Annotated in this window: 53 protein-coding genes and 1 pseudogene (1 of these 54 running past the window's edge); 20 read left to right on the forward strand and 34 right to left on the reverse strand. The window is 64.9% G+C overall.

Going from position 1 to position 55,813, the window contains the following annotated elements; translation table 11 throughout:
- Positions 1-239: 239 nt before the first annotated feature.
- The 4 genes from ACO055_RS12255 to xseA all read right to left on the reverse strand — a co-directional run bounded on the left by ACO055_RS12255 (position 240) and on the right by xseA (position 6,138).
- Positions 240-3,239: a TonB-dependent receptor domain-containing protein gene (locus tag ACO055_RS12255; protein WP_422059162.1), complete on the reverse strand. Its 3,000-nt coding sequence runs from the start codon at positions 3,237-3,239 to the stop codon at positions 240-242.
- A gap of 265 nt (positions 3,240-3,504) precedes the next feature.
- Complete coding sequence (locus tag ACO055_RS12260) at positions 3,505-4,431, reverse strand: M23 family metallopeptidase (RefSeq protein WP_422059163.1); 927 nt, start codon at positions 4,429-4,431, stop codon at positions 3,505-3,507.
- Entirely contained in the window at positions 4,428-4,640 is a 213-nt protein-coding gene (locus tag ACO055_RS12265) for a DUF2093 domain-containing protein (protein ID WP_422059164.1), read from the reverse strand. Before ACO055_RS12265 ends, ACO055_RS12260 begins: the two co-directional genes overlap by 4 nt.
- Positions 4,641-4,716: 76 nt before the next feature.
- Positions 4,717-6,138, reverse strand: a complete 1,422-nt coding sequence (gene xseA / locus ACO055_RS12270) for an exodeoxyribonuclease VII large subunit (protein ID WP_422059165.1) — start codon at positions 6,136-6,138, stop codon at positions 4,717-4,719.
- Between xseA and purD the strand changes: the two genes are divergently transcribed.
- Both purD and ACO055_RS12280 read left to right on the forward strand, forming a co-directional pair.
- The gene (purD, locus tag ACO055_RS12275; protein ID WP_422059166.1) at positions 6,137-7,414 is read left to right on the forward strand and encodes a phosphoribosylamine--glycine ligase; all 1,278 of its coding nucleotides are present in this window, start codon (positions 6,137-6,139) and stop codon (positions 7,412-7,414) included. The genes xseA and purD overlap by 2 nt on opposite strands.
- Positions 7,415-7,525: 111 nt before the next feature.
- Positions 7,526-8,287, forward strand: coding sequence for a hypothetical protein (locus ACO055_RS12280; protein ID WP_422059167.1), 762 nt, complete (start codon positions 7,526-7,528; stop codon positions 8,285-8,287).
- A gap of 445 nt (positions 8,288-8,732) precedes the next feature.
- Here the strand turns inward: ACO055_RS12280 and ACO055_RS12285 are convergent, their stop codons facing one another.
- Positions 8,733-10,055: a hemolysin family protein gene (locus ACO055_RS12285; RefSeq protein WP_422059168.1), complete on the reverse strand. Its 1,323-nt coding sequence runs from the start codon at positions 10,053-10,055 to the stop codon at positions 8,733-8,735.
- A 212-nt stretch (positions 10,056-10,267) separates the two neighbouring features.
- Here ACO055_RS12285 and ACO055_RS12290 point away from each other — a divergent pair.
- Positions 10,268-10,956 (forward strand): annotated as a pseudogene (locus ACO055_RS12290) (OmpA family protein).
- Between the two features lie 53 nt (positions 10,957-11,009).
- Here the strand turns inward: ACO055_RS12290 and ACO055_RS12295 are convergent.
- Genes ACO055_RS12295 through ACO055_RS12320 form a run of 6 tightly spaced genes read right to left on the reverse strand, consistent with a single transcriptional unit; the run spans position 11,010 to position 15,130 of the window.
- Positions 11,010-11,639 carry a MarC family protein gene (locus ACO055_RS12295; RefSeq protein ID WP_422059169.1) on the reverse strand — a complete coding sequence of 210 codons (630 nt, stop codon included), beginning with the start codon at positions 11,637-11,639 and terminating at the stop codon, positions 11,010-11,012.
- Positions 11,636-12,307 carry a hypothetical protein gene (locus tag ACO055_RS12300; RefSeq protein ID WP_422059170.1) on the reverse strand — a complete coding sequence of 224 codons (672 nt, stop codon included), beginning with the start codon at positions 12,305-12,307 and terminating at the stop codon, positions 11,636-11,638. The genes ACO055_RS12295 and ACO055_RS12300 overlap by 4 nt, the downstream gene beginning before the upstream one ends.
- The gene (gene folD, locus ACO055_RS12305; RefSeq protein ID WP_422059171.1) at positions 12,307-13,218 is read right to left on the reverse strand and encodes a bifunctional methylenetetrahydrofolate dehydrogenase/methenyltetrahydrofolate cyclohydrolase FolD; all 912 of its coding nucleotides are present in this window, start codon (positions 13,216-13,218) and stop codon (positions 12,307-12,309) included. Before folD ends, ACO055_RS12300 begins: the two co-directional genes overlap by 1 nt.
- Positions 13,219-13,222: 4 nt before the next feature.
- Entirely contained in the window at positions 13,223-13,531 is a 309-nt protein-coding gene (locus ACO055_RS12310; RefSeq protein WP_422059172.1) for a YggT family protein, read from the reverse strand.
- A 34-nt stretch (positions 13,532-13,565) separates the two neighbouring features.
- A complete protein-coding gene (argB, locus tag ACO055_RS12315) occupies positions 13,566-14,474 on the reverse strand; it encodes an acetylglutamate kinase (protein WP_422059173.1) in 909 nt (302 codons plus the stop codon).
- Positions 14,471-15,130 carry a queuosine precursor transporter gene (locus ACO055_RS12320; protein WP_422059174.1) on the reverse strand — a complete coding sequence of 220 codons (660 nt, stop codon included), beginning with the start codon at positions 15,128-15,130 and terminating at the stop codon, positions 14,471-14,473. Before ACO055_RS12320 ends, argB begins: the two co-directional genes overlap by 4 nt.
- A 117-nt stretch (positions 15,131-15,247) precedes the next feature.
- Between ACO055_RS12320 and ACO055_RS12325 the strand changes: the two genes are divergently transcribed.
- The 3 genes from ACO055_RS12325 (at position 15,248) to ACO055_RS12335 (ending at position 17,665) form a co-directional block, all read left to right on the forward strand.
- Positions 15,248-16,603, forward strand: coding sequence for a NupC/NupG family nucleoside CNT transporter (locus tag ACO055_RS12325; RefSeq protein ID WP_422059175.1), 1,356 nt, complete (start codon positions 15,248-15,250; stop codon positions 16,601-16,603).
- Positions 16,604-16,727: 124 nt separating this feature from the next.
- Complete coding sequence (locus ACO055_RS12330; RefSeq protein ID WP_422059176.1) at positions 16,728-17,342, forward strand: hypothetical protein; 615 nt, start codon at positions 16,728-16,730, stop codon at positions 17,340-17,342.
- Between the two features lie 11 nt (positions 17,343-17,353).
- Positions 17,354-17,665 (forward strand): MliC family protein, encoded by a 312-nt coding sequence (locus ACO055_RS12335; protein WP_422059177.1) that lies wholly within the window; start codon positions 17,354-17,356, stop codon positions 17,663-17,665.
- Here the strand turns inward: ACO055_RS12335 and ACO055_RS12340 are convergent.
- The 9 genes from ACO055_RS12340 to gluQRS form a co-directional block, all read right to left on the reverse strand.
- Positions 17,660-18,802, reverse strand: coding sequence for an epoxide hydrolase family protein (locus tag ACO055_RS12340; protein ID WP_422059178.1), 1,143 nt, complete (start codon positions 18,800-18,802; stop codon positions 17,660-17,662). The two genes, ACO055_RS12335 and ACO055_RS12340, sit on opposite strands and share 6 nt — an antisense overlap.
- Before the next feature lie 13 nt (positions 18,803-18,815).
- Positions 18,816-19,304: a hypothetical protein gene (locus ACO055_RS12345; protein ID WP_422059179.1), complete on the reverse strand. Its 489-nt coding sequence runs from the start codon at positions 19,302-19,304 to the stop codon at positions 18,816-18,818.
- Positions 19,305-19,371: 67 nt separating this feature from the next.
- Positions 19,372-19,854: a hypothetical protein gene (locus ACO055_RS12350; protein ID WP_422059180.1), complete on the reverse strand. Its 483-nt coding sequence runs from the start codon at positions 19,852-19,854 to the stop codon at positions 19,372-19,374.
- 91 nt (positions 19,855-19,945) lie between these two features.
- Positions 19,946-20,812: a 3-hydroxyacyl-CoA dehydrogenase NAD-binding domain-containing protein gene (locus ACO055_RS12355; RefSeq protein WP_422059181.1), complete on the reverse strand. Its 867-nt coding sequence runs from the start codon at positions 20,810-20,812 to the stop codon at positions 19,946-19,948.
- 207 nt (positions 20,813-21,019) lie between these two features.
- The gene (gene egtD / locus ACO055_RS12360; RefSeq protein ID WP_422059182.1) at positions 21,020-22,006 is read right to left on the reverse strand and encodes an L-histidine N(alpha)-methyltransferase; all 987 of its coding nucleotides are present in this window, start codon (positions 22,004-22,006) and stop codon (positions 21,020-21,022) included.
- 2 nt (positions 22,007-22,008) lie between these two features.
- Positions 22,009-23,319: an ergothioneine biosynthesis protein EgtB gene (egtB, locus tag ACO055_RS12365; protein WP_422059183.1), complete on the reverse strand. Its 1,311-nt coding sequence runs from the start codon at positions 23,317-23,319 to the stop codon at positions 22,009-22,011.
- 404 nt (positions 23,320-23,723) lie between these two features.
- Entirely contained in the window at positions 23,724-24,305 is a 582-nt protein-coding gene (locus ACO055_RS12370; protein WP_422059184.1) for a cob(I)yrinic acid a,c-diamide adenosyltransferase, read from the reverse strand.
- A 13-nt stretch (positions 24,306-24,318) separates the two neighbouring features.
- Complete coding sequence (locus ACO055_RS12375) at positions 24,319-24,543, reverse strand: HIG1 domain-containing protein (protein ID WP_422059185.1); 225 nt, start codon at positions 24,541-24,543, stop codon at positions 24,319-24,321.
- Positions 24,544-24,552: 9 nt separating this feature from the next.
- Positions 24,553-25,452 (reverse strand): tRNA glutamyl-Q(34) synthetase GluQRS, encoded by a 900-nt coding sequence (gene gluQRS, locus ACO055_RS12380; RefSeq protein ID WP_422059186.1) that lies wholly within the window; start codon positions 25,450-25,452, stop codon positions 24,553-24,555.
- A 176-nt stretch (positions 25,453-25,628) separates the two neighbouring features.
- Between gluQRS and ACO055_RS12385 the strand changes: the two genes are divergently transcribed.
- A complete protein-coding gene (locus ACO055_RS12385; protein WP_422059187.1) occupies positions 25,629-26,195 on the forward strand; it encodes an HNH endonuclease in 567 nt (188 codons plus the stop codon).
- A gap of 361 nt (positions 26,196-26,556) precedes the next feature.
- Here ACO055_RS12385 and ACO055_RS12390 read toward each other — a convergent pair whose 3' ends face one another.
- Both ACO055_RS12390 and ACO055_RS12395 read right to left on the reverse strand, forming a co-directional pair.
- Complete coding sequence (locus ACO055_RS12390) at positions 26,557-26,763, reverse strand: hypothetical protein (protein WP_422059188.1); 207 nt, start codon at positions 26,761-26,763, stop codon at positions 26,557-26,559.
- 67 nt (positions 26,764-26,830) lie between these two features.
- Positions 26,831-28,354 (reverse strand): hypothetical protein, encoded by a 1,524-nt coding sequence (locus ACO055_RS12395; RefSeq protein ID WP_422059190.1) that lies wholly within the window; start codon positions 28,352-28,354, stop codon positions 26,831-26,833.
- Between the two features lie 739 nt (positions 28,355-29,093).
- On the opposite strand from ACO055_RS12395, the gene ACO055_RS12400 reads away from it, so the two are divergent.
- The gene (locus ACO055_RS12400; protein ID WP_422059191.1) at positions 29,094-29,507 is read left to right on the forward strand and encodes a YbaY family lipoprotein; all 414 of its coding nucleotides are present in this window, start codon (positions 29,094-29,096) and stop codon (positions 29,505-29,507) included.
- 64 nt (positions 29,508-29,571) lie between these two features.
- Positions 29,572-32,250, forward strand: coding sequence for a phosphoenolpyruvate carboxylase (gene ppc, locus ACO055_RS12405; protein WP_422059192.1), 2,679 nt, complete (start codon positions 29,572-29,574; stop codon positions 32,248-32,250).
- An 81-nt stretch (positions 32,251-32,331) separates the two neighbouring features.
- On the opposite strand, the gene ACO055_RS12410 is transcribed toward ppc, so the two are convergent.
- The 4 genes from ACO055_RS12410 to ACO055_RS12425 all read right to left on the reverse strand — a co-directional run bounded on the left by ACO055_RS12410 (position 32,332) and on the right by ACO055_RS12425 (position 36,758).
- A complete protein-coding gene (locus tag ACO055_RS12410) occupies positions 32,332-32,853 on the reverse strand; it encodes a hypothetical protein (protein WP_422059193.1) in 522 nt (173 codons plus the stop codon).
- A 527-nt stretch (positions 32,854-33,380) separates the two neighbouring features.
- The gene (locus ACO055_RS12415; protein WP_422059194.1) at positions 33,381-34,184 is read right to left on the reverse strand and encodes an SDR family oxidoreductase; all 804 of its coding nucleotides are present in this window, start codon (positions 34,182-34,184) and stop codon (positions 33,381-33,383) included.
- A 123-nt stretch (positions 34,185-34,307) separates the two neighbouring features.
- Positions 34,308-35,426: an acyl-CoA dehydrogenase family protein gene (locus ACO055_RS12420; RefSeq protein ID WP_422059195.1), complete on the reverse strand. Its 1,119-nt coding sequence runs from the start codon at positions 35,424-35,426 to the stop codon at positions 34,308-34,310.
- Positions 35,427-35,576: 150 nt separating this feature from the next.
- Entirely contained in the window at positions 35,577-36,758 is a 1,182-nt protein-coding gene (locus ACO055_RS12425) for an acyl-CoA dehydrogenase family protein (RefSeq protein WP_422059196.1), read from the reverse strand.
- Between the two features lie 170 nt (positions 36,759-36,928).
- Here ACO055_RS12425 and ACO055_RS12430 point away from each other — a divergent pair, with 170 nt between their 5' ends.
- The 11 genes from ACO055_RS12430 (at position 36,929) to ACO055_RS12480 (ending at position 49,129) form a co-directional block, all read left to right on the forward strand.
- The gene (locus ACO055_RS12430) at positions 36,929-37,786 is read left to right on the forward strand and encodes an SDR family NAD(P)-dependent oxidoreductase (RefSeq protein ID WP_422059197.1); all 858 of its coding nucleotides are present in this window, start codon (positions 36,929-36,931) and stop codon (positions 37,784-37,786) included.
- Complete coding sequence (locus ACO055_RS12435) at positions 37,783-39,228, forward strand: MFS transporter (protein WP_422059198.1); 1,446 nt, start codon at positions 37,783-37,785, stop codon at positions 39,226-39,228. The genes ACO055_RS12430 and ACO055_RS12435 overlap by 4 nt, the downstream gene beginning before the upstream one ends.
- A gap of 110 nt (positions 39,229-39,338) precedes the next feature.
- Positions 39,339-40,628, forward strand: coding sequence for an acyl-CoA dehydrogenase family protein (locus tag ACO055_RS12440; protein ID WP_422059199.1), 1,290 nt, complete (start codon positions 39,339-39,341; stop codon positions 40,626-40,628).
- Positions 40,629-40,800: 172 nt separating this feature from the next.
- On the forward strand, positions 40,801-41,892 hold the full coding sequence (locus ACO055_RS12445; protein ID WP_422059200.1) for a Zn-dependent alcohol dehydrogenase: 1,092 nt from the start codon (positions 40,801-40,803) through the stop codon (positions 41,890-41,892).
- Positions 41,889-42,956 (forward strand): phosphotransferase family protein, encoded by a 1,068-nt coding sequence (locus ACO055_RS12450; protein WP_422059201.1) that lies wholly within the window; start codon positions 41,889-41,891, stop codon positions 42,954-42,956. The genes ACO055_RS12445 and ACO055_RS12450 overlap by 4 nt, the downstream gene beginning before the upstream one ends.
- On the forward strand, positions 42,953-43,726 hold the full coding sequence (locus ACO055_RS12455) for an SDR family NAD(P)-dependent oxidoreductase (RefSeq protein WP_422059202.1): 774 nt from the start codon (positions 42,953-42,955) through the stop codon (positions 43,724-43,726). The genes ACO055_RS12450 and ACO055_RS12455 overlap by 4 nt, the downstream gene beginning before the upstream one ends.
- 1 nt (position 43,727) lies before the next feature.
- Positions 43,728-44,531: an SDR family NAD(P)-dependent oxidoreductase gene (locus tag ACO055_RS12460; protein WP_422059203.1), complete on the forward strand. Its 804-nt coding sequence runs from the start codon at positions 43,728-43,730 to the stop codon at positions 44,529-44,531.
- Between the two features lie 13 nt (positions 44,532-44,544).
- Complete coding sequence (locus tag ACO055_RS12465; RefSeq protein ID WP_422059204.1) at positions 44,545-45,492, forward strand: aldo/keto reductase family protein; 948 nt, start codon at positions 44,545-44,547, stop codon at positions 45,490-45,492.
- Positions 45,489-46,691 carry a serine hydrolase domain-containing protein gene (locus ACO055_RS12470; RefSeq protein ID WP_422059205.1) on the forward strand — a complete coding sequence of 401 codons (1,203 nt, stop codon included), beginning with the start codon at positions 45,489-45,491 and terminating at the stop codon, positions 46,689-46,691. The genes ACO055_RS12465 and ACO055_RS12470 overlap by 4 nt, the downstream gene beginning before the upstream one ends.
- A 24-nt stretch (positions 46,692-46,715) precedes the next feature.
- Positions 46,716-48,749: a 3-hydroxyacyl-CoA dehydrogenase NAD-binding domain-containing protein gene (locus tag ACO055_RS12475; RefSeq protein WP_422059206.1), complete on the forward strand. Its 2,034-nt coding sequence runs from the start codon at positions 46,716-46,718 to the stop codon at positions 48,747-48,749.
- A 152-nt stretch (positions 48,750-48,901) separates the two neighbouring features.
- The gene (locus tag ACO055_RS12480) at positions 48,902-49,129 is read left to right on the forward strand and encodes a hypothetical protein (RefSeq protein WP_422059207.1); all 228 of its coding nucleotides are present in this window, start codon (positions 48,902-48,904) and stop codon (positions 49,127-49,129) included.
- Positions 49,130-49,267: 138 nt separating this feature from the next.
- Here the strand turns inward: ACO055_RS12480 and mmsB are convergent, their stop codons facing one another.
- The 8 genes from mmsB to ACO055_RS12520 all read right to left on the reverse strand — a co-directional run.
- Entirely contained in the window at positions 49,268-50,143 is an 876-nt protein-coding gene (gene mmsB, locus ACO055_RS12485) for a 3-hydroxyisobutyrate dehydrogenase (protein WP_422059208.1), read from the reverse strand.
- Positions 50,140-50,490, reverse strand: coding sequence for a hypothetical protein (locus ACO055_RS12490; protein ID WP_422059209.1), 351 nt, complete (start codon positions 50,488-50,490; stop codon positions 50,140-50,142). The genes mmsB and ACO055_RS12490 overlap by 4 nt, the downstream gene beginning before the upstream one ends.
- A 4-nt stretch (positions 50,491-50,494) precedes the next feature.
- Positions 50,495-51,277: an enoyl-CoA hydratase-related protein gene (locus tag ACO055_RS12495; protein ID WP_422059210.1), complete on the reverse strand. Its 783-nt coding sequence runs from the start codon at positions 51,275-51,277 to the stop codon at positions 50,495-50,497.
- A 99-nt stretch (positions 51,278-51,376) separates the two neighbouring features.
- A complete protein-coding gene (locus ACO055_RS12500) occupies positions 51,377-52,423 on the reverse strand; it encodes an enoyl-CoA hydratase/isomerase family protein (protein ID WP_422059211.1) in 1,047 nt (348 codons plus the stop codon).
- Complete coding sequence (locus tag ACO055_RS12505; protein ID WP_422059212.1) at positions 52,423-53,568, reverse strand: acyl-CoA dehydrogenase family protein; 1,146 nt, start codon at positions 53,566-53,568, stop codon at positions 52,423-52,425. The genes ACO055_RS12500 and ACO055_RS12505 overlap by 1 nt, the downstream gene beginning before the upstream one ends.
- Positions 53,565-53,966 (reverse strand): RidA family protein, encoded by a 402-nt coding sequence (locus tag ACO055_RS12510; RefSeq protein ID WP_422059213.1) that lies wholly within the window; start codon positions 53,964-53,966, stop codon positions 53,565-53,567. Before ACO055_RS12510 ends, ACO055_RS12505 begins: the two co-directional genes overlap by 4 nt.
- A complete protein-coding gene (locus ACO055_RS12515; protein WP_422059214.1) occupies positions 53,959-54,261 on the reverse strand; it encodes an I78 family peptidase inhibitor in 303 nt (100 codons plus the stop codon). The genes ACO055_RS12510 and ACO055_RS12515 overlap by 8 nt, the downstream gene beginning before the upstream one ends.
- 99 nt (positions 54,262-54,360) lie before the next feature.
- A protein-coding gene (locus ACO055_RS12520; RefSeq protein WP_422059215.1) for a CoA-acylating methylmalonate-semialdehyde dehydrogenase crosses the window boundary here: on the reverse strand, positions 54,361-55,813 show its 3' portion. It continues 41 nt past the right edge of the window; 1,453 of the gene's 1,494 nt are visible here — the last part of the coding sequence; the start codon falls outside the window, past its right edge; its stop codon occupies positions 54,361-54,363.

Genomic DNA, 55,813 nt, shown 5'->3' on the forward strand with positions numbered 1-55,813 from the left:
TTCGCGGGGGACCACCCGTTCCTTGTCCCAGTCGGATAATTGCCCACTTGATCCGGGGTCCCGCTCTTTCTTGAGATGGCGGCCCCCGCGTTCAAGCGGACCCCGGATCAGACCTGTCTTCAGCCTGTCGAAGGGTCCGGGGTGACCAAGACGACCGCGCATTTCTCGATGTCTTCGGGACATAGAAAAAGGGGCGGACATTGCTGTCCGCCCCCAAATCCTGTCGAAGCGTGAAGCGACTAGAACTTCAGCTTTGCCGACACTGCAAAGCGACGGCCCAGCGCGTCGTACGACGACGGGAAGGTGTTGCCGCTGTTGTAGGTCGTCGAACCGATCGTGTTGCCGACGATCGGCGGCTTCTGGTTCAGCAGATTCTGCACGGTCGCCGTGAAGGTCAGATTCTCGCTGATGTTGAAGCGCGTCGTCAGGTCGAAATAGTGATGCGCCTTGATGTGGCGGAACGCCGGATCGACCGAGTTGGCGCTGCCGCCGTCGTCGATGATCTGCTGCGGTTCGAAGTTCATCGCATCCTGCCAGCGCCACAGCAGCGAGACGTCGACCTTGTCAAAGCCCAGCGTGAAGCGGTTCGAGAACTGATATTCAGGCTGGAGCGAACCAGTGAACGAGCAGTTGACGCTGTAGTAGCCGACGCATTCGCGGTTCAGCGACGCCGGGTCAGCAGCGTTTGCCTTGAACTTCGAGCTGTGCGTCCAGTTACCGACGAACGACCAGTCGAGGCTCGCGAAGCCCAGATCCATGTTGTAGTTCATGATCAGGTCGACACCGTCGGTGAACAGACGGCCCTGGTTGTTCGTGGTACCGAACAAGCCACCGGTCGTTGCCGGGTCACCGTCGAGGCCACCCGTGATCGGGTTACGGCGGATCGACGTACAAGCCGGATTGGTTGCGCTGCTGGCATCAAGACCCAGGAAACAGGCATTGATGATGTCGCCCGGAAGCGGCACGCCCAGAACGTCGGTGACCGTGATGTTGTAATAATCGACCGACACGTTGAAGCGCGGCAGGAAGTCGGGCTGCCACACCAGACCGAGGGTCCAGGTGTTTGCCTTTTCCGGCTGCAGGTTCAGGTTACCACCGGTGGTGATGTTCGCCTGGGCTGCGGTCGGATTGGTGATCGAACCGATCGTGCCGACCGGCGCGCCCTGTGCAATACAGACGGCGCGAAGATTGGCGTTGGTCGTCGGTGCGGCACCCGAGCAGGGGTCGATACCAAGGTTGGTCAGGCCAACCGAGGTCGGCGTGAACAGCTCGCCGATGTTCGGGGCGCGGACGGCGTGGCTATAGTTGCCGCGGAACTTGACGCCAGCGCCCGGTTCCCAGCTACCGCCGGCCTTCCACGTGGTGGTGTTGTACCCACCGGCACCCTGAATGCTGTAATCCGAATAACGGATGCCGGCTTCGAGGGTCAGGCTTTCGAAGAAAGGCTTGTCTTCGATCAGCGGCGCGACGATTTCGGCATAAGCTTCATAAACGTCGTAGCCACCGTCGATGTCGGGAGCCGCACCGCCGGCGCCGCCGAGTTCACCCGGGGTCTTGGCGAGAAGATCCGCAGCCTGCTGTGCCTTGTACTTGCGATATTCGGCACCGATCGCGAAACCGATCGGCTGAACGGCGCCCGGCGAAGCGAAGCCGAGATCGCCCGAGATGATCGCGCGTGCCTGAGCCAGCGAGGTACGGTTGGTCGACGAGCTGTTTTCCGACAGATAGTCGGCCATGCCAGGCGTGATCGAGCCTTCCGGACCAAAGAGGTTGACGGGAACGCAGGCCGCGTTGCCGCTCTGGCAGGTCGTGGTGTTGTTCGCCAGCGACGCTTCGCGGAAACGCGACTGCAGCGTGTAGTTCTTGATCGTCTGGATATTCTCCGATTCGCCATAGGCGCCTTCGATGTTCCAGTCGATCGTGTCGGTGATGCCGCCACGAGCGCCGACGCGATAGTCGAAGAAGGTCGTCTGATAGTCGCTGATGCGCGGCCCGACTTCCGGGGTACGGCGGTTCAGCGTGACGGTGACTTCGCGATAGGCTGCATCGGTACGACCCGTTGCGGCTGCCGCTGCGGTACATTCGCCCGGCGTGAAGCGCGGCGTGTAGACACCGGCGGTCGTCGACGTGTTGAATGCGCAGAACTGGTTACGCAGGGCGGTAGGCAGATACGGGTTGTTCAGGTTGATCGTGACGGTACCGCCGAACGCACCCGACGGCGCGATGATGGTCGACACGCTGTTCTTCGAGAACATGCCGCGGGTATAGACTTCGACCGCATCCGACACTTCGTAATTCGCCTGGCCATAGATGTTATAGCGCTGGAACGGCGTCTGGAAGATGTTGAACGGGTTGAAGTTGTAGGTCGCGAAGGTACCGACGGCCTGACCGGCGGCGTTCACCTGGCGCACGCCGCCATTGACGACGGTCGGATCAAGGCTCGGCTGGCCCGTGAGCGGATCGATCGGACGAGTGCCCGAGAAGCGCGACGGAACCGAAGTGCCCGAACCCAGGAAGGTGTTCGAATAGCTGTCGAGCGTGTTGTTCGAGAACGGACGGTCGCCCTGATAGACAGCGTCGGCCTGCTGATAGCCGATGCTCAGCACGGCGTTACCGCGGCCATCGTCGAAGTTCGCACCGATCGTCGCGTCGATACGGAAGACATTGCCGTCGCCCTTCTCGGTGATCTGTTCCGAAGCCGTGACTTCCAGACCTGCGAAATCGCGCTTGGTGACGAAGTTGACGACGCCGGTGATGGCGTCCGCACCATAGGTGGTCACCGCAGCGCCGGTCAGCGCGTCGACGCGCTCGATCAGGGCCAGCGGGATGTTGTTAAGGTCGACGCGGCCGTTCACGTCCGACGGAGCAACGCGGTTGCCGTTCAGCAGGACGATGTTGCGGGTCGAGCCGAGGCCACGAAGATCGACGTACGAACCGCCGGTGTTGCCGTTGTTGACGGCCGAACCCATGTTCGGAACGACGCCGGGCAGTTCGCGCAGGACTTCTTCCGCAACGTTCGACTGCTTCAGCTCGATGGCGTCCGAGGTGGTGACGTTGACCGGAGTCGACTGTTCGAGGTTCGGGTTGCGGATCAGCGTACCGGTAACGACGATTTCAGAGCTCGTCGTTGCCTCTTCGGCCGGCGCGTCCTGCGCAAAGGCAGGAGCCGAAACCAGCGCGACGCCCAGAACGAGCGGTGCGGCGCTGAGCTTCAGCTTGGAATATTGGGTGGTTTTCACAGTGCAGTCCCTTGCTACTGATGGTGATGATACCCGGACCCCCAATGCAACGGCAGGACGCCGACGCACAGATGCCCCGATAGCGTGCGGGATGAGGCCTCATTCATGTCGAGTAAAGGGAATTTGCCGCGAGTCCGGCGGTTTCGGCATGCATTGTGACGTATTTGCAACAACCGCGAGACTCGGCGAAATTCTATGATGCTGCGCTGCGGCATTCGCGACATTTTGTTTCAAGCGTAACGAAATCCTTCGCCTTTGCTGCCGATCAGCCGCCGATCGGTCCCGCCAGTTTTCCCGGGTCGAGCCGCGCGTCGCGCCACTTGAGGCCCCAGTGCATATGGGGGCCCGTCGCGCGCCCGGTCCGGCCCACCGTCCCGAGCGGCTGCCCCTGGACGACGCGGTCGCCGACCTTCACGTCGAGCCGCTGGCAATGAAGGAACGCGCTCGACAATCCCATCCCATGATCGACGATCAGCAGATTGCCCTCGAGCGTGAAGGGCGCCGCAGCCGCGAGCGTCACGACACCGTCGGCGGGCGCGACGAAGGGCGTGCCGGCGGGAACCGCAATATCGGTGCCGCCATGATAGGTACCGGGCTTGCCCTGATACACGCGCTGCGATCCGAAGAAGCCCGACAGGCGCCCGGTCACTGGCCAGCGAAATTTCTGCTTCCAGCCGCCCGAATCGGCAGCGACAGCGCGCGCCGCTGCGATCTGCGCGAGTTCGGCGGGGCGGCGCTGTGCAAAATCGGCGTCGCTCGCTGCGCTCCCGCGATAGGGCGCGTTAATATATTCGATGCGCCAGGTGCCGGGCGCAACCGCGAGCGGATGCGCGACGACGCGCCCATTGGCGAGCGTCGCCACCAGCTGCGCCGTCGCGGGCGCATCGCGGTCGAAGGCGATCAGGAACTGGCCATCGTCGGCCAGCGGGATTGCCGCGCCATCGAACGTCACCGTCTGCGCGCCGGTCGGTGCCTGCGCCTTCAGCGCGCGCCCCTGTTCCGGACTGCCGAAGAGGATGAAATCCGGATAGGCCACCGGAGCGTCCTGGACGGGCTCGGCCGCCACCGCGATCGGTCGCTCGGGCGGGACAGCCGGCGCAGCAGGGGCCTTCGCGGCCGGGACGCAGCTCGCCGCGACAACCAGCAACGGCAACGCAACCGGATAGCGAAGCCCGAAACGTCCGAAAATCATGCCTTGCGCGCGTCGTCCAGAGCGGCCTGCACCGAAAGCGCGGCGGTCGCATAGGGCTCCTGCCGCGCGACCGACCAGTAACGAAGCTCTTCGAGCCCGATCGGCACCCCGCTCACGGCGCACAGCACATGGTCGCCGGGCGACAGGACGCGGAACCCATTGGGTCCGTAGTGCAGGCGGGCAAGGCGGTTGCGGCTGGCGATCAGCATGATTCAAGGTCCGTTCGTGCGTCAGTCATTGCGCTGCTTATAACAGCAAAGCGCCGCGCGGCCACCCCCGCAGCGGTCAGAACAGCTCCCCCTGCCCCCGCTTCGGCGCGGCCGGCGGCGGCTTGCGGACAGGCTTCGGCGTCGACACCGGCGCATCGCTCCCCGCCACATGGACCGCGACATCGCCATCGGCGAACTGCAGCCGCAGATGTTCGGCGCCGCGCGCGCGGTCGGCGGTGGCGACGATCGCTCCATCGGCATCGCGCACCATCGCATAGCCGCGCGACAGCAAGGCGCGCGGATCGAGCGAGCCGAGCAGCCGCCCCAATCCCTCGAGCCGCGCCCGGTCGCGGTCCCAGCGCCGCGCAAGCAAGGCGGGCCGTAGCGCCGCCGATCGCGTCGCAAGCCGCTCGGCCACGACCACGAGCCGTTGCCGCTGCCCGCGATCGAGCCGGTCGCCACTGTCGTCGAGCCGCTGGCGCTGCGGCGCATAGAGCGCCTCGCGTTTCGGCAGGTGCCGCGCGAGCGCCGTCAGCCGCTCGCCGCACAGCGCCTGTTGGCGGGTCGCCGCGCCGATCATCCGTCCGTTCCAGGTCGCAAGCTGCGCCTGCAGCTCGGCGCGCACCGGCACCGCCATTTCGGCCGCCGCTGTCGGCGTCGGCGCGCGCACGTCGGCGACATAATCGGCGAGCGTCACGTCGGTCTCGTGCCCCACCGCGCTGATCGTCGGGATGCGGCAGTCGGCGATCGCGCGCACAACGACTTCCTCGTTGAACGCCCACAGATCCTCGATCGACCCGCCGCCGCGCGCGACGATCACCAGATCGGGAAGCGGCACCGGGCCGCCCGGCTGCAGCGCATCGAACCCGCGCACGGCGTTGGCGACCTGCGCCGCCGCGCCGTCACCCTGCACCAGAACCGGCCACACGATCACCCGCGTCGGACAGCGGTCGGCAAGCCGATGCAATATGTCGCGGATCACCGCGCCGGTCGGCGAGGTCACTACGCCGATCACCTGCGGCAGATAAGGCAGCGGCTGTTTGCGATTCTGGTCGAACAGCCCCTCGCCGCCGAGCCGCGCTTTCAGCTTCTCGAACAGCAGCATCAAGGCGCCTTCGCCCGCGACCTCGAGCGTATCGACGACGAGCTGATATTTGGAGCGACCGGGATAAGTCGTGAGCTTGCCCGTCGCGATCACTTCGATCCCGTCCTCGGGCCGGAAGGCCAGCCGCGCCGCCTGTCCCTTCCACATCACCATGTCGATCAGCGCATTATCGTCTTTCAGCGCCGCATAGAAATGCCCCGATGCCGCGCGCTTCGTACCCGACAACTCACCCCGCACGCGCACGCGCGCGAAGCCGTCCTCGACCGTCCGCTTGATTGCTGCCGATAATTGGCTGACCGATAGCGGGGGAACATTGTCGCCGGGCGACGCCTCGGCTAACAGCCGCGCTTCGGTGCCATCGTCGGACGCCGGATCGGGAAAAGGGACTGCCATGAATATCCTGCTCATCGGGTCGGGGGGCCGCGAACATGCGCTGAGCTGGCAACTGGCACAATCGCCAAGCTGCGCCAAGCTCTATGCCGCGCCCGGCAACCCGGGGATCGAGATTTACGCCGAATGCGTCCCCGTCGCCGCCGACGACATCGACGGGCTGATCGTTTTCGTCAAAGCGCATCGCATCGACTTCGTCGTCGTCGGCCCCGAAGCCCCGCTCGTCGCCGGACTTGCCGACCGCCTTCGCGAGATCGGCATCGCGACGTTCGGTCCTGGCGCGGCCGCCGCGCGGCTCGAGGGGTCGAAAGGCTTCACCAAGGATCTCTGCGCGCGCGCCGGCATCCCGACCGCCGCCTATGTCCGCTGCACCAGCGCCGACGAAGCGCTCGCAGTGCTCGAAGGCTTCACGATTCCGGTGGTCATCAAGGCCGACGGCCTTGCCGCGGGCAAGGGCGTGATCATCGCCGAGACGCAGGCCGAGGCCGAAGCGGCGATCGACGATATGTTCGACGGCACGTTCGGGAGCGCAGGCGCCGAAGTCGTGATCGAGGAATTTATGACCGGCGAGGAAGCGAGCTTCTTCGCGCTCTCCGACGGCACGAACGTGATCGCGTTCGGCAGCGCGCAGGACCACAAGCGCGTCGGCGACGGCGACATCGGCCCGAACACCGGCGGCATGGGCGCGTACAGCCCCGCCCCGGTCCTGACCGCCGACCTCGAAGCGGCGGTGATGGACCGCATCATCCGCCCCACGGTGGCGACGCTCGCGGCCGAGGGCACACCCTATGTCGGCGTGCTGTTCGCCGGGCTGATGCTGACGAGCGAAGGCCCGAAGCTGATCGAATATAACGCCCGCTTCGGCGACCCCGAATGCCAGGTGCTGATGATGCGCTTCAAGGGCGATTTCGCCGCGCTGCTCCATGCCGCGGCGACCGGCACGCTTGCCGATGCGGGGCCGCCGGTCTTCGCGCAGGATTATGCGCTCACCATCGTGATGGCAGCCAAAGGCTATCCGGCCACCCCCGAAAAGGGCGGCGCGATCCACGGGATCGCCGACGCCGAAGCCGGCGGCGTGCGCGTGTTCCACGCCGGCACTGCGCGCCAGGATCGCACCCTTGTTGCCGCCGGCGGCCGCGTCCTCAACGTCACCGCGACCGGCAAAAGCGTCACCGAAGCGCAGGCGCGCGCCTACGCGTCGGTCGACAAGCTCGATTTCCCGGGCGGTTTCTGCCGCCGCGATATCGGCTGGCGCGAAGTCGCGCGCGAAGCGGAATAGGCCGCCGCACCCGGGGCTGGACGGTCCACGGCGCAGCCGATATCTGGGCCATAGCATGTGTCCCCGCGAAGGCGGGGGCGCACACCTCGGTTCGGCGACAGGGAGATCATCATGGCGTGGCTTCAGGATAATTGGATCATCGCGGTCGTCGGCCTCGTCGTGGCGGTCCTCCTGCTGTGGGTCCTCTTCGGCCGCAAAAAGCCCGAAGCGACCGAAACTCCGCTGGCGCCGGCCGAACCGCGCAAGCCGCTCGAGGCGGTGAAGCCGGAAATCGTCGCGGCCGAGCCCGCGCGCTTCAAGCCGAGGGAACCGGCGTCCGTGCCTGTCACGGCGCCGCCTGCGGCACCCGCGCCGGTCGCCGAAGCGCCGCCTGCCCGCGTTCCCGCGCCCTCACCCGAGCCCGAACCGGCGGTCGAAATTCCCGAAGAGCCCACGGTTTCTGCCGAACCGGTCGCTGAAACCCCCGCTCCCGCGGCGCCGAAACCCGCGCCGCAGCCCGAACCCACCCCGAAACCGGCACCCGACCCCGAACCCGCGGTCGTCATCCCCGAAGAACCAACGGTTCCGCCGCCCCCACCCGAGCCGGTGGCAGCGCCCGAACCGGCTCCGGCGCCCGCCACGAAGGCCGACAACCTGCAACTGCTGAAGGGACTCGGCCCCAAGATGGTCGTGCTGCTGAACGGCCTGGGCGTCACCAGCTTCCGTCAGATCGCCGAGTGGACAGACGCCGACATCGCGGCGATCGACCCCCAGCTCGGCGCCTTCCAGGGCCGCATCGTGCGCGACAATCTGGTCGACCAGGCCAACTATCTCGCGCAGGGCGACAAGGCCGGGTTCGAGGCGAAATATGGAGCGCTTGGCGGCGAGCTCTGACGACGGCACGCGGCCGATTGCGGCCATCCCGATCCTCCCCGCTTGCGGGGAGGGGCCACCGAAGGTGGTGGAGGGGGTTGGCAGCCTGAAGCAACGTAGCGCAGGGACGCGAGGCCCCCGTCGGCCGCTGCGCGGCCGCCACCTCTCCACATATTCCCCTCGTCACCCCGGACTTGATCCGGGGTCCATGACGTCAGGGCGGCGGCGGACCCCGAACCAAGTCCGGGATGACGACTGGTTGAAAACCACCCCGAAGGCAGGCGTCCACCAGCGCGTCCGCACCCAAATAATCCTTTCCTACATTATCGCGCCATGCTCCAAGCTGGTCGATGGAAACCGATGGCCTCACCCCGCACGCCACGCTTCGCCGCGATGCCGCCCCGCTTAAAGCCACAAAGGACACATTTTGAACGCGCGCGTGCGGGGCTTTTGTGGCTTTAAGACGCTATTCCGCGTCCTCGTCCTTTGGCTTGCGAACCTGGGTGACGAGCAGCTTGTCGATCTTGCGCCCGTCCATGTCGACGATCTCGAACTTCCAGCCCCTGTCGGAGAACGTCTCGCCTTCCTTGGGCAGATGCTTGAGGATCGCCAGCGCATGGCCCGCGGCGGTCGCATAATCGCGGTCGTCGCCCAGCTCGATCCCCAGCCGCTCGGCCATCTGGTCGGCGGGCATCGATCCGGCGATCAGCAAACTGCCGTCATCGCGTTCGACGACGAAAGGCTCGCTGCCGATATCCTGGTCGGACGCGAATTCACCGGCGATCGCCGACAACAGATCGGCAGGCGTCACCAGTCCCTCGAAATGCCCATATTCATCGTGGACGAGCAGCATCGGAACGTCGGCCGCGCGCAGATTTTCGAGCGCGTCCATCGCATCGATCTGGTCGTGGATGACCTTTGCGCTGCGGGTGAGCTTCTCGAGGTCGAGCGCTTCGCCGCGAAACAGTGCCGCCGCGATGTCGCGCGCCTGCACGACGCCGACGATGTCGTCGACCGACCCGCGCGCGACCGGAATTCTGGTGTGCGGCGTGTCGAGCAGCATCGCGCGCACTGCGTCGGCGTCCGATGCGATATCGATCCAGTCGACGTCGATGCGCGGCGTCATCACCTCGCGCACCGGCCGGTCGGCCAGACGCACGACGCCCGATATGATCGCGCGCTCGCTTTCCTCGATCACGCCCGATTTCGACGCTTCGGCGACGATCAGGTGCAGCTCTTCGGCGGTCACCCGATCTTCGGATTCACGGTTGAGCCCCAGCAGGCGAAAGACGAGCGCCGAGCTGTTGTCGAGCAGCCAGACGAGCGGCGCCGCGACACGCGACAGCCAGTACATCGGCCCCGCCATGAAGATCGCGATCGGTTCGGGGGCGCGCAGCGCGAACTGCTTGGGTACGAGCTCGCCCGCGATCAGCGAGAAATAGGTCGTCACCGCGATGACGAGCGCGAAGCCCGCGGCTTGCGCATGTTCGGCGTCGATCCCGAACCACGCCTGCAATCGTTCGGCGACGGGACCGCCGAGGCTCGCGCCCGAATAGGCGCCGGCGATGATGCCGATCAGCGTGATGCCGACCTGCACGGTCGAAAGGAAGCGGCCAGGGTCGGCGCCGAGCTGGCGCGCGATCTTCGCCCCGCGGCTGCCGCGCTTTTCGGCTGCCTGCAAACGGGGCCCGCGCGCAGAGACGATCGCAAGTTCGGACAGCGCAAAAGCGCCATTCAACATGATCAGGACGGCGATGATCGCCACGTCGCCCCACGGAAAAGGGCTCATCGGGCGGTCACGCGGCGCTCGTGCGCCCAGCCCCTGTCAGCTTCGGTCATGCTGGTCCTATAGGCGAAAGGCGCGTAAATGCACAATGGTGGCAAAGTTCAATGCTCAGGGAGCGTTCAGGCGCCTGATGGAACCACATGTGCGCCAATATGTTATCGGTGGGAAGGCGGTGGAGGACCAGTCCGGCCGCCGCAGAAAAAGGGAACGATAAAATGAAGACCAGGACAATCAAGCTCACCGCGCTTGCCAGCATTGGCGCGCTCGCGCTGACCGGCTGCGTCACCGACCCCGAAACGGGCAAGCAAACGATCTCGAAGGCCGCAATCGGCGGCATCGGCGGCGCGCTTGGCGGTTATCTGCTCGGCGACCTCGTCGGCGGGCGCCGCGACCGGACCGAAAAGATTGTCGGCGCGGGCATTGGCGCGGTCGCAGGTGCCGGCGTCGGCTATTATATGGACCAGCAGGAAAAGAAGCTGCGCGAGCGCACCGCGGGCACCGGCATCGATGTCGAGCGTCAGGGCGACCAACTCGTGCTCAACATGCGGGCGACGTCACGTTCGACTATAACAGCGCGCTCGTGAAATCGCAGTTCCGCAGCGCGCTCGACAGCGTCGCCTCGACGCTCGCCGAATATCCGAGCACCTATATTGACGTGTATGGCCACACCGATTCGACGGGCAGCGACAGCTATAACCAGGGCCTGTCCGAACGCCGCGCGGCCTCGGTTGCAGACTATATGGCCGGTCGCGGCATCAACCGCGCGCGCATGGCGACGCTGGGCTATGGCGAATCGCAACTCAAATGCACCCCCGAACGCAGCGAGGCCGACTATCAGTGCAACCGCCGCGTCGAGATCCGCATCGCGCCGGTGACGCAGAGCGACGTCGCCGCCGCGCAATAGAAGTTCCATTCCCGTGGAATATGGGGCGTCGCTGAAAAGCGGCGCCCCCTCTTTTACGCGAGCGCGGGAAAGCTCGCCTTGAGGCCGTCGATCACGAACTGCGCTGCCAGCGCCGCGAGCAGCACGCCGAGCAGGCGGGTAATCACCGCCTCGCCCTTGTTGCCGATCAGCCGCATGAACGGTCCCGCCAGAAGCAGCGCAGCCAGCGTCAGCAACAGCACGAGCAGCAGCGCAGCAAAGATGACGACCGCCCGTTCGATGCCATTGTTCTGCGCGACGAGCAGCATCACCGACGCGATCGACCCTGGCCCCGCCAGCATCGGCATCGCCATCGGAAAGACCGAGACATCCTCGACCTCAGGGGTCGCCTTCACCTTTTCGGCGCGTTGCTCGCGGCGTTCGGTGCGCTTTTCGAAGACCATGTCGATCGCGATCACGAACAGCATGATCCCGCCGGCGATCCGGAAACTGTCGAGGTCGATATGAAGGAAGCTCAGCAGCCCCTCGCCGAACATCGCGAAGAAAACGAGGATGAAGCCCGCGATCAAGGTCGCGCGGATCGCCATCGACCGCCGCTGCTCGGCGCTCGCTCCCGTCGTCAGGCTGGCATAAATGGGCGCGCAGCCCGGCGGGTCGATAACGACAAACAGCGTCACGAAGGCCGAGATGAAGAGATCCATCATTTCGGCGGTGCGGCCACTTCATTGTCGATGACGGTCTTCATGGTCTTGCCGTCCCACAGGCGAACGGTGACGCGGCGCGACTGGTCGGGATGCACGGTCGAGGTCCAGCTGAGCGTCTGGTCGCCCGAAAGACCGACCGCCATGTCATCGCCCTCGTCACCCGCCTCGATCGGCACGGCAGGCCGCGATCCGCATTTCGCCTGGCTCGATTCGATGAAGTCCGGGGCCTCACGCGGCGTCGTCAGACCGTCACCATGATCCAGCACCCAACTCATCTTGCCGCTGATCGGATCGCGCATCCAGACGGTGGTGAAATAGCCGTTGGTTCCGCTCTTCTGCCACGCGCCGGTGGTGACGCCGCTGTTGCCGTCGCAGCTGACATAGACTGCGTGCGGCTGCCACTTCACCGCTTCGGCGGGGTCCTTCTGCGATTTCAGCCAGTCGCGCGCCTTCACCCGCTGCGGCACGAACATCACCGCGTCGGGCGCCGCCGTTTCGCGGAACGCCGTCCATTGTCCCTTGTCCTGCGCGAGCCGCGCAAAACCGATCTCGGCGGCGATATAGGCGCTCGGATTGGCGGCCAGCGGACGCTTGCGAGGGTCGGGGCCCTGCGCGCAGCCAGCGACAAGCGACAAGGTGACGACGGCGGCGGCGGCGAGGAAGCGCATCAGAATCCTTCCGGATCGGCGAGGCCCGCGCGGCGGTGCGCGGCGACAAGCGTGTTGCGGAGCAGGCAGGCAATCGTCATCGGGCCGACGCCGCCCGGCACCGGCGTGATCGCATCGGCGACCGCCGCCGCTTCGGCAAAATCGACGTCGCCGACGAGCCGCCCCTTGGCCTCGCCTTCGGCAGGCGGCAGGCGATTGATCCCGACATCGATCACCACCGCGCCAGGCTTGATCCAGTCGCCCTTGACCATTTCGGGCCGTCCAACCGCCGCGACGACGATATCGGCACGGCGGACGAGATCGGGCAGATCCCTGGTGCGGCTGTGCGCCATCGTGACCGTCGCGTTCGCGCCGAGCAACAGCGCCGCCATCGGCTTGCCGACGAGGATCGAACGGCCGATCACGACCGCGTCCTTGCCCGAAAGGTCGCCGAGACGATCCTGCAACAGCAGCAGGCAGCCATAGGGTGTGCACGGCACCATGCCGGGGATGCCAAGCGCAAGGCGTCCCGCGCTGACCGGGGTCAGCCCGTCGACGTCCTTGTCGGGATCGATCGTCGCGACCGCGGCCTGTTCATCGAGATGACCGGGAAGCGGCAGCTGGAGCAGGATGCCGTCGACCGCCTCATCGGCGTTGAGCCGCGCGAGCAAGGCTTCGACCTCGTCCTGCGTCGCGCTCGCGGGCAAGCGATGCTCAAAGCTCGCCATGCCGGCGGCAACCGTGGCCTTGCCCTTCGAGCCCACATAGACGGCGCTCGCCGGATCGTCGCCGACCAGCACAACGGCCAGGCCAGGCGCGCGGCGGACTGCGGCTTTGAAGGCGGGAACAGCGGCGGCGATGCGGACGCGCAGCTCTGCGGCAAAAGCCTTGCCATCGATGACGCGCGCGATTTCGCCGACTCCCGCCATCATGCGATCACGCCAGTCCGGCGTTGACGCCGACCTGATACAGATAGCTGAGCACCGGTCCGCGGATGATGATCAAAAGGATCAGCACCAGCATGGGGGTCAGGTCGATGCCGCCGAAGTCGGGCATGATGCGACGGAGGGGGCGATACAGCGGCTCGGTAATGCGTTCGAGCACGAACCACAGCTGGCGGACAAATTCATTGTGGGTGTTGATGACGTTGAAGGCGAGCAGCCACGACATCACTGCCTGGATGATGATGATCCACCACAGGATGTTGAGGAGGATCGCCAGAATATCGAGAAACATGAAATACATTAGGAGCTCCGGCCGATAGGTCGAGGGCGCTATACTAGCGGTGAATGAGGGTGCCCGCACCCCTTGCGGTGAAAATTTCGAGCAGCATCGCGTGCGGGATACGGCCGTCGAGAATGACCGCCGCCTCGACCCCGGCATCGACCGCGGCGACGCAGGTTTCGACCTTGGGGATCATGCCGCCGGTGATCGTGGCGTCGGCCTTCAGCGCGTCGATCGCGGCGCGGTCGAGATCGGTGAGCAGCGCGCCCGATTTGTCGAGCACCCCCGCCACGTCGGTGAGCAGGAAGAACCGCTTCGCACCGAGGGCGCCGGCGATCGCGCCAGCCATCGTGTCGGCGTTGATGTTGTAGGTCGCGCCGTCGGCACCGAGCGCCACCGGCGCTACGATCGGAATGAAATTATCCTTCGTCAGATTGACGAGAATCGTCGGATCGACCGCGACAGGCTCGCCGACAAAGCCGAGGTCGACATGCCGCTCGATCCCTGAATTGGGGTCGGGTTCGGTGCGGCTGATCTTTTCGGCGAGCACCAGATTGGCGTCCTTACCCGAAATGCCGACCGCGCGGCCACCAAGACCGGCGATCCAGCTGACGATTTCCTTGTTGATCTTGCCCGCGAGAACCATCTCGGCGACCTCGGCGGTCGCGGCATCGGTGACGCGCAGGCCGCCGACAAATTTCGATTCGATCCCGAGCTGTTTCAGCATCGCACCGATCTGGGGCCCGCCGCCATGGACGACGACCGGGTTGATGCCGACTGCTTTCAACAGGACGACATCTTCGGCAAAGTCGCGCTGCGCTTCGGGATCGCCCATCGCGTGACCACCATATTTGATCACGAAGGTCTCGCCGGCATAGCGCTGCAAATAGGGCAGTGCCTCGACCAGCGTCTCGGCCTTGGCGAGAAGGTCGGGCATTTTTGACGGATCGGTCATCGCCATCATCCGGCAACCTCTGGCGCCGTCGTTCCGTCGAGGCGGCGGCCGATCGCAACCACGGCCATCACAAGCAGCGGCACCATCACCGCCGACAGCACGATCTTGGCGAGCATCTGGCCAAGCATCAGGTCGGCAATCGGGCGGACGCCGTAGAAGCTGACGGTAATAAAGATCAGCGTATCGACAATCTGGCTGAGCGCGGCAGCAATGAAGCCGCGAAGCGGCAGCAACCGACCGTTGTTCGCTGTCATCCGTGCAAAAATCCAGACGTTGAGGCTGACCGACACACCATAAGCGAGAATGCCCGCTGCCATCATCCGCCAGCTTTGACCGACGATGATCGGGAAAGCCTCTTTCGCCGGTTCGTACATGCCCGGGTCGGTCGGCAATTGCAGCACGAAGACCGTGAGGATAATCGCAAGAACCAACGGGATGAAGCCCAACCGCACCAGCCGGTCGGCGACAACGCGGCCGTGCAGCTCGGCGATACCGCTGGAGATGGCGATCAGCGTCAGAAACGGGAAAATCCCGGCCTCGACCGCGAGCGAACCGAGCGCCACCTGCTTCGCGCCCAGAAAGCCGCCGAGCGGAACCATGCCGCCGTAGAGGATTGCGAACAGCAGCAACGAGGGCGCTATGACGCGCGAAGAGCTATTTTCCATCGGCGCCGCTTAATCGCTTTTGTGCGCGGAGGAAAGATGGCGTGACCGCACAGGCTTGCCCCGCCGCCAAAGCCCGTTAGACACGGGCAATAAACTTGCGGGGGACGCACAAAGATTATGGAACGGCTTATCGGTTTGCTCGGCATCGTCGCATTGCTTGCGATCGCTGTGCTTTTTTCATCCAACCGGCGCTGGATCCGCCTGCGTGTCGTCGTCCCCGCCTTCCTGCTGCAGGCCGGGTTCGCCTTGCTGGTCCTCGGCACCCCGTGGGGGCGCGCCATCATTCAGGGGATGTCGGGCGCCGTATCGAACCTGCTCGGCTACGCCAAGGCCGGTACCGATTTCATCTTCGGCCCACTCGCTGCCCCTGAAATGGGCGGGCACAGCTTTGCGATTGCAGCGCTGCCCGTGATCATCTTCTTCGCGTCGATGATCTCGATCCTCTATTATCTCGGCATCATGCAGCTCGTGATCAAATGGGTCGGTGGCGCGATCCAGAAGATTACCGGCATCACCAAGGTCGAAAGCCTCGGCGCCGCGGCAAACATCTTCGTCGGACAGAGCGAAAGCCCGCTCGTCATCCGACCCTATCTCGCAAGCTTGACGCCGTCGCAGCTCTTCACCGTGATGACGGTCGGCATGGCCGGCGTCGCGGGCACGATCCTGGGCGCCTATGCAAGCATGATCGGCGCGCAGCTGCTGCCCTATCTTCTCGCCGCAAGCTTCATGTCGGCTCCCGGCGGCATATTGATGGCAAAGATCATGATGCCCGACGATCCCAAGGATCTTGGCATCGAGCCCGTGATCATGCCCGAGGCGAGCCATGACGAGGAGAAGCCGGCGAACATCATCATGGCCGCCGCGCAAGGCGCGCAGACCGGCGTCCGGCTCGCTGTCGCAGTCGGTGCGATGGTACTCGCCTTCGTCGCGCTCGTCGCGCTGGCCAATGGGCTGCTCGCCGGCATCGGCGGTTGGTTCGGCTATCCCGATCTGTCGTTCCAGGCGATCATCGGCACGATCTTCCGACCGGTCATGTGGCTGATGGGTGTACCGTGGGACGAGAGTGCGGCGGTCGGCGGCCTGTTCGGCACCAAGATCGTGCTCAACGAGTTCGTCGCCTTCATCGACCTTGGCAAGGTGCAGGCGACGATGTCGCCCGCTTCGATCGCGATCGCGACCTTCGCGCTGTGCGGTTTCGCCAACTTCAGCTCGATCGCGATCCAGATGGCGGTGACCGGCGGGCTTGCGCCGAACCAGCGCCCGATGATCGCCAAGCTCGGCCTGAAGGCGCTGCTCGCGGGCAGCTTGTCGAACCTGATGTCGGCGGCACTTGCCGGCCTGATGCTCGGCATCGCGCCACCCGCCGCACCGCCTGCGCCAGCACTGGGGCCGGACGCAATACCCAAAGCGATACCGGCGCCCGATGCGATACCGGAGAACGCGCCGGCTGCGGAAGCTGGCAAGGCGCCGTGACCTGCGGGTTCGGCGCGGCCTATGCGCGCCGGCAATTGGGACAATTTGCAAGCCGCCGCGGCATGACGTAAACTTCCGGAAAATAACGAGTCCCGGGTCGCGTTTCGCCAACAGGGAGGCTGTCATGAAAACCGCTTATCGTTTGTCGATCCTTGCCGCAGCAGCGGTGTCGATAGGGGCGGGCTTTCTCGCCACCTCGAGTGCGCAGCCGCCCCAGGACAAGATGTACCGGCCGCCCGAGGCGACGATCTATCGCGACGCGGCCTATAAGGGACCTGCGGTCTTCATCGGAGAGGCCAAGCCCGACCTCGGCCTTGCGTGGCCCGTCAATTCGGTTCGCGTCGCCAACGGCCGTTGGGAATTGTGCGAGAAAACGCGCTATCGCGGCGGATGCCGGATCGTCGATCGCGACACGCCGTTGCTGGGCAATGTCCTGCGCGGCATCAACGTCCAGTCGATCCGGCCGATCGGTGCCGGAGGCGGCGGATGGAACCCCAATCCGCCAGCGAACGATCAGGTCGCGCGTGGCAATTTTGCCGAATTCCACACTCAACCCGCGACCGGCAACTATCGTGTCCTGGCTTGCGTCAACGGCGCGGCGACCGCCAATTGCGCGGCGCGGACCGCCGACACATGGTGCCGCTCGATCGGCTGGAACGGTTCGGCGCGCGAACATATGGAAACGGTCGCCGGCCGCGAATATCTGGCCGATACGCTGTGCGTCCGTTCGGGTTATTGAGGGGAAATGCGATGAACAAGACGATCCTGATCCTGGGCGCCGCGCTGGCGGTGGCCGGCTGTTCCTCGGTACCGCGCAACACGGGCACCAGCTATGACTGTAGCGGCGGGACGAAGCTGAAGGTCGACTATGTCGGCGACGGCGCCATCGTGCGCGTCAATGGCCGGCGCTCGCTGGTGCTGAAGCAGACGCCATCGACCAGCGGGTCGGTCTATGAAAACCGGACCGGGGCGCGGCTCGCGCGCAACGGCAATGACGTGATGTGGAACACCGCCGCGCGCAGCGCAGCCGAAAGCTGCCGCGTCGTCTATACGCCGCTATAGGCTCATCGCGCCCAGCGCGGCGCGGACCTCGACGACGAACAGGTCGGGCTGTTCCCAGGCGGCAAAATGGCCGCCGCGGGGCAGCTCGTTCCAATAGACGATATTCTTGTACCGCCCCTCGGCCCAGCGGCGCGAGAGGCGCATGATCTCGTTCGGGAACAGGCTGCACCCCGTCGGCACATGGATTTCGCCAAAGCCGAACTGCGCGAAGCTGTGCCAATAGAGGCGCGCCGACGATGCCGCGCTGTTGGTCAACCAATAGAGGCTGACCGTATCGAGCATCGCGTCCTTCGACAGCGCCTTTTCGGGATGGCCGCCGATCGACTGCCCGCCAGGTTGGTGTCCGCAATCGGTCCAGCCGTGGAATTTTTCGACGATCCAGGCCATCTGCCCGGCGGGCGAATCGGCGAGACCATAGCCCACCGTCTGCGGCCGCGTCGCGTGCTGGGTCGAATAGCCATTGTCCTTTGCCCGGTACCAGCCGAACCGCGCCAGATAGGCTTTCTCGTCGTCGGTGAGGTCGTTCATCGTGTCGGGATCGGGCTGGCCGACGATCATGTTGACATGGATGCCTGCGCAATGATCGGCGTGATGGCCGCCGATCGCACAGGTCACCGCGCTGCCCCAGTCGCCGCCCTGCGCGAAATAGCGATCGTAACCGAGCGCGCGCATCAGCGCGTCCCACGCGGCGGCGATATGCTCGACGCTCCATTTGGCTTCGGCGGGTTTGCCCGAGAAGCCATAGCCGGGAAGCGACGGAATCACGAGGTGATAGTCGGCCGACAGCGGTTCGATGACGTCGAGAAATTCGAGCACCGATCCCGGCCAGCCGTGCGTGAGGACGAGCGGACGAGCGGCGGGATTGTTCGAGCGGACATGCAGAAAATGGATGTCGAGCCCGTCGATCGCCGCGAGGTAATTCGGCCAGGAATTGAGCTGTGTCTCGACCTTGCGCCAATCATGATGGTCGCGCCAATAGGCTGCGAGTTCCTGCGCATAAGCGAGCGGGACGCCCTGATCCCAATCGGCAACGGTTTCCTTTTCGGGCCAGCGCGTGTTCGCAAGCCGGATCTTCAGGTCGTCGAGCGCCGCCTGCGGAACCTCGATCGTGAAGGGGCGGATGTCAGCAACGTCCATATCGTCTCTCCGATCAGGGGCGCGCGGGCGCCTTGCAGCCGCGTTCGAGCCCGACGCCTTTCAGGAACCCGCGACGCACCGTACCGGCATAGACCGCCTCGGCATAGCGGCGGCGCTCGGCATTGGCGCCGGTGACTTCGCCGATCAGACCGCGAAAGGGAATGACCGAGCCGGCGAGGTTGCCGGCGACGCGGCCCGCGGTTTCCTCACGCTTCTTGTCCCTGCTCTTCTCGACCGTCTGGTTGACGTCGGGGCCGAGGACTTCGTCTAGGTCGGTGATTTCTCGAATGATCGCCGAACATTTGCCAAGCCCCGCGAGCGAATAGGGGGCGTCCTGAATCGCCAGCAGCTTGGCCGGCACTTCCTTGCCGTCAAAGGGTTCGGCGACCGAATTGGCGGTATCCTTGATCGTCGAATCCTTGGGCGCGCCTTCCTGCGCCGCCGACGGCGACACGGCGGCGAGCGAGAGGATCGTCAGGCTGGTGGCGACTTTGCGGAACATGGCGGCTCTCCTGCGGCCCCAATGGCCTCTCGACTCGAACGCCCGGCGGCGCGTTCGGCTCCCGGCGTCACTCCGCCGTCGTATAGCCCTTGTCGGTCGCTTCCTGTCCGATCGCCGCGGTGTCGGCGCCCCAATAATCGAAAATCCGCTTCAATTCCTTTTGCGGCAGACCCTCGACGACATAACCGCCGAACATATACAGCATGCCCTTTTCATTCGTGCCGACGCGCAGCAGGTCGAATTCGTCGTTCATCTGCTGAATCCAGTCCTGCGGCGCATTGAGAACGTCGCTGTACGACGCGACGAGCGTCATATATTTGCAGTCCTTGCCCGCGGTGCAGCCCTGAAGGCGCAGCGTCGACGAGAAGCCCTCGATCTTGATATCGAATTCGGGCGTCGTGTCGGCCTTGGCGATCGGGCTGAGCTCATAGCCCATCGCCTTCAGCGTCGACCAGAAATTGGCCGGATTCTGGATACTCACCGACTGGGCGTGCGCGGGCGCCGCCGACGCGAGACAGGCTGTCGCAGCAGCCGCAATGATCAAACGCATGATATCCCCCACAAAGATGCCTGCGAACCCGGCCGCCATCGTGTGCAAGGATGCCCCGGTCGTCCAGCCCTAAATTGCGGGCGCCGCGCTTTTACCGCGTCGGAACCGGCTCCGCCCCGGTCCAGTCGTAAAAGCCGCGCCCGGCCTTCTTGCCGACCCAACCGGCCTCGACATATTGGACGAGCAGCGGCGCGGGGCGGAATTTCGGATCGCCGGTGCCGCTCTGGAGGACGCGGATGATTTCGAGGCAGGTGTCGAGGCCGATGAAATCGGCGAGCGTGATCGGGCCCATCGGATGATTGAGACCCAGGCGGCAGCCCGCGTCGATATCCTGCATCGTCGCGACGCCTTCGCCCAGGGCAAAGACCGCTTCGTTGATCAGCGGCATCAGCACACGGTTGACGATGAAGCCCGGCGCGTCGTTCGCATGGACGATCTGCTTGCCGAGGCCGCGGCCATAAGCCTCGACCTTCGCCAGCGTGTCGTCGCTGGTGGCGAGCCCGCGGATCAGCTCGATCAGACCCATCACCGGCACCGGGTTGAAGAAATGGACGCCGATGAAGCGCGCCGGATCGGGCGCGGCCTGCGCGAGGCGGGTGATCGGAATCGAGCTGGTGTTGCTGGCGAGGATCGCGGTGGCCGACAGATGCTGGCCGACGCTGGCAAAGATTGCGCGCTTGATCTCTTCGCGCTCGGTCGCGGCCTCGACGACGAGATCGGCGGGCGCGAAGGCGGCATGGTCGGCAACGGGCGTGATCCGGCCGAGCAGCGCATCGGCGTCGCCCTGCGTCATCTTTTCCTTGGCGACGAGGCGGCCGAGCGATTTGGCAAGGCCCGCCTTGCCCGCTTCGGCGCGCGCCAGGTCGATGTCGGACAGAAGCACGTCGTGTCCGGCGCCTGCCGAAACCTGCGCGATGCCCGCGCCCATTTGCCCTGCCCCGATGACGCCGACGATCATGACCTTTTCCTCCACAATATTTCCGAACTCTTGACCCGTCACCCCGGCGAAGCCCGGGGTCTCGTCGGTGCGTCTTGCAGAAACGGCGGGATCCCCGCCTTCGCCGGGATGACGATATTGGATCGCTGCACTAGGGTTTCGGCCCGGCCCGTCAAGAGGCGACCGGGGAAGGGCGGCCGCAGGAGATGAGCCGCAAAGGAGCCCGCCTTAGGGGGCCGAACGGAACTCGGTCGCCTCGGCGAGGATCAGCGCGAAGGCCGGATCGACATCGTCCCACGTCGCGACCGGAGTCCAGCCGCTCGCGCGGAGGAGCAGGTTCGCATCGCGCGGACCATATTTATGGCTGTTCTCGCTGTGGATCGTCTCGCCCCTTGCCATCGCATAGCGGCGGCCGTCGATCGTGAAGTCCATGTCGCAGGCCGCGACAAGATGCATTTCGATCCGCGCATGGACGTCGTCCCACACGGCGCGGTGCATGAAATTGGCGACGGGGATCGTGCCGCCAAGCTCGCGGTTGATGCGTTCGAGCAAATTGAGGTTGAACGCGGCCGTGACGCCCGCCGGATCGTCATAGGCGAGTTCGAGCGTCGCGACATCCTTGATGCGGTCGACCCCGATCAGCATCAGCGATCCGTCGCCGAGCGCAGCGCGCCAGTTGCGGAGCAGGTCGATCGCGGTGCGCGCGACCATGTTGCCGATCGTCGAACCGGGAAAGAAGCCGAGCTTGGGCAGCGGGCAGATTTCGCGCGGCAGATCGACGCGCTGCGTGAAGTCGGCCTCGACAGGATAGATGGCGAGGCCCGGAAAGCGCGCCGCGAGCGATGCGGCGCTGCCGCGCAAGAAGTCGCCCGATATGTCGACGGGGACATAGGCCGCAGGGTCGATCGCCTGGAGAAGCAGCGGCGTCTTGGTCGAACTGCCCGAGCCGAGTTCGACGACCGCGCGGCCCGCACCGATCGCGGCGGCCATTTCGCCCGCGTGGCGCGTGAGGAGATCGGTCTCGCTGCGCGTCGGATAATATTCGGGGAGCGCCGTGATATCCTCGAACAGCGCCGAGCCGGTCGCGTCATAGAACCAGCGCGCGGGGATCGCCTTCTGCTTTTGCGACAGGCCGGCATGGACGTCGGCGCGAAAGGCGATATCGACCCCCGCGTCGTCCGCCGAAACCTGACGAAGATTACGCACCACGCCCATGATCAGATGTCCTTTGCGAGCCGCACGCCGGTGAATTGCCAGCGCTGGTGGGGGTAGAAGAAATTGCGATAGCTGGCGCGCAGATGGCCGCGCGGGGTTGCGCAGCTGCCGCCGCGGAGAACGAACTGACCGTTCATGAACTTGCCATTATATTCGCCGACCGCACCGGGCGCGGCGCGGAAGCCGGGATAGGGGCGATAGGCGCTGCCGGTCCATTCCCACACGCTGCCGAACATCTGTTGCAGATCAGTGTCGGTGTCGGCGGAGGCGACAGCAGGCTGCACCGCGCCGGCAGCATCGAGTTGCTGGCCGGTGTGCGGGTCGAAGGCGGCGGCGGCGGCTTCCCATTCGAACTCGGTCGGCAGGCGGGCGCCGGCCCAGCTGGCGAAGGCGTCCGCCTCGAAAAAGCTGATATGCGTCACCGGCGCGGCGGGATCAGCGTCCTGCCAGCCCGCCAGCGTGAACTGCCGCCCATCGCGCCAATAGGCCGGGGCCCGCACATCATCGGCCTGCACCCACGCCCAGCCGTCGCTGAGCCAGAGCGACGATGTGTGATAGCCGCCGTCGTCGATGAACTGTTGCCATTCGCTGTTGCTGACCGGGCGGCTGGCGAGCGCGTGCGGGGTCAGAAGTGCTTCGTGGCGCGGACCTTCGCAGTCGAACGAGAAACCCTCGCCGCCATGGCCGACCGAAACAATACCCTCGGCTCCCTTGATCCATTGCAGCGCGCCTGCCCGATCGGGCGACGCCGCCAAAGGCGCAGAAAAGGGGGCAACTTCACGCGCGATCGCAGTGGCGCGCGGCCACGCGGCCGGGCCGAGCGGATTTTGCGCGAAGAGATGCTTGAGGTCGGTGAGGAGCAATTCCTGATGCTGCTGCTCGTGATGGATGCCGAGTTCGACCAGCGCCTGCGCGGCGGGCGGCAGATCGGGAAGCGCGGTCTGTACCGCCGCATCGACATGCGCGCGCCAGACGCAGATTTCGTCGAGCGAGGGGCGCGTCAACAGGCCGCGGCTGGGGCGCGCGTGGCGCGGCCCCTCGGCCTCATAATAGCTGTTGAAGAGATAGGCATAGCGATCGTCGAACGCGCGATAGCCGGGCAGATGATCGCGCAGCACGAAGGTTTCAAAGAACCAGCTGGTGTGCGCGAGATGCCATTTGGCGGGCGAGGCGTCGGGCATCGACTGCGCGCTGGCGTCGGCATCCGAAAGCGTGGCGACGAGATCGAGCGACAGACGGCGCGTCGCGGCAAAGCGGCGGCCAAGCTGCTCCAGCGGATCGGTTCGGTGTGACGTGTCGGTACGGCTGGCCATGGTGAGACAATCCCCCGCGAGGCGATTCGGTTTCGCAGCAAGACCGAATATGGTTACAGCGCGCCCGATTGTCTAGAACATTAAGAGAACATCGCTTTTCTTCGTCATGCCGGACGCTTCGACAGGCTCGGGACAGGCTTGATCGGGCATCCATTTTCGCGGCGTCGTTGGTGGACCGCGGATCACGTCCGCAATTATCCCACTGGGACGAGGAACTGGTGCTCCCCCGCGAAGGCGGGGGTCCAGCAACAGGGAACGACGCGCGCGGCAGTGCGCCATTCGACGCTTCGCGTCGAAGCTTGGACCCCCGCCTTCGCGGGGGAACACATGCTTGCTCCCATAGGATATATCCGGGTCAAGCCTGTCCTGAGCCTGTCGAAGGGTCCGGAGTGACGAGATTCAGGTCAGCGCGTCGCGCCGGGTTTCCACAAGATGTCGCCGCCGGCAGCGGCATTGATATGCCGGGTCATCACGAACAGATGGTCGGACAGCCGGTTGAGATAGTTGAGCGCAAGCGGATTGAGTTCGCGTTCGGTGTTAGCCGCCACCGCGGAGCGTTCGGCACGGCGGGTCACGGCGCGGGCGAGGTGGAGCCGCGCCGCCGCTTCGGTGCCGCCGGGCAGGATGAAGCTTTTGAGCGCGTCGAGATCGTCGTTCATTCGGTCGATCTCGTCCTCGAGCCGCGCGATCTGGCTCGGCACGATGCGCAGCGCCATTTCGTGCGGGCCAAAGCCGAACTGGATGTCGGGCGGCGTCGCAAGGTCGGCGCCCAGGTCGAACATCTCGTTCTGGATGCGCGCGATCATCTTGCCATGCTCGCTCGCCGCATCGAGCGCCACGGCGGCCAGCCCGACCGCGCTGTTCGCTTCGTCGACATCGCCGATCGCCGCCATCAGCGGCGCCGATTTGGCGATGCGCGAGCCATCGACAAGCCCCGTCGTGCCGTCGTCACCGGTGCGCGTGTAGATCTTGTTGAGCTTGACCATCAGGCCCTGCAGCTCAGCGCGAGCCGGCCGTTACGCCAATGATGATGAGCAGGATGATGGTGATCGCCTGCCACTTCACGCGCGCCATCATCATCTTGTTCTGCAGCAGCTGATTTTCATGGACCGTACCGTCCATCGCCGCACGGTGGCCCTGCGCAAACAGGAAGAGTCCGCGGGCAAGCGCGAACAGGACGAGACCGGCCGCCGCAACGACACCGAGGACGAGCAAGAGTTGCATGTCCCCTATCTAGGGCATTTGCAGCGAATATCCAGTGGGAAGGCGCCCGGCGACGAGCGCGGCGGCGAGCGCCGGTCCGCCCGCGCCCGACCGGCGTAGCATCGCGAGCGAAGCGGCGGCATCGCGCTTCGCGAGGCGCTTGCCGTCGGGGCCGCAGACGAGCGCGTGATGGCGATAGACGGGCGTCGGCAGCGCGAGCAGCGCCTGGAGCAGCCGGTGCACGTCGGTCGAGGCGATCAGGTCGGCGCCGCGGATGACATGCGTGATCCCCATCGCGGCGTCGTCGAGCGTGCTGGCGAGATGATAGCTGGCGGGCGCATCCTTGCGCGCGAGAACGACGTCGCCATGCACGAGCGGATCGGCGAGGCGGCGCCCCTGCCCCTGCCCCTGCCCCTGCTCTTCCCAATGGAGGTCGCCGGCAAGCGCGGCGGCGCGCGCCATGTCGAGGCGCCAGCAATGCGGATCATTCGCCATGCGGCGTTCGCGCTCGGCGTTGGACAGCGGCCGGCACGTGCCGGGGTAGATCGCGCCCGCCGGTCCGCCTGTCAGTCCGCCTGGGCGGGCGCCTGGAGGCCCGTGCGGCGCGGACAGGCTCGCGGCGATGTCGGCGCGGGTGCAGAAGCAGGGATAGACGAGCCCGCGCGCCTTGAGGTCGCCCAGCGCCGCGGCATAGGCGCCCAGATGCTGTGCCTGGCGCACCGGTTCGCCGTCCCATGCGATCCCCAGCCAGGCCAGGTCGGTGAGCGACGCCGCGACATAATCCTCGCGCGAGCGGCTGCCGTCGATATCGTCGATGCGGAGCAGAAAACGGCCGTTCGCGGCGCGCGCCGCATCATGGGCCAGCGCGGCGCTATAGGCGTGACCGAGGTGGAGTTCGCCCGTCGGGCTGGGCGCGAAACGGGTCAGCATGAGCGTCGGCAGAAATCCAGATGCAGTGGCGTGGCTTTTCGAATCATTCCATATCTTGCGGCACATGCCCCCTTGACGCCAGATTCTGATGCGTCATGTAATGATGCTGTCACTCGGGGAAGGCAGTGGCGCGCCATCCACCCGCCGAGAAGCGAAGGGGGCAGCGTTACCAAGCCATGTTCCATCCCGATCTTGCCCGGCATCCCGATTCCTGTCCGGCTCTCGTCCTCAACGCAGACTATACGCCGCTGAGCTATTATCCCCTGAGCCTGTGGCCGTGGCAGACCGCGGTCAAGGCGGTTTTCCTCGACCGCGTCACCATCGTCGAGAATTACGACCGCGAGATCCACTCGCCGACGCGGACGATGCCGATCCCCAGCGTCATCGCGCTGCGCCAATATGTGAAGCCGTCGCAATATCCGGCGTTCACGCGCTTCAACCTGTTCCTGCGCGACCGTTTCTCGTGCCAATATTGCGGGTCGGGCAAGGACCTGACCTTTGACCATGTCATCCCGCGCCGGCTGGGCGGACGCACGACGTGGGAAAATGTCGCGACCGCCTGTGCGCCGTGCAACCTGAAGAAGGGTGGCCGGACGCCGCAGCAGGCGCATATGCCGATCTATCGCCAGCCGTGGCGGCCGACGAGCTGGCAGTTGCAGGACAATGGCCGGGCGTTCCCGCCGAACTATCTGCACACGAGCTGGATCGACTGGCTGTATTGGGATGTCGAGCTGGAAGGCTGAGTGGCATCGATATTCGGCGCGGGGCGGCTTTGCGTTAGCCGGTTGCCTTTTCCACTCCGTCACCCCGGACTTGAACCGGCATCCATGACAGCGCCCGTTGCGTGGACCCCGGATCAAGTCCGGGGGGTATAGTGATAGGAAGTAAAAATCCCTGGGCAGCCTTAGGATACCTCGCCCTTCTCATAGGAACACAATGCCAAAATTCACATTCAACGAACGTGCCGGAATCGACCCCATAAACGAGGTCCGGCCAAGGAGCTGTGTGCGCGGCCATATGAAATGAGGGCCGTAAATAAATTGCCTTTATCTCTCAGGCTGCGCCGCGAGAAGACATCCCAAATTGCCGCAATAATGACTATGCTCAAGACCGAGATATTTTCGCTTTCGGGGGACTCCAAATAGAAATAAAATTCTCATCAAAAAACTCAATTATTAAATCTTCTTCAGAAAAATTTGCTTCAATGACTATTTCCTGTTCGGGATCTGCATCTTCTCTATTTGTCCACGGCTCAAGCATAACCCCAAGCTGGGATAGTGACCTGTTCTTTATTACAATTTTTTTGATCATATCAACTACCAGTTTTTCAAGACTTCTTCCATCAACTTTGCTCTCTGAGTGGCTACCTCTCCACCCTTTAATCCTGTAGCAGCAGCAGCCCTATACATATCGCGAGCAGATAGCGGCTGACCGTCGGCTGATTGAGCGCCGGATGATAATCGAGAGCGACCTGATTGGGGTGCCCCGCCAACGTCGCTTGAACAATCTGGTGCCATAGATCGCAGTGCCAACGCGCGGTGCCATCCCGAAGAACGGTGGGGTGCGGGATAGGCATGCCGGCTGGCGCGCCGGCATCAACATATGGTTTGCGCAAATGGCCAAGCCCGTGCGCCGATATCTTGCGCATGATCGGCGAGCCGATCGCCGTCAGATTGAAGAGGGCATAGCGCTTCGACGAAATGGCCAGGCAATAGAGCGGTTCCAATCCGCCGCCGTCGAGGCCGTCGTTTACGTCCTCGATCTTGAGGATCGATCCGCCGAACTCATAGGGGTTGAGCGGTTCGAACCAATCGACGATCGTTCGGACGCGAGCGGTGAAATCCTCTCCGTCCATTTCGTCGGGCTTCGCAAAAGCCATGCTATCGGTGTCGCAAAAGCTCCAATCCAGTCCGGCATCGGTCGCGAGCTTTTCTGAGATGGCCAGCATCAACCGCGCCGCCCCCGTTATCAGCGTCGCGAGCAGCGGATGGAAATAGCTCCCCGGCATTTCCGCCTTGTCGGTATCGAGCGTGAATTGCTCGGCGGTCGAATTGAAGATCGTCACCGATCGCGGTTGCGGCCGATCCTCGACATTGACCTCGACCCAAATTCCGTAGCTGGTCGAGTTGGCGCAAATTTTGAGGGCGTTTTGTTCGATGTTGAGCCGCTCGCGCTCGTCGGACGGGGCATCATTCATTTGCCGCTTGGTCGCTTGGCGCAGTTCGATAACCCGTTTGAAGAAATCATCCTTGTAGGGATCGACGCGGTACGCGGGGTTTCCGGCAATATTGATCGGCTGTAATCCGTCCTGCGGCGCGCCCGCTTCGAATGCCATAGCCTCCACAATCTCCGGCGCTTTGCCGGTGAGCAGCTTGGCAGCGATGCAATCCGCAAAGGTGAACCACATTGGGTGCGGCGAGGTAAGAAGGTTCGCGCCAATCGTTGGCTGGCCCTCGCCGCAATAGTCGGCTCGCACGGGGAAAATATCGGCGTCGGGTTTGACCCGGACGATCATATTGAGCGTAGCCCAGGTATCCGATGTCCGCAGCGCATCGAGGTCGATGCTGTCGATAAGGTCGCGGGCCTCATCGGTGGCATCCCGCCACGTCATGCCGTTGGCGATGACAAACTGCCAAAGGTTCATGAGCGTGCAGACGGTGGGATACATCGACAAGAAATCGCAGAGCATCACTTGCCGGATTTCGCGGCGGATGCGGACCTCCGATCGCCCCCCATAGTATGTGCCCATGATGTTGCCGATGAGCTGGGCGGGGAATTCAGGCTGAGCTTTGCGCCACGGTTTGATGTCAATTTGCTTGAGATAGGCTTTGCCGATTCCCGCTTCGCTGTAGATTTTTTCCGGAATGCTGCGGTCGAGCTTCAAATCGACAAATCGGGCCATCAATTCGGCAAAGCATTCCCAACTCGCTTGGGTATCGCGCACGGCATATGTCAGGATATCATCGGTAATAGGTCCGTCGAAATTCTCAAAATCCAATTTGGGATTGGGAATTTCAAGGAATTGCGAAAGGCTTTTGAGCGAAAAAGACTTTGCAAAGAGCGCCGCTGCTAGCGTTTTGAGATCGATGAAATGGCCGCGTCGGACGGGCGATTTCATACCGCGACGCCGTTGTCCCCGTGAATCCGGATTGCCCATTGACGCGCCCTCGCTAAGTGGAACAGCTTACACAAATTCAATACGTGCACCGATGCTAATCGCAGAAGACCAGGAAGCTTACGTCGTCGCGCTCACTGGATGGCGGGGAGTGATGATTATCAAAATATCCGACGGAGAAATCGTCTTCAATAAACCCCAAAACTGGGCGTCATTCGATCGATGGCAACTCGTAATAGAAGACGGCGGCGAGGAAATCCCCATCGCTAATTTTGGATCAGCCGCCTAACTCTAATCTCACATTCCGCCGTGAGCTTACCACCCGCATAACCTGCCGCCGATCTAATTTCTCCAGCTATCACTATACCCCCCGGATCAAGTCCGGGGTGACGATGGTGGGGACGATCGTGGGGACGATGGCGGTGACGATGGCGGGCAGGTCGGCTCGCGATCGAGAACCGACTTCCATCGCCGCTCTGCACGCTATAAACCTTTGCCATCGAAGGCGGCTTCAAGGAGACGGCAAATGGTTCGTACAATCGTTCTGGGGCTTTCCGCGTTGGCGCTGACCGCCTGCGCGACGACCGTGCCCGCCGACCGGACGGTCGCCGTCACCGGCAGCATCGCCTATCGCGAGAGGATCGCGCTGCCGCCGACGGCGCAGATCGAGGTGCGGCTCGACGACGTCAGCCTGGCCGACGCGCCGGCGCGCAACATGGCGACGCAAAGCTTCGCCGCCGAAGGCAAGCAGGTGCCCTTTGCGTTCAGCCTGACGGTCGACCGCGCCGACATCGATCCGCGGCACAGCTATGCGGTCGCCGCGCGAATCACCGATGCTGACGGCACGCTGCTGTTCATCACCGACACGCGCAACTCTGTTGCGTTCGACGAGCGGTCGGTGATCGACCTGGGGCTGTTGAAACTCGTCAAGACGAACTGATCTGTCGCCAGCATAGCTATGCGCCGCTTGACGCTGTGCCTTCGCAGGTGCAGCAAAGCGGGCCATGGGACCGCCGATCCAGATCAGCCAGAACCCCGACATCCGCTATCTGGGGCGGATCCTCGGCGACGTCATCCGCGCCTATGGCGGCGAAAAGCTGTTCCGGCAGACCGAATATATCCGCTCGGCGAGCGTCGACCGCCACCGCGGCATCGCGGGCGCCGAAGCGATCGATCCGGGGCTCGACGCGCTGAGCCTTGACGATACGGTCGCGTTCGTCCGCGGATTCATGCTGTTCTCGATGCTCGCCAACCTGGCCGAAGACCGGCAGGGGATCGCCGCCGAGCCCGAAGCGACCGTCGCCGCGGCGCTCGAAAAGCTGCGCGCCGACGGGATCGACGGCGATGCGGTGGCCGCGCTGCTCGGCGCGGCGCTGGTCGCGCCGGTGCTGACCGCGCACCCGACCGAAGTGCGGCGCAAGTCGATGCTCGACCACAAGAACCGCATCGCCGAGCTGATGGCGCTGCGCGATACCGGCGCCGACGAGACCGCCGAGGGCGACATCGTCGAGGAAGCGATCCGCCGGCAGATCGTCCTGTTGTGGCAGACGCGCCCGCTCAGGATGGAGAAATTGTTCGTCGCCGACGAGATCGACAATGCGCTGACCTATTTGCGCGACGTCTTCCTGCCGGTGCTGCCCAAGCTGTACGCGCGATGGGAGCATGAGCTGGGGCAGCGGCCGGCGAGCTTTCTGCGCGTCGGCAGCTGGATCGGCGGCGACCGCGACGGCAATCCGTTCGTCACGGCCGAGACGCTGCAGATGGCAACCGCGCGCAATGCCGCGGCGGTGCTCGGCCATTATGCCGACGCGGTACATCGCCTGGGCGCCGAGCTGTCGGTGTCGTCGGGGCTCGCGCCGGTGCCCGATGCGGTCGAGGCGCTGGCCGAAGCGAGCGGCGACAGCGCGCCGAGCCGCCGCGACGAACCCTATCGCCGCGCCCTGTCGGGCCTTTATGCGCGCGTGTGCGCAACCTATGCCGCGATCGTCGGCAAGGCGCCGCCGCGGCCGTCGGCGCTGAAGGGCGAAGCGTACAAAACCCCCGCCGATTTCCGCCGCGACCTGATCGTCATCGCGAACGGGCTGTCGGCGGGCGGCGAAGGCCAGCTCGTCGGGATCGGCGCGCTCGGCCGGCTGATCCGCGCCGTCGAAGTGTTCGGCTTTCACCTCGCGACGCTCGACATGCGGCAGAACAGCGCGGTGCACGAACGCGTGCTCGCCGAACTGCTCGACGTGTCGGGGGTCTGCGCCGATTATCGGGCGCTGGACGAAGAGGCACGCATCGCGTTGCTGACGGCCGAGCTGCAAAGCGACCGGCCGCTCGCCGCGCCGTGGCATGCGTGGAGCGAGGAGACCGCGGGCGAGCTTGCGATCGTCCACGCCGCCGCCGACATCCGCCAGCGGCTGGGCCCGGATGCGATCTGCCAGTGGATCATTTCGATGGCGCAGGATTTGTCCGACCTGCTGGAAGTGCATGTCCTGGCGCGCGAGGCGGGGCTGTGGCGCAGCGGCGCCGAGGCGGGCGCGGGCAATCTGATGGTCGTGCCGCTGTTCGAGACGATCGCCGACCTCGACCGCGCGCCCGCGATCATGGCGCGCTATTTCGCGATGCCCGAAGTCGGCCCGCAGATCGGCGTGCGCGGGCATCAGGAAGTGATGATCGGATATTCCGATTCGAACAAGGACGGCGGTTATCTGACTTCGACCTGGGGGCTGCACCAGGCGTCGCAGGCGCTGACCCCGGTGTTCGACGCCGCCGATACCGCGATGCAATTGTTCCACGGCCGCGGCGGCGCGGTGGGGCGCGGCGGCGGCAGCGCCTTCGCGGCGATCCGCGCGCAGCCCGCGGGGACGGTGCAGGGCCGCATCCGCATCACCGAACAGGGCGAAGTGATCGCGGCGAAATATGGCACCGCCGACAGCGCGGCCGCCAATCTGGAAGCGATGGTGTCGGCAAGCCTGCTGGCGAGCCTGGAGCCCGAAGCGCTCGGCGATGGCGATTGCGGGCGCTTTACCGCTGCGATGGACGCTTTGTCCGATACCGCCTTCGCCGCCTATCGCGGGCTGGTCTATGAAACCGAGAGCTTCAAGGATTTCTTTCGCGCGATGACGCCGATCGCCGAAATCGCGACGTTGAAGATCGGATCGCGCCCGTCGAGCCGCACCAAGAGCAGCGCGATCGAGGATCTGCGCGCGATCCCCTGGGTGTTCAGCTGGGCGCAGTCGCGCACCATGCTGCCCGGCTGGTTCGGGACGGGCGAAGCGTTTGCCGCGTTCGGCGACAAGGCGCTGTTGTCCGACATGGCGCAGAGCTGGCCCTTTTTCGGCGCGCTGCTCGGCAATATGGAGATGGTGCTCGCCAAGTCCGACATCGGTATCGCGGCGCGCTATGCCGAGCTTGCGGGCCATATCGACGGGCATGACGCGATCTTCGGCCGCATCCGCGACGGCTGGCACCGCGCGCACGATGGGCTGCTGACGATCACCGGCCAGTCGCGCCTGCTCGAAAAGAATCCGGCGCTCGAGGCGTCGATCCGCCTGCGGCTGCCCTATATCGAGCCGCTCAACCTGCTCCAGATCGAGCTGATGAAGCGCCACCGCGCCGGCGAGACCGACCCGCAGATCGGCGAAGGCATCCAGCTGACGATCAATGCGATCGCGACGGCGCTGCGGAACAGCGGATAATCTTGTGCACCCCGGCGCAAGCCGACGCCCATCTTCGCGCTTCGCACCAGGCCCCGGCTTTCGCCGGGGAGCACATCCGGCTCAACTCTTGATGATCGTCACATCGCCCTTGGTATTCGCGCCGTCGGCGCCGAATTTGATCGTGAAGTCGTCGCCATCCTTGGTCGTTCCGCGCAGCGTGTCGCCCGCGCGCTGAATCTGGATATTCTTCTTGGCGAATTCGGCGACCATCCAGTCGGCGGCCTTGGCGGGTGCCGCCGGCGAGGTGAAGCCCAGTTCGACCGTTGCCTTGTCGCCGCTGTCGCCATTGTCGCGCGCATCGACGTTGACCGTCGTGACGTTGCTGCCCGGATAGAGCTTCACGCCGTCGATGTCGAAATCGCCGGCGACGTCGAGGTCGACGAAATCGGGAATCTTCATGTCGATGCCGACGCCGTCGCCGCCGATCTTGATCCGGCCGCTGCCGTCCTTGTTCGAGCTGATCTGGACGCCGCCCTTGCCGTCGCCGGCATTGATCGAAATCTGGGGCGCATCCTTTTTCTCCTCGCTCTGCCCGCAGGCGGCGAGGAGCATCATCGGGGGAACGAGGAAAGCGAGACGCATGGCAAATCTCCTTGGTGCATTAGTTGGATAATACACCCTGGGATCGCATGAGTCAATCGGACTACGCCATTCGTCATGCTGACCTTGTTTCAGCATCCACGGCCAGGCCTTGCTGAAAACGTTCGATGGCAGGCCATGGATCCTGAACATGTTTGGCGATTATCCCACTGGGACAAGGAAGGGGCGTTCCCCCCGCGAAGGCGGGGGGCCAGCGACAAGGAATGACGCGCGCGGCAGTGTGCGCTTCGACGCTTCGCGTCGAGGCTGGACCCCCGCCTTCGCGGGGGAACATATATTGCTCCCATGGGATATACCCGGATCAAGCCTGTCCTGAGCCTGTCGCAGGGTCCGGGGTGACGGGGGATGGAGGACGGCCGGGTCGAATGCCCCCTTCGTCATGCCGGACTTGATCCGGCATCCATCCTTGCGGCGCGGGCGTGGACCCCGGATCAAGTCCGGGGTGACGAATGAAGGGCGTCAGGCGTCAGGCGTCGGACGGGCGTCGGGCGTCGGGCGTCTGAAGGGCGTCAGGCGTCGATGCTGCTCCGCACATCGCCGTGGACCAGGCCGCCGTCGACGGTGATCGTGTCACCGACGACATAGTCGCCCGCTTTCGACGCGAGGAAGATCGCGGCGCCGGCCATATCCTCGGGCACGCCGATGCGCTTGACCGGAATGCCTTGCGACACCGCGTCGCCATGGTCGCGCGCCGCCTTGTTCATGTCCGACTGGAACGCGCCGGGCGCGATCGCGGTGACGATGATATGATCGTGCACCAGCCGCGCCGCCATGCGCTTGGTCAGATAGAGGATCGCCGCCTTCGACGCGTGATAGCTCCAGGTTTCCCATGGATTGAGCCGCATGCCGTCGATCGAGCCGATGTTGATCACCTTCGCCGGCCGCGCGTGCGTTCCGCCTGCCTTGAGCAGCCCGTGCAGCGCCTGCGTCAGGAAGAAGGGCGACTTGACGTTGATGTCCATCACCTTGTCCCAGCCCGCTTCGGGAAAACCCTCGAACGGTTCGCCCCATGCCGCGCCGGCATTGTTGACGAGAATGTCGAGGCGTTCCTCGCGCGCTTCGAGTTCCTTGGCGAGCGACCGGCAGCCCTCGACGGTCGCGAGGTCGACCGGCAGGCCGATGACCTTGCCCGGATAGCGCGTCTCGAAATCGGCGACGGCTTCCTCGATCTGCGCGCTCTTGCGCGCCGAGATATAGACGCGCGCGCAGCCCGCGGCGAGATAGCCCTCGACGATCATCTTGCCGATGCCGCGCGAGCCGCCGGTGACGAGTGCGATGCGGCCGTCGAGGCCGAACATATCCTGGAGGTTCATGGCGTTATCCTTTCCTAAGCCCCTCCCTTTCAGGGGAGGGGTCGGGGTGGGGTTTATCGGGGTAGCGCAAGGCCGCGAGACCCCGCCCCCAGCCCCTCCCCTGAAAGGGAGGGGTGAAAGAGATCAGTACCCGTTCATCCGGGCGACCTGGTCGATGTGATAATGCACGTCGCCCATATATTCGGCGAGCGCGCGGTCGCGTTTCATATAGAGGCCGATGTCATATTCGTCGGTCATGCCGATGCCGCCGTGCATCTGGACGCCTTCGCGTACCGCGAGGTTCGCGGCGCGGCCGGCCTTGGCCTTGGCGACCGAGACCATCAGCTTCGCGCCGTCGCTGCCCTGATCGAGCAACTCCTGCGCCTTCATCACCGTGGCGCGCGCCACTTCCATCTCGCCATAGAGATGCGCGGCGCGGTGCTGAAGGCCCTGGAATTCGCCGATCAGCTTGCCGAACTGCTTGCGTTCCTTGAGGTAGGTGACGGTCATGTCCATCGCGCCCTGCCCGACGCCGACCATTTCGGCGGCGGCCCCGGTGCGGGTCGCCGCGAGCAGCGCGTCGAGGATGTCGCCGCCGGCATCGACTTCACCGATCACCGCATCAGCATCGACCTCGACGCCGTCGAGCGTGACATGGCTCGCGAGGCTGGAGTCGACGAGGCGGCGCGGGTCGGCGGTGACGCCCTTTGCGTCCCGGGGCACCGCGAACAGGGTGATCCCGCCGTCGGTCTTTGCCGCGACGATGCTCATGTCGGCGACATGGCCGTGGAGGACGAAGCTTTTCTTGCCGTCGAGGCGGAAGCCGTTGCCGGCGCGCGTCGCGGTGGTCGCAATGCGGTCGGGACGGTGCTTGGCGCCTTCGTCGATCGCGAGCGCGACGATCGCCTCGCCCCCGGCGATCGCGGGCAGCCAGCGGCCGGCCTGCGTGCCGCCCGCCTTCGCAAGCGCGGCGACCGCGCCGACGCTGGTCGACAGGAACGGCGACGGGGTCAGGTTGCGGCCGATTTCCTCGAGCACGATGCCCGCCTCGATATGCCCCATGCCGAGCCCGCCGTGCGCTTCGGGAACGAGCATGCCGGGCAGACCCATTTCGGTGAACTGCGCCCACAGATCGCGCGAGAAGCCGGTGGCGTCGGCGCTGTCGCGGAGCTTGCGCAGGTGCGACACCGGCGCCTGTTCGGCCACGAAGGGCGCGACGCTGTCCTTGAGCATCGCCTGGTCGTCATTGTGGTAGAGTGGCATTCTGTTTCTCCACTAGCCCCTCCCCTTCATCGGAGGGGTTGGGGTGGGGTTTATCGGGGTAGCGCAGGGCCGATGGACCCCACCCGCTGCGACTAGGGAGCGAGCTCCCAAGTCTCGCTGCCCTCCCCTGAAGGAGAGGGCTTGACTGTTTTACGCCCCCGGCAAATCCAAAATCCGCTTGGCGATGACGTTGAGCATGACTTCGCTCGTCCCGCCTTCGATCGAATTGGCCTTGGTGCGCAGCCAGCCGCGCGCGCGCGCGCCACCCTTGGTCTCTTCGCTGTCCCATTCGAGCGCTTCGCTGCCACCACCCGACATGACGAGTTCGTGCCGGCGCTTGTTGAGCTCGGTCCCGACATATTTCATCATGTTTGACGACGCCGGATGCGCGCGGCCGGTCTTCCACATATCCATGAAACGCTCGCCCATCGCGCGATAGGCAAAGACGTCGGTGTCGAACGCCGCCATTTCGGCGCGCAGGATCGGATCGTCGAGTTCGCCCGCTTCATTCTTGCCGAACGCCCTGGCAAAGGCGCCGCCGATGCTGACCATGTCGCCGCCCGCACCGCCGCCCGAGATCATCTCGCGTTCGTGGCCGAGCAGATATTTGGCGACGTCCCAGCCGCGGTTGATCTCGCCGATAAACTGCGTCTTGGGCACTTCGACATCATCGAAAAACGTCTCGCAGAAGGGGCTGTTGCCGCTGATCAGCAGGATCGGCTTGGTCGTGACGCCCTTGCTCGCCATGTCGAAGAGCATGAAGGTGATGCCCTGATATTTGTTCGCCTTGTCGGTGCGGACGAGGCAGAAAATCCAGTCGGCCTTGTCGGCGTAGCTGGTCCAGATCTTCGACCCGTTGACGACCCAGTGATCGCCCTTGTCTTCGCCGAACGTCTGCAAGCTGACGAGGTCGCTGCCCGAGCCGGGTTCCGAATAGCCCTGGCACCAGCGGATTTCGCCGCGCGCGATCGGGTTCAGATACTGGACCTTCTGCTCTTCGGTGCCGAATTGCAGCAGCGCCGGGCCGAGCATCCAGATGCCGAAGCTGTCGAGCGGCGAGCGCGCGTTGATGCGCTTCATTTCCTGTTTGAAGACCTTGGTCTGCTCTGCGGTCAGGCCGGCGCCGCCATAGGGCCTGGGCCAGTCGGGGACGGTATAGCCCTTCGACACACAGGCTTCGAGCCATTGCTTTTGCGCGTCGTTCTTGAACACCCAGTTGCGACCGCCCCAGCAGACATCGCCTTCCTCGCGGATGGGTTCGCGCATTTCGGGGGGGCAATTGGCTTCCAGCCACGCGCGCACTTCGGCGCGAAAGGCGTCCAGTTCGCTCATCTTTCAGGCTCCTCTTCTGACGGCGAACCTAAGGCCGGAGCGCTGCTTTACGCAAGCGTCAACTTGAGCGCGCAAACCGCCGTTACGGCGCCGTAGCGTCACCCAGCGGGCCGTTGACGCGCCTCTCCGCGCGCCTAAGTTGCGTGGCAAAATAAAACGGGAGCAGAGATATGCGATTCGCAGGCAAAACCGCCGTCGTCACCGGCGCAGCATCGGGCATCGGCAAAGCCACCGTGCTGAAACTCGCGAGCGAAGGCGCGCATGTCTTTGCCGCCGACATCGACGAAGCCGGCGGCCAAGCGCTCGCCGCGGCATCGAACGGCAAGATCGATTTCGTCCGCTGCGACGTCACCCGGCCCGAAGATATCGAAGCGCTGATGAATGAAGCCGCCCAGAAAGCCGGCGGCATCGACATCCTGTTCAACAATGCCGCCGCCGGCGGCGACCGCGCGCCGATCGACGAGATCACGCCCGAGGGCTGGGACCGGACGATGGACCTGGTGCTGAAATCGGTCGCGATGGGCATTCGCTATGCCAGCCCGCACATGAAGGGCCGCAAGGGTGCATCGATCGTCAACACCGCCAGCGTCGCGGCGCTGGGCGCGGGCTATTCGCCGACCGCCTATGCCGTCGCCAAGGCGGGCGTGCTGCACCTGAGCAAGGTCGCGGCGACCGATCTGGCGCAATATGGCATCCGCGTGAACGCGATCTGCCCGGGCTTCATCAACACCAATATCTTCACCGCCTCGCTCGACGTGCCCGACGAGCTGAAGGGTCAGGCGAATGCGGTGATCGCGGGGATGAGCGCGCAGGCGCAGCCGGTCGCGCGCGGCGGGATGCCCGACGATATCGCCAATGCGGTCGCGTATCTTGCGAGCGAGGAATCGAGCTTCATGACCGGCACGCATCTGCTCGTCGATGGCGGGCTGACGATCGGCCAGCGCCATGCGTGGGACAAGGAAACGCCCGGGATGTTCGACGCGCTGCTGGCGATGGAGGAGGCCGCCAAGGCAGGAGCCGCGGCGTGACGACTGCCGCCAAGCTGCCTCTACGGCTGAAGCTGGGGCATGGCCTCGGCAGCATCGCCTATGGCGTCAAGGACAACGGCTTTTCGACCTTTCTGCTGATCTATTACAACCAGGTCCTCGGCATGGACGCGAAGCTGGTGAGCTTTGCGCTGCTCGTCGCGCTGGTGCTCGACGCCTTTGTCGATCCGGTCGTCGGCCATATGTCCGACCGCACCTACACGCGCTGGGGCCGCCGCCTGCCCTGGCTCTATCTGGCGCCGATCCCGCTCGGCATCGCGTGGCTGTTCCTGTGGGCACCGACCGATCCGGCGCATATCAGCTTCGGCTATCTCGTCGGGGTCGCGTTCGTCGTCCGCGCGCTGGTGTCGGCGTGCGAAGTGCCCTCGGTCGCGCTCGTCCCCGAGCTGACGCGCGACTATGACGAGCGCACCGGGCTGATGCGCTTTCGCTATCTGTTCGGATGGGCCGGCGGATTGCTGATGCTGTTCCTGGCCTATGGCGTGTTCCTGGTCCCCGACGCCGAGCATAAGGTCGGCCAGCTCAACCCCGTCGGTTACTGGAAATACGGGCTGTTCGGCGGCCTGCTGATGGCGGCGGCGGTGCTGCTGTCGGCGGCGGCGCAGCATCGCTGGGCGGCGCGGCTGCCCGAGCGCAAGCCCGAGCCTTTCTCGCTCGGCGCCGCTTTCTCGGAGATTCGCGAGGCCTTTTCGCACCCGGCGTTTCTGGTGCTCTTTTTCGCGGGGGCGCTGGCTTACACGAGCCAGGGGATCACCTTCTCGATCGCCAATTACCTGTACCTCTATGTCTGGCGCTTTTCGCAGGACGCGTTCCAGCTTTATCCGCTGCTGTTGTTCCTCAGCGTCATCGGCAGCTTTTTCCTCGTCGCGCCGATGCACAAGCGTTGGGGCAAGCGCTGGTCGGCGATCGGTTCGGGGCTGCTCGGCGTCGGTTTCTGGGTGACTCCCTTCGCGCTTCGCTATGTCGACGCCTGGCCGACCGAAGGATCGGTCCAGTCGACCGCGGGCCTGTTCGCCTTCTTCTTCTTCGCCAATGTGTTCAGCGTGATCGTGATGATCTCCGGATCGTCGATGATCGCCGACATCGTCGAGGCGTCGGAGGTCGAAACCGGCAAGCGCACCGAGGGCACCTTCTTCGCGGGCAATTTCTTCATGCAGAAATGCGCGACCGGGCTCGGCATCTTCGCGACCGGGATGATCGTCTCGCTCGCGGGCATGCCCGAAAAGGCGCAGCCGGGCGCCGTCGACAAACAGGTGATCGACGATCTGACGCTTTATTATTGCGCTATCATCCTGGTCCTGGCGATCGTCTCGTCGATGATCTTCACCCGCTTTCCGATCGAGCGCGCTGACCATGAGGCGCGGCTGAAGCTGCTCGACGAGGCCGCGCGCGCCGACGCCGACGCGTCCGGAGCGCACCCGTAACGCAAAATGTCACGAAGCGGCGGAAGGATGTAATTTTCCGTTCGCAGCCCTTGGCAAGGCAGGCGAATCGGTCCAAGGGTTTACGTAAACGTAAAGGGAAAGGAACGCAGATGGACTTCGATCTCACCGACCGGCAGACGCATTGGCGCGACCGGGTGCGCGAGTTCATCGAGCGCAAGGTCCGCCCCGCGGTGCCGACGTATAACGAACAGGACAAGGCCGGCGACCGCTGGAAAGTCATCCAGATCGTCGAGGATCTGAAGGCCGAGGCGAAGGCCGCGGGCATCTGGAACCTGTTCATGCCGCCCAAGTCGGGCGCGCATCACCATGTCGACGACACGTTCGCGTTCGAAGGCCCCGGCCTGTCCAACCTGGAATATGCGCTGTGCGCCGAGGAAATGGGCCGCGTCGGTTTCGCGAGCGAAGTGTTCAACTGCTCGGCGCCCGACACCGGCAACATGGAAGTGTTCCATCGCTATGGCACCCGCGCGCAGAAGGAAAAATATCTCGGCCGCCTGATGAACGGCGAGATCCGTTCGGCCTTTCTGATGACCGAGCCGCGCGTCGCTTCGTCCGACGCGACGAACATCGAAACGCGGATCGAGCGCGACGGCGACGATTATGTCATCAACGGCACCAAATGGTGGTCGTCGGGTGCCGGCGATCCGCGGTGCGAAATCGCGATCGTGATGGGCAAGACCGATTTCGCCGCCAAGCGCCACGCGCAGCAGTCGATGGTGCTGATGCCGCTGAACGCGCCGGGGGTGAACATCCTGCGCCACCTGCCCGTCTTCGGCTATGACGACGCGCCGCACGGCCATATGGAAATCGAGCTGAAGGACGTTCGCGTCAACGCCGAGGAAGCAATGCTGCTGGGCGAAGGGCGCGGTTTCGAAATCGCGCAGGGCCGGCTCGGGCCGGGCCGGATCCACCACTGCATGCGCACGATCGGCGTCGCCGAGGAAGCGATCGCCAAGATGGCGAAGCGCCTTCAGTCGCGCGTCGCTTTCGGCAAGAAGGTCGCCGAATACAGCATCTGGGAACATCGCCTGGCGCGCGCCCGCATCGACATCGAAATGACGCGCCTGCTGTGCCTGAAGGCCGCCGACATGATGGACAAGGTCGGCAACAAGGCCGCCGCGGCCGAGATCGCGATGATCAAGGTGCAGGCGCCGAACATGGCGCTGCAGATCATCGACGATGCGATCCAGGCGCACGGCGGCGGCGGCGTGTCCGAGGATTTCGGCCTGGCCAAAGCCTATGCCCACCAGCGCACGCTGCGCCTGGCCGACGGCCCCGACGAAGTCCATGAGCGCGCCATCGCGCGGATCGAATTCGCCAAGCACAGCGAAGCAAGCGAGCCCGGTTTTTCGTCGGGCGACATCGGCGTTTCGCGGTAAACGCATCAACCGACGCCGAATATCGTCATTGCGAGGAGCGAAGCGACGAAGCAATCTCCAGCCATCGGCCCTGCGCCATGATCCAAACTGGAGATTGCTTCGCTCCGCTCGCAAAGACGGGAATGGATAAGCGGGTGTTGCCCTGCAAAAATGGGAAAGGTTTCAGTTCCAGATGACCAAAGCCGCCATATTGATCGAGCCCGGCAAGCCCTTGCAGATCGAAGATGTCGTCATCGACAAGCCCGGCCCGCATGAAGTGCTGATCCGCACCGCCGCGTGCGGGCTGTGCCATTCGGACCTGCATTTCATCGACGGCGCCTATCCGCACCCTTTGCCCGCGATCCCCGGCCATGAGGCCGCCGGCATCGTCGAAGCGGTCGGCAGCGAAGTGCGCACGGTCAAGGTCGGCGATGCGGTCGTCACCTGCCTCAGCGCCTTTTGCGGCCACTGCGAATATTGCGTCACCGGGCGCATGTCGCTGTGCATGGGCGGCGACACGCGTCGCGCCGCCGGAGCGGCGCCGCGCATCACCCGGCCCGACGGGTCGCCGGTCAACCAGATGCTGAACCTCAGCGCCTTTTCCGAGGCGATGCTCGTCCATGAACATGCCTGTGTGCGCATCGACCCCGACATGCCGCTCGACCGCGCTGCGGTGATCGGCTGCGCAGTGACCACCGGCGCGGGCACGATCTTCAACGCGTGCAAGGTGACGCCGGGCGAGACCGTTGCGGTCGTCGGCTGTGGCGGAGTCGGGCTCGCGACGATCAACGCCGCGAAGATCGCGGGCGCGGGGCGCATCATCGCCGCCGACCCGGTTCCCGAAAAGCGTGCGCTGGCGATCAAGCTGGGCGCGACCGATGTCGTCGATGCCATGGACGCAGACGCCGCGAAGCAGATCATCGAGCTGACCAAAGGCGGCGTCGACCACGCAATCGAAGCCGTCGGCCGCCCCGCATCGGCAAGCCTGGCGGTCGCGTCGCTGCGCCGCGGCGGCACCGCGACGATCCTGGGCATGATGCCGCTGTCCGAAAAGGTCGGGCTCAGCGCGATGGACCTGCTGTCGGGCAAGAAGTTGCAGGGCGCGATCATGGGCGGCAACCGCTTCCCCGTCGACATCCCGCGCCTGGTCGATTTCTATCTGCGCGGCCTGCTCGACCTCGACAGCATCGTCGCCGAGACGATCCCGCTCGAGCAGATCAACGAAGGGTTCGAGAAGATGAAGAAAGGCGACGCCGCACGGTCGGTGATCGTATTCGATCAATGACGTTAGACGCCCAAAAGGCCTTTAGCGGCACCGTCGCGCCCGAAGGCGCGGATATCCTCGACGAAGCGAAGCTGACGGCATGGATGGAAGCCCATGTCGAAGGATTCAAAGGCCCGCTGACCCAGCATAAATTCGCCGGCGGCCAGTCGAATCCGACGTACAAGATTGCGGCCGCGTCGGGCAATTATGTGCTGCGGCGCAAGCCCTATGGCCCGTTGCTGCCGTCGGCGCACGCCGTCGACCGCGAATATAAGGTGCAGGCCGGACTGTATAAGACCGGCTTTCCCGTGGCGCGGCAATACGGCCTTTGCACCGATGACAGCGTCACGGGCAGCTGGTTCTATGTGATGGGCATGGTCGACGGCCAGACGATCTGGGACGGCGCGATGCCGGGGTCGACCCCCGAAAATCGCCGCGCGACCTATGACGCGATGATCGACACGCTGGCGGCGCTGCACAATGTCGATGTCGAAGCCGCGGGCCTGTCCGACTTTGGCAAGCCGGGCAATTATTTCGGCCGCCAGGTCGACCGCTGGACCAAGCAATATCGCCTCGCCGAGACCGAGACGATGGACGAGATGGAAAAGCTGATCGCTTTCCTTCCCGCCAGCCTGCCCGAACAGACGCGCACCAGCGTCGTCCATGGCGACTATCGTATCGACAACATGATCTATGCCAAGGATCGGCCCGAAGTGCTGGCGGTGCTCGACTGGGAGCTGTCGACCTTGGGCGATCCGCTCGCCGATTTCACCTATGTCGCGATGGCGTGGGTCACCGAAAATGGCGGGCGATCGGGGGTGATGGACCTCGACCGCGCGGCGCTCGGCATTCCCGAGCTCGACGAGATGGTCACCCGCTATTGCGCCGCCACCGGCCGCGACGGGGTGCCCGACATGAACTGGTATTTCGCCTATAATTTCTTCCGCCTCGCGGGGATCATCCAGGGCATCAAGAAGCGCGTGATCGAGGGCACCGCCTCGTCGCAGCACGCCAAGGATATGTCCGAACGCGTGCGCCCGCTCGCCGAAAGAGCGTGGGACTTTGCCCGGAAAGCAGGGGCATGAACCTGTTCGACATGAGCGGCCAGGTCGCGCTGATCACCGGATCGTCGCGCGGCATCGGCAAGGCAATCGCCGAGGCAATGGCGTTTCACGGCGCCAAGGTCGTGATCTCGAGCCGCAAGCAGGATGCGTGCGACGCCGTGGCGGCCGAGCTCAACGCCCAATATGGCGCCGGCACCGCCATCGCGATCGCCGCGAACATCTCGTCGAAGGAGGGGCTCCAGAATCTGGTCGACGAGACGGTCGCGGCGCTCGGCCCGATCACCGCGCTCGTCTGCAACGCCGCGTCGAACCCCTATTACGGGCCATCGGCGGGGATCAGCGACGACCAGTTCCGCAAGATCATGGAAAACAACATCCTGTCGAACCACTGGCTGGCGCATATGTGCGCCCCGGCGATGCTGGCGGCGGGCAAGGGATCGATCACGATCATCAGCTCGATCGGCGGGCTCAAGGGTTCGTCGATCCTGGGTGCCTATGCGATTTCAAAGGCCGCCGACATGCAGATGGCGCGCAATCTGGCTGACGAGTTCGGGCCGCAGGGCGTGCGGGTCAACTGCATCGCGCCGGGGCTGATCAAGACCGATTTCGCGCGCGCGCTGTGGGAAAATCCGGAGAATCTGGAAGTCTCGACGCGGCGATCGTCGCTCCGCCGGATCGGCGAACCCGAAGAGATCGCGGGAGCCGCGGTGTTCCTTGCCAGCCGCGCGGGCGGTTTTACCACGGGCCAGACGATCGTCATCGACGGCGGCAACACTTCGAGCGGAGGATAATATGGGCGCTTTGGACGGCAAGATCGCGATCATCACGGGCGCGGGTTCGGGCATCGGGCGCGCGAGCGCGCTGCGCTTCGCCGCCGAAGGCGCAAAGCTCGTCATCGGCGACAAGACCGCGGCGGTGCACGAAACCGCGCAGCTGGTGACGGATGCCGGCGGCGAAGCGGTCGCGCTGGAAATCGATGCCGGCATCGAAGCCGACGTCGCAAAGCTCGTCGCGACCGCCAAGGACAGCTATGGCGGCCTCGACATCGCGTTCGCCAACGCCGGAATCATCGGCGACATGGGCGGCATCTTCGATTTCGACCCCGCCGCCTGGGCCGAGACGCTGCGCGTCAACCTGATCGGTCCCGCGCTGATGGTGAAGCATGCCGGCAAGGCGATGGTCGATCAGGGACGCGGCGGCGCGATCGTCCTCACCGCGAGCGTCGCGGGGATCAATTCGGGTGCCGGCCCCGGCGCCTATTCGGCATCGAAGGCGGGCGTCATCAATCTTGCCAAGGTCGCGGCGCAGCAGCTGTCGACGAGCGGCGTGCGCGTCAACGCGGTGTGCCCCGGCCTGACCGAGACCGGGATGACCAAGCCGACCTTCGACTATGCCAAGGCGAAGGAAGTCACGCATAAGCTGGGCCAGCTCAACCCGCTTCGCCGCGCTGCGCAGCCCGAAGAGCTCGCCAATGTTGCGCTTTTCCTTGCAAGCGACCAGGCCAGTTACGTCAATGGCCAGGCGATCGCGGTCGACGGCGGGCTGACCAGCTCGCACCCGGTGACGCGCCAGTTGCTGGGCCAGACCTCGCACTAAGGGAGTAAGCACGATGCAATATCGTGATCTTGGCGACAGCGGCATCCGGGTTTCGGCGATCTGCCTTGGCAGCTGGCTGACCTATGGCGTCGGGGTCGACGACAGCGACGGCCGCGCGTGCATCGACGCGGCGTTCGATGCGGGCATCGACTTCATCGATACCGCGAATATCTATGGCCGCGGCGCGGCCGAGGAATTTCTCGGGCGCGCGCTGAAAGGCCGGGCGCGCGACAGCTATGTCCTGGCGACCAAGCTTTTCTTCCCGATGACCGAGAGCGATCGCGGCCTGTCCGCCGCGCAGGTGGCGAAACAGATCGACGCCAGCTTGGCGCGGCTCCAGACCGACCATGTCGATCTCTATCAATGCCACCGCTATGACCCCGACACCCCGCTCGAGGAGACGATGGACGCACTGAGCGCCGTCGTGCGCAGCGGCAAGGCGCGCGCGATCGGCTTTTCCGAATGGGCGCCCGAGCAGATCGAGGCCGCGGTCGCGCTGGCGCCGCAGTCGGTCAAATTCGTGTCGAGCCAGCCGCAATACAGCCTGCTCTATCGCCGTCCCGAGGCCAAGGTGATCCCGATCAGCATCGCGAACGGCATCGGCCAGATCGTCTGGTCGCCGCTGGCGATGGGCGTGCTCAGCGGCAAATATGCGCCCGGCAGCGCCCCGCCCGAGGGCAGCCGCGCGGCGAGCGACGACGAGCAATATATGCGCAATTTCCTGAACGATCCGGTGCTCGAGGCGGTGCAGAAACTGAAGCCCGTCGCCGACAAGGCCGGATGCTCGATGGCGCAGCTCGCGATCGCGTGGGTGCTGGCGCAGCCGGGGATCACGAGCGCGATCATCGGCGCGCGGCGTCCCGACCAGCTGAAGGAAACCGTCGCCGCGGCGGACCTGACCATCGACCCCGCGCTGCTCGCCGAAGCCGCCGCCATCCTCGAGGGAGTTCGCGTTTCGTGAGCCACGGATTCGACACCAAGCGCCTCGACCGCATCCCGGCGTTTCTCGCCGCCAAATATGTCGACACCGGCCGCCTGCCGCACGCCGCGACGCTCGTCTCGCGCCGCGGCGAGATCGCGCATCTGTCGTGCATCGGCGAGGGGCGGCCGGGCGAAGCGTTGCAGGAAGACGCGATCTTTCGCATCGCGAGCATGACCAAGCCGATCACGAGCATCGCCTTCATGATGCTGCTCGAAGAAGGCAAGGTCGCGCTGTCGGACCCGCTGGTCAAATTCTGCCCCGAGTTCAAGGACACCGGCGTCTTTGTCGCGGGGGGCGGCAATGTGCCCTTCCTGACCCGCGCGCCCGCGGCGCCGATCCGCATGGTCGACCTGCTGCGCCACACCGCGGGGCTGACCTATGGCTTCCAGGAACGCACCCCTGTCGATGCGGCCTATCGCAAGGCGCGGATCGACGATTTCGACGCCGATTACACGATGGACAGCTTCATCGCCGATCTGGCGAAAATTCCGTTGCAGTTCGATCCGGGCGCGCACTGGAATTATTCGATGGCGACCGACGTGCTCGGCGCGGTGATCGAACGCATCGAGGGCAAGCCGTTCGCGCAGGTGTTGCAGGAGCGCATCTTTGGCCCGCTGGGCATGGTCGACACCGGCTTCAAGGTGCCCGCCGACCAGCAGCACCGGCTGGCCGACGCTTATGCCTTTCATCCCAGGGACAAGAAGCAGGACTTCGACAGCGGTGCCAAGAGCCGCTGGGCGAAGGATCGCAGCTTTCATTCGGGCGGCGGCGGGCTGGCCTCGACCCTCCATGATTATCATCGCTTTTGCCTAATGCTGCTCGGCGGCGGCAAGCTGGGCGATGTGCGGATCGTCAGCCGCAAGACGCTGGCCCTGATGACCTCGAACCACCTGCCCGGCGGCGGCGACCTGACGCAGCATAGCGTCGGCATCTTCAGCGAGGACGAAAATGCCGGGGTCGGGTTCGGCCTGGGCTTTGCCGTCACGCTCGACCCCGCGCTCGCCGGCATTCCGGGTTCGGCGGGCGACTTTTACTGGGGCGGCATGTTTTCGACCGGCTTTTTCGTCGATCCCGTCGAAGAGATCTGCATGGTCTTCATGACCCAGCTCATGCCCTCCTCCACCTATCCCGTCCGGCGCGAGGTCAAGACGCTCGTCCACGCCGCGATCGACGATTGAAATTTGAACCGACAGGAGCATAAGATGTCCGAAGATACCCCCGTCAGCGTGACGATGCAGAAGGATGGCGACGTCGCCGTCGTCATCGTCAACAATCCGCCGGTCAACGCGCTGAGCTGGCACGTCCGCCAAGGCCTGGCCGACCATTTCGCCGCCGCGCTCGCCGATGACGCGATCAAGGCGATCGTGCTGCGCTGCGACGGTTCGACCTTCATCGCGGGCGCCGACATCAGCGAGTTCGGGAAAGCGCCGCGCGGCCCCGATTTCAACGCAGTGCTCAACAGCATCGAACAGGCGACCAAGCCGGTCGTCGCGGCGATCCACGGCACCGCGCTGGGCGGCGGACTCGAAACCGCGCTCGTCTGCCATTACCGCGTCGCCGTTCCCTCGGCGAAGCTCGGCGTTCCCGAAGTGAAGCTTGGCCTGCTGCCCGGTGCTGGCGGCACACAGCGCCTGCCGCGCGTCGTCGGCGTCGAAGCCGCCGCGACGATGGTCTCGACCGGCGATCCGCTGCCCGCGGCGAAAGCGAAGGAGCTCGGCCTGGTCGATGCGCTGGCGAGCGAAGACAGCCTGGCGGCCGACGCGATCGCGTTCGCGCGCAGCAAGATCGCCGACGGCCCGCGCCCGACGCGCGAGCGCCCGGTGTTCGGCGACGTCGCCGTCATCGAACAGCTCAAGACCGCAAACGCCAAGCGCTGGCGCGGCTTCGAGGCGCCTTATGCGAACCTGGCCTGCGTCGAGGCCGCGACGCGCCTGCCCTTCGACGAGGGGCTGGCGTTCGAACGCCAGGAATTCATGAAGCTGATGATGGGCAGCCAGTCGGCGGCACAGCGCCACCTGTTCTTCGCCGAGCGCCAGGCCGCCAAGATCGACGGCCTGCCCAAGGACATCCAGCTGCGCGACATCAAGCGGGTCGGCATCATCGGCGCCGGCACGATGGGCGGCGGCATCATGATGAACTTCCTGCAGAAGGGCGTGCCGTGCACGATCGTCGAGATGCAGCAGGACGCGCTCGACCGCGGGCTGGGCGTCATCCGCAAGAATTACGACGCCTCGGCGGCCAAGGGGCGTTTCAAGCCCGAGCAGGTCGACCAGATGATGGCGCTGATCACGCCGTCGCTGAGCCTCGACGCACTCGCCGACTGCGACCTCATCATCGAGGCGGTCTATGAAGACATGGGCGTCAAGAAAGAGATTTTCGGCAAGCTCGACGCGATCGCGAAGCCCGGCGCGATCCTGGCGTCGAACACGAGCTATCTGAACGTCGACGAGATCGCCGCCTCGACCAGCCGCCCCGGCGACGTCGTCGGCATGCATTTCTTCTCGCCCGCGAACGTCATGAAGCTGCTCGAAGTCGTGCGCGGCGAAAAGACGTCGGACGACGTGCTCGCGACCGCGATGGCGTGGGGCAAGAAGATCGGCAAGGTATCGGTCGTCGCGGGCGTCTGCCACGGCTTCATCGGCAACCGCATGCTCGCACCGCGCCAGATCGAAGCGCAGAAGCTGCTGCTCGAAGGCGCGACGCCGGCGCAGGTCGACAAGGTCCACACCGATTTCGGGATGCCGATGGGACCGTTCCAGATGAGTGATCTGGCGGGTGTCGACATCGGCTGGCACCGCGACCCGAACCGGATCGAAAGCATCCGCGACGCGCTCGCCGCCGAAGGCCGCTGGGGCCAGAAGAAGCAGGCCGGCTTTTACGACTATGACGACAAGCGCAACCCCAGCCCGAGCGCGCGCGTCGAGGAGATCATCGACGAATTCCGCAAGAAGGCAGGGATCGAGAAGCGCGAGATCACCGATCAGGAGATCATCGAGCGCACCCTGTACCCGATGGTCAATGAAGGCGCGCTGATCCTGGAAGAAGGCAAGGCGCAGCGCGCGAGCGACATCGATGTCGTCTGGGTGTTCGGTTATGGCTGGCCGGTGTATCGCGGCGGCCCGATGTTCTGGGCGGGCATCGAGGGCACCGACAAGATCGCCGCGGCGCTGGAGAAGCATGGCTTCACCGTTGCCGCCTCGCTGAAGGAAAAGGCGGCGGCAAAAGCGGGCTTCTGACCCGCGCGCCGATAAGCAATCAAGGGCCGCCTGTCCCGGATCGGGGCGGGCGGCCTTTGTTTTGACCGCGAGGCACGCGGCGCGGACCGGGAAATCGCGATTCAAGGTTAAAGCGGTGGTAATAGCTGCCGTTACGGCAAAGCATGACCGCCATGTCGTTTCTTGCCGTCCTGTTGTTCACCGGAAGCGTCACCGCTGCACCGCCCACGGCACAGCCGCAGGCGACGGCGACCGGCGTCGCGCGCGCGCGCATTCTGGCGCCAGCCGAAGTGCGGCGGATCGACGGGCGACTGCAAGTGATCGCCGGCGACCGCCGCGCCCCCACGCAGGTGCATCGCACGGAGCGCACCGATGGCGGCGAGACGGCGGATTTTTACTGAGCGCCCGTCGCGGCGATCCGTTTCCGACCGCGGCGCAATCGCCAGACCATCGTCACCCCGGGCTTGATCCGGGGTCCAGGACGTCAACGCCACCAGTGGATCCCGGATCAAGTCCGGGATGACCAAAATGGAAAAGGCTCAGCCCTGCAACGTCTGGATGATCGCCGAAAAGTCGCGGCCGTCCGTGTCGGCTGCGACGAAGGCTTCGTATAGCTCGCGGGCCTTTGCCCCCATCGGGACATCGGCATCGACGCTGGCCGCGGCCTCCATCGCGAGGCGCAGATCCTTGAGCATCAGCGCCGCCGCGAACCCGCCCTTATAATCATTGTCGGCGGGGGTCGTCGGGCCGACGCCGGGGAGCGGTGCATAGCTGGTCAGCGACCAGCACTGCCCCGAAGACACGCTGGCGATGTCGAAGAATTTCTGCGGATCGAGCCCGAGCTTGAGCGCAAGCGCGAGCGTTTCGCACGTCGCGACCATCGACGCGCCGAGCAGCATGTTGTTGCATATCTTTGCGCCCTGGCCCGCGCCCGCGTCGCCGGCGTGGATCACCGCCTTGCCCATCCGGGCGAGGATCGGTTCGGCGCGCGCAAAGCCCGCGTCGGTGCCGCCGACCATGAAGGTCAAGGTGCCGGCGTTCGCCGCCGCGATACCGCCCGAGACGGGCGCGTCGACGGCGACAAGACCCTTGGCGGTCGCGGCTTCGATGTTCGACCGCGCGGTCGCGACGTCGATCGTCGAGCAGTCGAGCAGCAGCGTGCCCGGCGCGGCGTTCGGAAAGACGTCGCCTTCATAGACCGAAGCGACATGCTTGCCCGCGGGGAGCATCGTCACGATCGCCTCGACACCGGTGACGGCTTCGGCGGCCGACACGGCGCGCGCGCATCCTGCCTCGACGGCGCGGGCGAGCGCCTCTTCACTCAAATCGAAGGCGCGGACCTCATGCCCTGCCTTCGCGAGGTTCGCGGCCATCCCGCCGCCCATGTTGCCGAGTCCGATAAAGGCGATTTTCATGTCGCGGAGTCCTTCGCATGACGACCCAGCAGAATGTCCGACGTCACGCCGTCATGCTTCCAGGCCAGATAGGTGAGATAGGGCAGCAGGAACCCCGCACCGCCGAAAAACGCGGCTATCGCCAGGGCGATAGCGGCGCCCGAGAAGCGATTGCGCCACGCGGTCCAGCTTGCCGACAGGAAGAGCATCATCAGGAAATCAAGGTTGAACTGGCCCGGCCATGTCCCCCGCGCGATGTCGCCAAAGAAATAGGAGAAAAGATTAAGGCCATGTTCGGCAATGACCCTGGCCGTGTAGAACAACAGCACACCCCACAATATGATCAGAATCAGATAGAAGGGCCGCATCCCTCTATCGCCCCTTCCACACGCCTTCGCGCTTTTCGATGAACGCGGCCATGCCCTCGGCCTTGTCTTCGGTCGCGGCGAGGATCTGGAACAGGCGGCGTTCGTAGATCAGCCCTTGGTCGAGCGTCGTTTCGAACGCCGCGTTGACCATATCCTTGTTCACCATCGCGGCCATCGGCGGCATCGATGCAATGAGTGTCGCGGTCTTTACCGCCTCGTCGACCAGCGTCTCGTGCGGCACGACGCGCGCCACGAGGCCCGAGCGTTCGGCTTCGGCGGCGTCCATCATCCGGCCGGTCAGGCACATTTCCATTGCCTTCGCCTTGCCGATCGCGCGGGTCAGCCGCTGCGACCCGCCCATGCCCGGCGCGACGCCGAGCTTGATCTCGGGCTGGCCGAACTTCGCCTTGTCGCTCGCGATGATGAAGTCGGCCATCATCGCCAGCTCGCAGCCGCCGCCGAGCGAGAAACCGTTGACCGCGGCGATCCACGGCTTGCGGACCTTCTTCACAAAGTCGCTCGTCCATTTCGAGAAGAAATCCTCGAGGTAGAAATCGGCGGCGGGCTTGTCGGCCATTTCCTTGATGTCGGCGCCGGCCGCAAACGCCTTGTCGCCCGAGCCGGTGAGGATGGCGCAGCGCTGGCTGTCGTCGGCCTCAAACGCCGCAAACGCCGCGATCAGATCGCCCAGCACATCCGAGTTGAGCGCATTCAGAGCTTGCGGGCGGTTGAGCGTCACCAGAGTGACGGCGCCGCGCGTTTCGACGAGAAGGGTTTCGTAGGTCATTCAGATGATCTCCAGATATTCGTCATGCCGGACTTGATCCGGTATCCATGACCCCGTGGACCCCGGATCAAGTCCGGGGTGACGAAGATGGGTGGGCAGTTAGCTGAGCGGCGTCCATTTCTCATTGTCAGGAAGCGGCGCGAAGATCGCGTCGATCCAGTCGTCGGTGACTGCCTCGGCGGTCGGCGGGTCCCATTTCGGGCTGTTGTCCTTGTCGATGATCAGCGCGCGGACGCCTTCGATGAAATCGTGCATCGCAACGACGCGGCTGCCGATCGCATATTCCTGTGTCATCTGCGCGGCGAAGTCGTGCATTTCGCCGCCTTCCTTCAGCTGGCGGAGCGCGACCTTGCAGGTTTGGGGCGACTTGCCGTGGAGGATGCCAAGCTCCTTCGCCGCCCAGTCGCTGCCATCGGCTTCGAGCGCGGCGAGAATATCCTCATAGGTGTCGCTCGCGAACAGCCGGTTGATCTTGTCGATATGGCCGGTGATCGGCGCGGGCGGCGCGGTGACGGACAGATCGCCCAAGATGCCGCCGATGCGGTCGGGATGCGCGGCGATGCGATCCTTCGCTTCGGCCAGCTTGTCCGACGGCAGATAATGCGTCGCGAGCCCGAGCGCCAAACAATCCGCCCCGTCGAGCCGCGCGCCGGTGAGCGCGAGATAGGCGCCGACGCGGCCTTCGAGCCGCGGCAGATACCAGCCGCCGCCGACGTCGGGGAACAGGCCGATCCCCGTCTCGGGCATCGCAAAGCGCGTATGCTCGGTTGCGACGCGATATTTCGCGGGCTGCGAGATCCCGACCCCGCCGCCCATCGTGATGCCGTCCATGAAGGCGACAACGGGCTTGGGGTATGTGAAGAGCAGGTGGTTAAGACGATATTCGGTGTGGAAGAATGCGCGCGCTTCCTTGCCGTCCTTCGCGCCGCTTGTCGCGAGCATGCGGATGTCGCCGCCGGCGCAGAAGCCGCGACCTTCGCTATGATCGATGATCACCGCCTCGACCGCGTCATCGCCCTGCCATGTGACGAGCGCGTCGATCATCGCCTTGCACATCGCGAGGTTGAGCGCGTGGATCGCCTTGGGGCGATTGAGCGACAGGCGGCCGGCGCGGCCGTCGGTCGAGATCAGTACGTCTTCGGTCATCATTGCCTCAGCAAATCCCTTCCGATGATCATCCGCATCACCTGGTTGGTGCCTTCGAGGATCGAATGGACGCGCAGGTCGCGCCAGAATCGCTCGATCGGATAATCCTTCAAATAGCCGTAGCCGCCGAACAATTGCAGCGCGTCGTTGACGATCTTGCTGCCATTGTCGGTCGCCAGCCGCTTTGCCATCGCCGAGAAGCGCGACTTGTCGGGAGCGTTCGCGGTGACCTTTGCCGCTGCCATATAGAGCAGCGCGCGCGCGGCTTCGAGGTCGGTCGCCATGTCGGCGAGCATGAACTGGGTGTTCTGGAAATCGGCGATCGGCGACCCGAATTGCTGGCGGTCCTTCGAATAGGCGACCGCTTCGTCGAGACAGCGCTGCGCCCCGCCCAAGGAGCAGGCGCCGATGTTGAGGCGGCCGCCGTCGAGCCCCGCCATCGCGAAGCGAAACCCGTCGCCCTCGGCCCCGACGCGATTCTCGACCGGCACTTTCACATTGTCGAAGATCACCTGCGCAGTCGGCGAGGCGTTCCAGCCGAGTTTGCGTTCCTTGGCGCCGAAGCTGACGCCGGGCATGTCCTTGTCGATGACGAGGCACGAAATGCCCTTTGGTCCCGGCTGACCCGTGCGCACCATCGTGACATAGATGTCGTTGACCCCGGCGCCCGAGATGAACTGCTTGGTGCCGTTGACGACATAATGGTCGCCCTCGAGCTTTGCCGTGGTCTTGAGCGCGGCGGCGTCCGACCCGCTGCCGGGTTCGGTCAGGCAATAGCTCGCGATCTGGTCCATCGTGACGAGGCCGGGCAGGAATTTCGCCTTCACTTCGGCACCACCGAAGGTATCGATCATCCAGCTCGACATATTGTGGATCGAGATGAACGCGCTCGTCGCGGGGCAGCCATAGGACATGGCTTCCATGATCAGCGCCGCCTCCAGCCGGCCGAGGCCGATGCCGCCCGATTCCTCGCTGACATAGATGGCGGCAAAGCCGAGTTCGGCCGCCTGCTTGATCACGTCGCGCGGGAAATGCGCTTTCTCGTCCCATTCGGCGGCGAAGGGCGTGATCGCGTCGGCGGTGAATTTGCGCGCCATATCCTGGATCGCAAGCTGATCGTCGGTAAGCTGGAACTGGTCGGTCATGCTGTCTTCTCGATGATGGCTTCGGCTTCGATTTCGACTTTCCACTCGGGGCGGATGAGCGCGGGGATCACCAGCATCGTCGACGCCGGGCGGATATGCTGGAACACCGCGCCATGCGCCCGGCCGACCAGGTCGGCATCGGCGGCGTCGGTGATATACATGCGCGTGCGGACGACATCGGCGAAGCTGCCGCCGAGCGCGGTCAGCGCTTCGCCGATGATCGCCAGGCAGCGCGCCGCCTGCGCGCCGGCGTCGCCGGGGGTCGACGACCCGTCGGGCTCGATCGGTGCACAGCCGGCCACGTCGATACGGCTGCCCACCCGAACCGCCCGGCTATAGCCATAGACCGGTTCGAACGGCGAGGCCGAGCTGTGGTTGCGACGGGTGCTGTCAGCCACAGCTGATCTGCGTGATCTTGTATGCGTCGTCGTACAGGACGTTCACGCGGTCCTGCCGATAATCCATAGTCATCGCCGAACGCGGCGGGCCCCAGCGCAGCGTGCGCGCACCGGTCGCCTTGACGACCGCGGCGCCGACATCGGGCGTCGCGGTCTGGCCGACGAAGCTTTGCGCCGGATCGGCACTGCACGTCATTTCAGCAGGCGGCGGCGGGGTCGTTTCGGCAGGCGCTTCGCTGCTCGCGCAGGCGGCAAGCGGCAGGACAGCGGCGATGGCAAAGAAGCGAATGTCCATATCGAGTCTCCCTTTCGTCAAACCTCAGACGCAGCGCGTATAGCGCAAAGGCCGGGCGGCGGCACCCTCGCCATCGTCATGGCCAGGGTGCGCCAGCCGCTAACCCATCGTCGGGATGACGAACGCGTTGCCGCCGTCGGGCGATCCATCGGGCCAGCGCGCAGTGACGGTCTTGACCTTGGTCCAGAACTTCACGCCTTCCATGCCATGCTGGTTGGTGTCGCCGAACGCCGAGCGTTTCCAGCCGCCGAAGGTGTGATAGGCGACGGGCACCGGGATCGGCACGTTGATGCCGACCATGCCGACATTGACCCGCGCGGCGAATTCGCGCGCAGCGTGGCCGTTGCGCGTGAAGATCGCGACGCCGTTGCCGTACTGATGCTTGCTGGGCAGTTCGAGCGCGGTTTCGAAATCGGGAGCGCGGACGATCTGGAGCACCGGCCCGAAGATTTCCTCCTTGTACGATTCCATGTCGGTGGTGACATGATCGAACAGCGTCGGGCCGACGAAGAAGCCCTTCTCATGCCCCTGCAAGGTGAAGCCGCGGCCGTCGACGACCAGTTCGGCGCCCTCGTCGGCGCATTTCTGGATCCAGCCCTCGACCTTGTCCTTGTGCGCTTGCGTCACCACCGGGCCGTAATGCGCATCGGGATCGGTCGAGACGCCGACACGCAGCGCCTCGATCGCGGGGATCAGCTTGGCACGGAGGCGGTTCGCGGTGTCCTCGCCGACGGGGACGACGACGGGCAGCGCCATGCAGCGTTCGCCCGCCGACCCGAAGGCGGCGCCGGTCAGATCATTGACGACCTGATCGAGATCGGCGTCGGGCATGACGATGCCATGGTTCTTCGCGCCGCCCATCGCCTGGACGCGCTTGCCGTTCGCGACGCCGCGGTTGTAGACATAATGCGCGATGTCCGACGAGCCGACGAAGCTGACCGCGCCGATATCGGGATGGTCGAGGATCGCGTCGACCATTTCCTTGTCGCCGTGGACGACCTGGCAAATCCCTTCGGGAAGGCCCGCTTCGAGGAAGAGTTCGGCGAGGCGGACGGGTACCGACGGGTCGCGTTCGCTCGGCTTGATGATGAAGGCGTTGCCGGTCGCGATCGCGACGCCCGACATCCACAGCGGGATCATCGCGGGGAAGTTGAACGGGGTGATGCCCGCGCCGATGCCGATCGGCTGGCGCATCGAATAGACGTCGATGCCGGGGCCGGCGCCCTGCGTATATTCGCCCTTCAGCACGTGCGGGATGCCGCAGCAGAATTCGATGACCTCGAGCCCGCGCTGAATGTCGCCCTTCGAATCGGCGATTACCTTGCCATGTTCGCTCGACAGCATGTGCGCGAGCGCATCCATATTGGCTTCGACGAGGCGCTTGAATTCGAACATCACGCGCGCGCGGCGCTGCGGATTGGTCGCGGCCCAGGCGGGCTGCGCCGCCTTTGCCGCCGCGACGGCTTTCGCGAGCAACGCGGCATCGCCGAGCGCGACCTGCGCTTGCACGCCGCCATTGTTGGGGTCGAGAACGTCGCCCTGGCGCACGCTG

Origin of the sequence: Sphingopyxis sp. (genome assembly GCF_965227415.1) — a bacterium.
Lineage (GTDB): Bacteria > Pseudomonadota > Alphaproteobacteria > Sphingomonadales > Sphingomonadaceae > Sphingopyxis.

What these genes read in the sequence shown, in the direction of transcription:
- ACO055_RS12260 (WP_422059163.1), bottom strand. Translation starts at nt 4,431, where the DNA reads ATGATTTTCGGACGTTTCGGGCTTCGCTATCCGGTTGCGTTGCCGTTG.
- ACO055_RS12265 (WP_422059164.1), bottom strand. Translation starts at nt 4,640, where the DNA reads ATGCTGATCGCCAGCCGCAACCGCCTTGCCCGCCTGCACTACGGACCC.
- purD (WP_422059166.1), top strand. Translation starts at nt 6,137, where the DNA reads ATGAATATCCTGCTCATCGGGTCGGGGGGCCGCGAACATGCGCTGAGC.
- xseA (WP_422059165.1), bottom strand. Translation starts at nt 6,138, where the DNA reads ATGGCAGTCCCTTTTCCCGATCCGGCGTCCGACGATGGCACCGAAGCG.
- ACO055_RS12280 (WP_422059167.1), top strand. Translation starts at nt 7,526, where the DNA reads ATGGCGTGGCTTCAGGATAATTGGATCATCGCGGTCGTCGGCCTCGTC.
- ACO055_RS12285 (WP_422059168.1), bottom strand. Translation starts at nt 10,055, where the DNA reads ATGAGCCCTTTTCCGTGGGGCGACGTGGCGATCATCGCCGTCCTGATC.
- ACO055_RS12295 (WP_422059169.1), bottom strand. Translation starts at nt 11,639, where the DNA reads ATGATGGATCTCTTCATCTCGGCCTTCGTGACGCTGTTTGTCGTTATC.
- ACO055_RS12300 (WP_422059170.1), bottom strand. Translation starts at nt 12,307, where the DNA reads ATGCGCTTCCTCGCCGCCGCCGCCGTCGTCACCTTGTCGCTTGTCGCT.
- folD (WP_422059171.1), bottom strand. Translation starts at nt 13,218, where the DNA reads ATGATGGCGGGAGTCGGCGAAATCGCGCGCGTCATCGATGGCAAGGCT.
- ACO055_RS12310 (WP_422059172.1), bottom strand. Translation starts at nt 13,531, where the DNA reads ATGTATTTCATGTTTCTCGATATTCTGGCGATCCTCCTCAACATCCTG.
- argB (WP_422059173.1), bottom strand. Translation starts at nt 14,474, where the DNA reads ATGATGGCGATGACCGATCCGTCAAAAATGCCCGACCTTCTCGCCAAG.
- ACO055_RS12320 (WP_422059174.1), bottom strand. Translation starts at nt 15,130, where the DNA reads ATGGAAAATAGCTCTTCGCGCGTCATAGCGCCCTCGTTGCTGCTGTTC.
- ACO055_RS12325 (WP_422059175.1), top strand. Translation starts at nt 15,248, where the DNA reads ATGGAACGGCTTATCGGTTTGCTCGGCATCGTCGCATTGCTTGCGATC.
- ACO055_RS12330 (WP_422059176.1), top strand. Translation starts at nt 16,728, where the DNA reads ATGAAAACCGCTTATCGTTTGTCGATCCTTGCCGCAGCAGCGGTGTCG.
- ACO055_RS12335 (WP_422059177.1), top strand. Translation starts at nt 17,354, where the DNA reads ATGAACAAGACGATCCTGATCCTGGGCGCCGCGCTGGCGGTGGCCGGC.
- ACO055_RS12340 (WP_422059178.1), bottom strand. Translation starts at nt 18,802, where the DNA reads ATGGACGTTGCTGACATCCGCCCCTTCACGATCGAGGTTCCGCAGGCG.
- ACO055_RS12345 (WP_422059179.1), bottom strand. Translation starts at nt 19,304, where the DNA reads ATGTTCCGCAAAGTCGCCACCAGCCTGACGATCCTCTCGCTCGCCGCC.
- ACO055_RS12350 (WP_422059180.1), bottom strand. Translation starts at nt 19,854, where the DNA reads ATGCGTTTGATCATTGCGGCTGCTGCGACAGCCTGTCTCGCGTCGGCG.
- ACO055_RS12355 (WP_422059181.1), bottom strand. Translation starts at nt 20,812, where the DNA reads ATGATCGTCGGCGTCATCGGGGCAGGGCAAATGGGCGCGGGCATCGCG.
- egtD (WP_422059182.1), bottom strand. Translation starts at nt 22,006, where the DNA reads ATGGGCGTGGTGCGTAATCTTCGTCAGGTTTCGGCGGACGACGCGGGG.
- egtB (WP_422059183.1), bottom strand. Translation starts at nt 23,319, where the DNA reads ATGGCCAGCCGTACCGACACGTCACACCGAACCGATCCGCTGGAGCAG.
- ACO055_RS12370 (WP_422059184.1), bottom strand. Translation starts at nt 24,305, where the DNA reads ATGGTCAAGCTCAACAAGATCTACACGCGCACCGGTGACGACGGCACG.
- ACO055_RS12375 (WP_422059185.1), bottom strand. Translation starts at nt 24,543, where the DNA reads ATGCAACTCTTGCTCGTCCTCGGTGTCGTTGCGGCGGCCGGTCTCGTC.
- gluQRS (WP_422059186.1), bottom strand. Translation starts at nt 25,452, where the DNA reads ATGCTGACCCGTTTCGCGCCCAGCCCGACGGGCGAACTCCACCTCGGT.
- ACO055_RS12385 (WP_422059187.1), top strand. Translation starts at nt 25,629, where the DNA reads ATGTTCCATCCCGATCTTGCCCGGCATCCCGATTCCTGTCCGGCTCTC.
- ACO055_RS12390 (WP_422059188.1), bottom strand. Translation starts at nt 26,763, where the DNA reads ATGATCAAAAAAATTGTAATAAAGAACAGGTCACTATCCCAGCTTGGG.
- ACO055_RS12395 (WP_422059190.1), bottom strand. Translation starts at nt 28,354, where the DNA reads ATGGCCCGATTTGTCGATTTGAAGCTCGACCGCAGCATTCCGGAAAAA.
- ACO055_RS12400 (WP_422059191.1), top strand. Translation starts at nt 29,094, where the DNA reads ATGGTTCGTACAATCGTTCTGGGGCTTTCCGCGTTGGCGCTGACCGCC.
- ppc (WP_422059192.1), top strand. Translation starts at nt 29,572, where the DNA reads ATGGGACCGCCGATCCAGATCAGCCAGAACCCCGACATCCGCTATCTG.
- ACO055_RS12410 (WP_422059193.1), bottom strand. Translation starts at nt 32,853, where the DNA reads ATGCGTCTCGCTTTCCTCGTTCCCCCGATGATGCTCCTCGCCGCCTGC.
- ACO055_RS12415 (WP_422059194.1), bottom strand. Translation starts at nt 34,184, where the DNA reads ATGAACCTCCAGGATATGTTCGGCCTCGACGGCCGCATCGCACTCGTC.
- ACO055_RS12420 (WP_422059195.1), bottom strand. Translation starts at nt 35,426, where the DNA reads ATGCCACTCTACCACAATGACGACCAGGCGATGCTCAAGGACAGCGTC.
- ACO055_RS12425 (WP_422059196.1), bottom strand. Translation starts at nt 36,758, where the DNA reads ATGAGCGAACTGGACGCCTTTCGCGCCGAAGTGCGCGCGTGGCTGGAA.
- ACO055_RS12430 (WP_422059197.1), top strand. Translation starts at nt 36,929, where the DNA reads ATGCGATTCGCAGGCAAAACCGCCGTCGTCACCGGCGCAGCATCGGGC.
- ACO055_RS12440 (WP_422059199.1), top strand. Translation starts at nt 39,339, where the DNA reads ATGGACTTCGATCTCACCGACCGGCAGACGCATTGGCGCGACCGGGTG.
- ACO055_RS12445 (WP_422059200.1), top strand. Translation starts at nt 40,801, where the DNA reads ATGACCAAAGCCGCCATATTGATCGAGCCCGGCAAGCCCTTGCAGATC.
- ACO055_RS12450 (WP_422059201.1), top strand. Translation starts at nt 41,889, where the DNA reads ATGACGTTAGACGCCCAAAAGGCCTTTAGCGGCACCGTCGCGCCCGAA.
- ACO055_RS12455 (WP_422059202.1), top strand. Translation starts at nt 42,953, where the DNA reads ATGAACCTGTTCGACATGAGCGGCCAGGTCGCGCTGATCACCGGATCG.
- ACO055_RS12460 (WP_422059203.1), top strand. Translation starts at nt 43,728, where the DNA reads ATGGGCGCTTTGGACGGCAAGATCGCGATCATCACGGGCGCGGGTTCG.
- ACO055_RS12465 (WP_422059204.1), top strand. Translation starts at nt 44,545, where the DNA reads ATGCAATATCGTGATCTTGGCGACAGCGGCATCCGGGTTTCGGCGATC.
- ACO055_RS12475 (WP_422059206.1), top strand. Translation starts at nt 46,716, where the DNA reads ATGTCCGAAGATACCCCCGTCAGCGTGACGATGCAGAAGGATGGCGAC.
- ACO055_RS12480 (WP_422059207.1), top strand. Translation starts at nt 48,902, where the DNA reads ATGTCGTTTCTTGCCGTCCTGTTGTTCACCGGAAGCGTCACCGCTGCA.
- mmsB (WP_422059208.1), bottom strand. Translation starts at nt 50,143, where the DNA reads ATGAAAATCGCCTTTATCGGACTCGGCAACATGGGCGGCGGGATGGCC.
- ACO055_RS12490 (WP_422059209.1), bottom strand. Translation starts at nt 50,490, where the DNA reads ATGCGGCCCTTCTATCTGATTCTGATCATATTGTGGGGTGTGCTGTTG.
- ACO055_RS12495 (WP_422059210.1), bottom strand. Translation starts at nt 51,277, where the DNA reads ATGACCTACGAAACCCTTCTCGTCGAAACGCGCGGCGCCGTCACTCTG.
- ACO055_RS12500 (WP_422059211.1), bottom strand. Translation starts at nt 52,423, where the DNA reads ATGACCGAAGACGTACTGATCTCGACCGACGGCCGCGCCGGCCGCCTG.
- ACO055_RS12505 (WP_422059212.1), bottom strand. Translation starts at nt 53,568, where the DNA reads ATGACCGACCAGTTCCAGCTTACCGACGATCAGCTTGCGATCCAGGAT.
- ACO055_RS12515 (WP_422059214.1), bottom strand. Translation starts at nt 54,261, where the DNA reads ATGGACATTCGCTTCTTTGCCATCGCCGCTGTCCTGCCGCTTGCCGCC.